The organism is Streptomyces sp. MUSC 14 (assembly GCF_001866675.1).
In the GTDB taxonomy this organism is placed as follows: Bacteria; Actinomycetota; Actinomycetes; order Streptomycetales; family Streptomycetaceae; genus Streptomyces.
Window position 1 is genome coordinate 1 of the sequence record NZ_MLYN01000026.1, and the last position, 56,709, is coordinate 56,709.

The window sequence follows — 56,709 nt, forward strand, 5'->3', positions numbered from 1 at the left end:
GGATCTGCCGGGCGCTGGTGTCGTACAGGCGGAGGGGCACAGGAGTCCGTCCAGTGGGGTCGGAGCGGGGCACGTCGCGTCGGGGTGGTGTGGAGCCGGGCGCCCCTGTGTGCACAGGGGCGCCCGGAAGCGTCTCGCTCGAAGCGGGTTGCTTACTTGCTGATGTGGCAGCCCTGGGTGCAGACGCTCGTGGTGCAGCCCGCGGCGCTGACGCAGCCCGGGGTGCACAGGGAGATGCTGGTGATGTGGGGGTGCATCTCGCCGGCCTCGGTGTTGACAACCTTGGCGTCGAGGTCGAAGTCAGACATCGCCTTTTCCTTTCGGTACGTACCCGTGCCGGGTCGGCGGTGAGCGGTCGGCCCGTTCACCGAGAAACAGCATGCCAAGCCCCGTTCACACGCCGATCACACGGATGTCACACGAGAAAAAGGGCGTTTTGTCTGCTATGGAGCGAAAACTGTGACGCCTTCCTTTGTTGCTTATGGGAGCGCTCTCCGGCATGTGAGGTGTGCGATACCGGGTTGACCGCGCGGCTTCTTGCGATAGCCTGTAGCAGGATCATGGGGCGCTCGTCGGGGGACGTGGTGGAGGCCTGTATCCGGTATTCCCCCGCGCGCTCGTCGTGAATGTTCACGGGGGAGTTGAGAAATGCGCGATACGGTATTGCCTGACCAAGCAGTGCCGCATTTCGATTTCGGTGCACAGCTGCGGGTCGCTCTGCCCGCCGGATCACAGATCAGCGTTTTGGGGCGATTCGAAGTCGACGGAAGACCGGTGACCGGCAGCAAGACGATCGAGTTCATCACCGCGCTTGCGGCGGCCGGCGGAGCCATGAGCCGCGACGGCCTGCACCACCGCATCTACGAACGGGACGTGTCCACCTCGACACTGCCCACCCTGGCGTACCGGGCCCGCAAGCTGGGCATCGCCGTGCGCTATCAGACGCTGGGGCGTCGCTATGTGCTGGACGGACCGGTCGCGGTGGACGCGCTCACGGTCCTGGCCCTGGTCAAGGCGCGCAGACCCGCCGACGCCCTGCTGCTGTACCAGGGCCCCTGTCTGCCCGACTGCGACAGCCCGTTCGCGGTCTCGCTGCGCCAGACCGTCGAGGACCGGCTGGTGCGGGCCGTACTGGACTCGGGCGACCAGGAGCTGGTCCGGGCGACCAGCCGGCTGATCGACCACTGGGAACTGGCGGAACCGGCCGCCACCGGCGACGACCCGTTCTCGGCCGTCCTGTCGGACTCCTACCTGCGGAGCATGGGACTGTCCCCGGTGGGCCACTGATGAAGCTCTCGCTGCTCATACCGACGGTTCCCGCGACGGTCGAGCAGGCGGTGCCGTTCGCGCGTCACGTGGCCCACGACTCCCAGCTCACCCGCCTCTGGCAGGGGCAGAGCTACGGGCTGGAGCCCGCCGCGACCTTCGCCTACCTGGCCGGCGCGGGCCACCGGGTCCCGGTGGGCACCTCGGTCCTCGTCACCCCGCTGCGCCGGCCGGCCCAGGCGGCGCTGGAGGCACGGACACTGGCCGCGGTCACCGGGCATCCGGCCGTCGTCGGCTACGGACCGGGCAGCCGGGCGGTGCAGCAGGCGAGGCTCGGCGCGGCCTACGACGATCCGGTCGCGGCCAGCGCGGAGTTCCTGCGGGCCACCCGGCACTGCCTGGCCCAGCCGTGGGACCCGCCCGTCCCGGACGCCGGCGCGGGCCACCGGTACTACCGTGCGGGCGAGACCCTGCCGCCGGTGGCGCACCCGCGCGTCCAGCTCGCCCTGGGCGTGCTGCGCCGCCGTATGGCCCGGGCCGCGGGCGAGGTCGCCGACGCGGCGATCACCTGGCTGACCCCGGCCGGTTACGTCGGCAGCGTGGTGGCACCGGCGGTCGCCGAGGGGGCGGACCGCGCGGGACGGCCCCGGCCCCGCGTCATCGCGGCGGTGCCCGTGGCGGTCGCGCGCCGGGGCCGCCGGCCGGAGGCGCTGGCCCACCTGGCCGCCGGCGGGCACCTCGTGCTGCCGCACTACGCGGACATGCTGACCCGCGCCGGGGTCGACGTGTCGACGGCCGACCCCGCCGCCGCGGCGGCGGCGCTGGTGGCCGGCGGGGGATTCCTCTACGGCACCGCCTCCGACATCGCCACGGGCCTCGCGGAATACGCGGCGGCCGGCGTGGACGAGGTGATCCTCAACCTGACCGGTGTGCACTCCTGGTACGGCACGGACGAGACGCTGCTGGACCTCAACGAGATTCTGGCCGCAACGGCCTCACTGCATTGGTGACACATACTCCTCATGAAACATTCTGAATATCGAATATCGGATCACGTCCTGGTCCGGTCGCCGATCCGTGCCACACATTTCTACCCGGACCGGCCGGCCGATCACGACCCGCTCGACGGAATTCGACTGCTCTGGGCCGACCCGGTCTTCCGGGAGGCGGTGTGCGTGGCCAGCTCCGTTCTCGCGGACCAAGTCGACGCCCTGTTGTCGGCGTCGGCCGAGGAAAACCACAAGAAAGTCCATTCGCTTTACCGGGCCCTGCTGAAATACGCGATCCGTATCTCCACCCGCACCACGCCCTTCGGCGTCTTCGGCGGGAGCGCGGTCGTCGGTCACGGTGCCGAGCCGCTGGTGCTGGGCCGACGTGAGGAGCATCGCAAGCATGCCCGGGTCGGCTTCGCGTACCTCAAGGGACTGAACCACCGGGCCGCCGCCGAACTCGGCGGCCGGCTGCGCGTGGTGGCCAACCCGACCGCGTACCGGACCGGCGACCGTATGGCGGTGCTGGTGAACCCGCGGGCGGCCGAGGGGAAGGTGGACGAGACCTCCAGTGTCCGCTTCACCCCGCCGGTGGCGCACGTCCTCGGCACGGCCCGGCGGCCCGTCACGCTGTCGGCCGTCCGGGAGAGTCTGGCCGAGGCGTTCCCGGACGCCGCCGCCGAGGTACTGGCACGCTTCGTCGACCAGCTCCTCCACCACGGCCTCCTCATCGACGAGTTGACACCGTCGGCCTTCGACACCGACCCGCTGGCCCTATGGATCCGCGCCACCGAAGACGGAACGGCCGAGGACGGTGATGCCGGCACGGCGCGCGGGCTGCGGGCGGCGCGGGACGCCATCGCCGCCTACCGGGCCACCACGGTCGGTGCGGGCATCCCCGAACTCAGGGCCGTGTACGCGGCGTTGCGGACCGACGACAACGCGGCCCAGGAGCAGCTCCAGGTAGACCTGTCCCTGGCGCTGTCGGGACAGGTGCCCGAGCAGGTCGCGCCCAGGGTGGAGGCCGCGGTGGGCGCGCTGATGCGCATGTCGCTGCTCTCCTCGCGCCTGCCCGAACTCCAGCGCCACGCCGAGCGGTTCACCGACGTCTTCGGCCGGACCCTCGTACCGCTGCACCGCCTGTTCGACCCCGTGCGGGGCATCGGCGCCCCCGCCGGGTACCCGTCCTCGCCGCACCGGCCGGACGCGGAGCCGGTCAGTGCCGACGAGTCCTTCCTCGCCGGGCGCCGGCTTCGCGCCGAGCTGGTCGACCGGTCCCGGCGGACCGGCACCACCACCGTGCCGATCACCCCGGCGGACCTCGCGGCGTTCCCGGCCCCGGCCGGGACGCCGCCCACGAGCTACGACGTGTTCTTCCAGCTCGACCAGGGCGCGGACGGCGATGTCCGGATCACGCTCTCCCCGGTCGGCGTGGCGGTACCCGCCGGCAAGGCGGGCGGCAGGTTCGCGTACGACGACGCGGCCGTCGAGGCACACGTGCGCGAGGTGATCGGCGCGGACGAGGCGCTGCACCGCGACACGCTGCTGTGCGAGCTGGACTACATCAGCAACCGCTCACGCGTGAACAACGTGGCGGTCGCGCCCAGCATGTACGACGTCCAGCTGAAGGTCACGACGGGCGCCTTCGAGGACACCGGCGACACCGACGGCGCTGACGGCACCGACGCCACCGGCGGGGCGGCGACGCCGCGGCGGATCGCGTTCGCCGATCTGCTGGTCGGTGTCGAAGGCGGCCGGTTCCACCTGGTCCACGGGCCCACGGGCCGCCCGGTCGAGATCCGTACGGCGAACCTGGTCAACCCCGAGACCGCCGCCTCCGTGGTGCGGTTCCTCCAGGAGATCGCCCTGGACGGCACCGTCCGGCCGGCCTGGACCTGGGGCGAGCTGGAGCCGCTGGCGGCCTTCCTGCCGGGCGTGGAGTTCGGCGGTGTGACCCTCTCCTCGCCCCGGTGGCGCCTTCCGGTGCTGACCGGCACCCCCGACGAACAGGACGAGCGGCTGCTGCGCTGGGCGGCCGAGGCGGGCCTGCCGGACCACGTGTACATCGGGTCGTTCGACAACCGGCTGCTGCTGCGCCTGGCCGACCGGATCCACCGCGATCTGCTGCGCCGCGAGGCGGCGGACGGCGCCGAGTACGTCGTGCGGGCTCCCGAGCCGGGCCGGATGGGCATCGTGCGGGACGCCGACGGCCACAGGTACGCGAGCGAGGGCGTCTTCTCGGCGGTCGCCCGCCGCCCGGTCGTCACCGCGCCCCCCGCACCGGCACCGCACTACGACACCACGGCCGACTCGGTGCGCGCCCTGCCCCCCGGAGAGGAGTGGTGGTACCTGCGCGTCCACGGCGAGCGAGAGCGCCAGAACGAGATCCTCTCCCGACTGGCGGGCGCCGGCGACGACTTCGCGGACCACTGGTTCTACATCCGTTACGCCGACCCCGGCGATCACCTCCGCGTCCGGGTGCGCGCGGACCGGGTGCCCTTCGAGCGGGTGCGTGAGGTGATCGGCGGATGCGTGCGGGACGGGCTCGCCCACCGCTTCTCCGTCGACACCTACGTCCGCGAACTCGAACGCTACGGCGGGGTCCACGCGATGGGGGCCGCGGAACGGATCTTCTGCACCGAGTCCGGGATCCTGGCCGCCGCCCCGCAGTTGTGCGTGGCCCCGGACCTGCTGCGCGCGGCGCACACGCTGGAGAGCGGGGCGACCCTGGACGCGCCGCTGGGTTCCCTCCTGCGGGACGCGGCCCATCTGATGGGCCAGTACGTGGCGGCCCTGGAGCTGACCGGCGAGGAGACCGACGAACTCCTGCGGCTCGTCAACGACGGCTACCGGTCCGAGTTCTCCGCTTCCGGTCCGGAACTGCGGCGCGCCGTACGGACGTTGGTGCGCCAGCCGCCCTCCGGGACGGCCTTGGCGGCGGGTCCGTCGCTGCGCGAGGCCCTGCTGCCCGGCGCCCGGGCCCTGACCGACGCGCTCGCCAAGGCGGACACGCCCCGGCGGGCCCGGGTGATGACCCTCCAGAGCCTTCTGCACATGTTCGCCAACCGGATGGGCCTGCCCCGGCACCGCGAGTACCAAGCGCTCTTTCTCCTCGACGCCGTCCGGCGCGCCGAGGCCCACAGGGAAGGACATTCCGGCCGTGACCGTGCATGACGCGACACAGGTGACAGCGGTACCGCTCGACGAGCGGGCGCGGAGGAACGCGGTGGCCACGGGCTGGGAGATCCTGGACCGGATGCGCGACTACCGCGGCGACCTCGCGGACCTCAGGGTCCCGGATCCGTTCACGGGGGAGCCGGTCGCCGCGTGGCATCCGCTCGGCACCGATCCCGGCGACCTCGGCATGGCCCTCGTGTACGCGGCCGCGGACGAACTGTGCCCCGACGACGGCTGGGACCGCCCGGCCTTCGAGCACGCCAAGCGCGTCGTGGAGACGTACGTCCATACGGCGGACCTCGGGATCGGGCTGTTCAGCGGGTCGGCGGGCGTCGCCTACGTGCTGCGCGCGCTCTCCCGGGGCGGCACGCGCTACCGGCAGGCCCTGCACGACGTGGAGGCCGCCCTGCTCGCCCGGACCGAGGACCGGCTCGCCGCGCTGCCGCTCTCCGGCGGGCTGGCGAGCGCGGACTACGACGTGATCTCGGGGCTCGCCGGTACCGGCATGTACCTGCTCGCCGCCGGCGACGCCGACGACCGGCGCCGCGAGGTCGTCGACCGCATCGTGGACCACCTGTGCCGACTGGTCCTGGTGCCACCGCCGCTTGGGCTGTGGACCCCCTCCGCGAAGATCACCGAGACGGAACGCCGCAACTCGCCCCACCTGCACGGGGGTTACCTCAACCTCGGTTTCGCCCACGGCATATCCGGGGTGGCCTCCCTGCTGGGCACGGCGGCGGCCCGCGGCCCGGTGCCGCCGACGCTGCGGCAGGCGGTGCTCGTCCTGGGCGAGCTGATCACCTGCTCCCTCGTGGACACGGCGTACGGCCCCGATCTGCCCTACTTCAAACTGCCCCCGGACCGCCTGCGCGGACAGCAGGGGCTGGCCCGGTCGGCGTGGTGCTACGGCAATCTCGGCGGGGCCGTCGCGCTGGCGCACTGCGCGAGCGTGGACCCGCGCTTCCTCGACACCGCCATCCGCCTGCTGGAGTCCGTCGAGCGGCGTCCGGTCGGGCTGCGGCACATCGACAACCCCTCCCTGTGCCACGGGATCGCCGGCCGGCTCACCGTCCAGCGGCACGTCGCCACGGTCGCCGCGTCGTACGGACGGCAGTGGACCGGCCCGGCGCAGGAGGCGCTCGACCGGCTGCTGGAGATGGCCGATCCGCGCGCCGCGTTCGGCCTGCGCAACGACAACGTGCCGGGCGCGCAGACCGACTCGCCCGGCTTCCTGACCGGTTCGGGTGGTGCCGCAGTCGCGCTGATCTCGCTGGGCCAGGACCGCGTCACCACGGCGGAGGCCATGCTGTGCGGAGGCCGGACATGCTGAACGTGCAGCGGGTCTCGATGACGTACCGCAAGGCCACCGGCCCCGTCTTCGACGACGTGGGGTTCACCGTCCCCGAGGGGCACCTCGTACCGCTGCTCGGGGCCAACGGGGCGGGGAAGACCACCCTGTTGAGGATCCTGTGCGGCCTGGTCGTGCCCACCACGGGCACGGTGCTCGTCGCGGGCCGGGACGTCGTGCGCCGCCCGGCGGCGGCGCGGGCGCACCTCGGTGTCTCCCTGTATCCGGAGCGCAGCTTCTACTTCCGGCTCACCTGCGCCCAGAACCTTCGCTACTACGCCTCGCTGCGCAGCCTGTTCGGCGCCCGCGCCAAGAGCGAGGTGGCGGAAGTCCTCGACCGCGTGGGCCTCGCGGAGCAGGCCGACACCCCGTTCATGCGGCTGTCCCTGGGCCAGCGCAAACGGCTCGGCCTGGCCCGCGCGCTGCTGGGCCGCCCGTCGCTGCTGCTGCTCGACGAACCCACGGCGAACCTGGACAGCGCGAACGTGGCGCGGTTCCACGCGATCCTCGCCGGCCATGCCGCGCAGGGCGGCAGCGCCCTGTTCTCCACCCACAGCGAGGAGGACCTGGCCACGGCCACGGAACGGCCGCTGCGGATCGAGGGGGGCCGGGTCGTGCCCGTCCCGGCCCAGCCCTCACCCGACCCGGCGACCTTGCAGGAGGCCCGATGAACGCCGCAACCAACGTCGTACGGCAGTTCGGATTCCATATGCTGCGGATCTACTGGGAGCGCCGCTCCTACCGGACCGCGATCGCCCTGGGCACCGTCACGTCCCTGGTGTCCCTGGTCCAGTTCCTCGTCATGGGCAAGTTCCTCCAGTCGGGGAACACGTTCGAGGGCATCCAGGGGTACGGCGGCAACATCATCAGCTTCCTGATGTCCGGGTCGGTGTTCACCGGGTTCGTCGCGGTCAGCCTGGGGGCCTTCAGCAGTCACCTGGAGATCGAGCAGCGCACCGGCACCCTGGAGTCCGTGGTCGTGATGCCGGTGCCGCTGACCCGGGTCATGCTGTTCTCCGGCGTCGGCGGCCTGATCGGCACCGCGCTCGGCTCCGTGGCGATGTTCGGCGTGTTCGGGGCGGTCTTCGACATCCCCGTCTCCGTGAACCTGCTGGCGACGGTCGCCGTCCTGGCCCTGCTGGTGATCACCCTGGGCAGTTTCGGGCTGGCCGGCTGCGGGGTGCTGCTCATCACCAAGAAGGGCGACCCGGTGCGCTGGGGCATCACGACCCTGACGACGCTGCTCTCCGGTGTCATGTATCCGGTGACGTTCCTGCCGGGCTGGCTGCAGGCGGTCGCGCGCGCGATGCCCACCACCCAGGCGCTGGACGGGATACGCAAGTCCCTGCTGGTCGACGCCGGCCTGTCGCAGGTCGCGCCGTCACTGGTCCACATGGCCCTGTGGGCGGCCGTGATGCTGCCCGTCGGCGTGGCCACCTTCGCCGCCGGGATGTCCCGGGCCCGGCGCGAGGGTTCGCTCGGCGAGTACTGAAACACCGTGCGGGGAGCTGGAGTTCGGGAAGGTCTGTCGACCGGAGGAGCGAACTGCTATGATCTGTAGCATGTCATCGGGTCGGGAGTCGGCGGAGCGGGAGCCGAGTCGTCAGGGGCTGGCGGCTCACTTCGGGTCGCTGGAGCTGGCGATCCTCAATGTCATGTGGGCGAAGGGTGAGACGGACGTCTCGGGCTGCGCCCGGAACCTCGACAGCGGCCAGGCGTACACGACCGTGAAGACGGTGATGGAGCGCCTCGTGGTCAAGGGCCTGCTCGACCGGCGCAAGGAAGGCCGGCAGTACGTCTACTGGCCGCGGCAGACCCGCCGTGAGGTCGAGCAGCGCGTGGCGGCCGAGCAGGTGCGCCAGGTGGTGGACGGCTTCGGTGATCTCGCCGTGGCGAATTTCGTCCGTGCCGTGAGCGGCGATGCCAAGCAACTCGCCCATGTGCGGGCGCTGTTGGCCGGTATCGCCGACCCGTCCGCAGGTTCCGCCGACGCAGGACGGCCGCCGGAGGGCGCCGCATGAACATGAGCTGGCTGGGCTATCCGCAGGTGATGCTCGCCGCATGGTGTCCCGCGGTCACCGTCGGTCTGTGGCATCTGCTGCGCCGCCTGACCGTGCGGCTGCCCGCGCGCGAGCGGTTCGTCCTCGCCGTGGGGACGGCCCTGACTCCTCTGCTGGCCATGGCCGTTCCCTATCTGCCGCACAGCCCGCTGCGCGATGCGCTGCCCTGGCGGGCGCCGATCGCCTGGGGTATCAGCAACGGCATCACGAACGCCGACCCCGCCCAGGTCCTGTCGGCCGTCGGCGCGCAGCTGATGCTGGCCGCCTCGATCGTGCCGCTGGTGTCGCTGGCGGTGTCGTTCGCGGCCGGGGCCGTGCACGTGGTGCGCACCGCGCGTACGGTCACGCTGCTGGCTCCCCGTCAGTGCGGCGATGTCTGGATCGTCGACGACCTCGGGGGTGACCTCGCGGACGGCGTCGGGGGTGACGCGGGGCATGCCGCGCGCAACCTGGCGAGCACCGTCGGCCTGGCGCGGCCCCGGATCGTCCTCTCCGCCACCGTGGCGGAGTCCCCCGAGGCCTCGGCGATCATCCGGCACGAGCGGGCCCACGCCCGGGCGCGCCACCCCCTGTGGATCTTCCTGGCCACCTGCGCCCTGCGCTCGTGGTGGTGGATTCCCGGGCGCAAGGCGATCCTCGGCGAGACGCGGCTCGCCGCGGAGCTGTGGGCCGACCAGGACGCCCGTGCGGCCGACGGGGCCGCGGCCGTGGCGCGGGCCCTGTGCGCGCAGATCGACGCCCATGCCCGGCCGGCCGGCTCCGACCTCGCACTCGCCGGGGGCGGCATCGGCTTCCTCGACCCCGGTGTCGAACTCGCCCATCGCGCCCAGGCGTTGGCCGATCCGCCCAGAGTGCTGCCGGCCTGGCAGTCCTGGACCGTCCGCACGCTGATCGTGGCGGCCGTCGGCGCCGCCGCGGTTCTTCTCTGAGCTTTCCGGGTTCCGGGGGCCTCCCCCTCCGCGCCCGTACACCCCGTACATCCGTATACATCCGTGCCCGCGATCGGCCTCTCCCGAGGGCGGGTACACCTCTACCCAGAAGTGCTACATCGTGTAGCAGAAGGGAGTGTCATGACAGCGGTGACACCGGTGATCGAGACGCGGGGCCTGTCCAAGGTCTTCCGCGGCCAAGCCGCCGTCGACGCGGTCGACCTCGTCGTACGGCCCGGCAGGATCTACGGCCTGCTCGGCCCCAACGGCGCGGGCAAGTCGACCACGCTGAAGATGGTCCTGGGCCTGCTGCCGCCCACCAGGGGAGAGGTGCGGCTGTTCGGCCGGCCGTGGGAGCGGCCGGCCCTGTCCCGCATCGGCGCGAGCGTCAACGGTCCCAGTTTCTACGGCCACTTGTCCGCCCGGCAGAACCTGATGATCCACGCCCAGCTGCTCGGACTGCCCGAGACGGAGGTCGACCGGACCCTGGACACGGTCGAACTGAACGGCACCGACCGCAAGAAGGCGAAGAGCTTCTCCACCGGCATGAAGGGCCGCCTGGCGCTGGCCATCGCCATGCTGGGCAACCCGGACCTGCTCATCCTCGACGAACCGCAGAACGGCCTCGACCCCGAGGGCATCGCCGCGCTGCGGGCCATGATGCGCGGCTTCACCGACACCGGCCGCACCATCGTGCTCTCCAGCCATCTGCTGGGCGAGGTCGCCTCGGTCGCCGACGACATCGGTCTGATCGCCCAGGGACGCCTGCGCTACCAGGGAAGCCTCACCGACCTGGCGCCGGACGGGGATCTCGAACGCGCCTACTTCACGCTGGCCGGTTCCCCCGGCGGGGCCCGGGCGGTGGCCCCGTGACCGCGGACGTACCCATGACCCCGCTCGTCGGCCTGCCCGCGACCCTGCGCGCCGAGTTCGCCGTGTGGCGGCGCAGTGCCGTGGCCCATCTTCCCCTGGGCGGCCTCGCGTTCGCGCTCGCCGACTGCGCGATGTTCCTCGCCACCGGCTCCGGCAAGACCTGGAAGGACGTCCTCGGCTACCAGAACCTGTGGGCGATGTTCGTCGGTCCGATGCTCACCGTGCTGCTGGCGGTCGCCGCGGCCCGCATCGACCGCGGCGCCCGGGGCGGCGGCACCTGGTACCGGCCTGTGCCGCCCGGGTACCGGCACCTGAGCCGCTTCACCGCCCTCGCCGTGCGCTCCCTGCTGCTCAACGTGCTCGGCGCCGGCACCCCCCTGCTGCTGCTCGGCCTGCTGTCCAGCGCCCAGCGGGTCCCCGCCGGCCGCGCGATCGAGGCCGTCCTGATCCCCTGGATCTCCCAACTCGGCCTGCTCGCACTGACGTTGTGGCTGGCACGCCAGCTGCACGCCGGGGCGGCCCTCGCCGCCGGGTTCGTCTGGACGGTGCTGGGGGTGGTCGAGGCCGAGTCCGCCGCCTGGGCGGTGCTGCCGTTCACCTGGCTCGACCGCGGGGCCCTGCCGGTACTCGGCACGCACGCCAACGGCGTCGCCCTGGAGACCCACTCCGCGCTGGCCGGCGCCTCCCCCTGGCCGCCCGCCCTGCTCGGCGCGCTGCTCGCGATCCCGTTCCTGCTGCTGCCGCGGCTGAGCCTGTCCGGCACCCGAACCGCCAAGCACCGTACGACAGCCGAGCGGCCGACGTTCTCGCCGGGCGCCACCGCGATCCTGAAGACGGTGACGGAACCCGCCCCACGCCCCGCACCCGCCAAGCCCCGGCTGCTCGGCGCCGTGCTCGGGATACTCCGCGGCACCGCACTGACCTGGCTGTGCCCCGGCGCCGTCGCGCTGGTCGCCCTGTGGCTGTCCTGGCACGACCCGGAGACCAGCATCCAGCTGTTCACACTCCTGATCCTGCCCATCGGCACCCTGGTGCTGGGCCTGACGGTGTGGAGCGCCGCCGCTCAGGGCTGGCGGGCTGTCGCCTCCCGCGCCACCGGCACCACCGGCCCCGCGCTGGCGCTCACGGCCGTCACGGTCGCCATCGCCGTGGCCGTGTCGCTGATCACCGCCCTCCTCTATCTGACGGCCGGCATCCCGGCCGGCCACGCCTGGCCCCTCGCGCTCACCAGCGCGACGGTCGGCGCGATGCTCACCACGCTCACCCTCTGGCTGGCGATCCGTACCTCGCAGGCCGTCGCGGCGGTCGTCGGGATCCTCGGCATCGTCTTCGGCGTGCTCGTCGGCGGGACCTCCATGCAGCAGACGCTGTGGCCGCTGATCCCCTACTCGTGGGCCAACTACCTGGACCTGCACCGGATGTCGGTGACGCTTCCGGTGAGCCTCGCCGCCCTCGCCCTGTTCACCTATGGCATCACCCACGCGACCCGAAAGGCAGCGGAGAACTCATGACCACCCGCATGCGTGCGCGCACCCCCCGAGCCGGCATCCTGCTCGCGACGACGGCCGCGCTGGCCCTCCCGCTGGCCCTGTCCGGCTGCTCCTCCCAGGAGGGCGACGCGCTCACCAAATGGCCGGACGCGACGAAGAACCCGCAGCACATCACCGCCGACCAGCTCGGCGCCGCCTGGCCCGTGACCCCCTCCTCGGGCGACGTCCGCTGCGACACGACCCCCTACAGCGGTTTCGCCATCACCTTCACCGCCCCCGACGGCAAGGTCTACGCCCTCAACAACGTCGCCCGCGACGAACTGCACCACCCCAGCGCCGACACGATCAAGAAGCCCTCCTCCAAGACCATGTGGCGCCTGCGCTCCTTCGGCATGCAGGTGTGCAGCGTCTACCGCGCCCAGCACATGAACCAGACCCCGACCCCGCGCAGGACCCCGTGACCACGCTTGCCCACTGATCACGGAAACGCAGGAGGGGCCTGATCCTCAGTGAGAATCAGGCCCCTGACCTGGTACTACGGCGTCGGGGTGGCGGGATTTGAACCCACGACCTCTTCGTCCCGAATGAGGTTCGGGCAAGATCGACACCTGTGTGTGTACATAAACGCGCAGGTCAGAGCCTCGATCCTGCTTGGTGTCGCGTGGGTTCCGGAAGGAGATCATCTCCTAGATTTCTCCCAGAGTGGGCGGGGCATGGTGGGCTACGTCGAGCTTTAGTCGCATTGCATGAGCAAGTTTGCAGGCGATGGAGAGGGGTCAGGTCAGCTGGGCTCCCCCTTGTGGTCTCCGGCTTGACCGATGGCGCCAACGACGCGGTCGTGGGTCGCGGGCTCGCTGCGCGTCGCCAAGGCAATGGCCAGCAACATGAGTAGCGATGAGGGCTGTTTGGCGTGTCTGGCTGGACAGGGCGCTCGACAAGGCCCGGGCAGCCTTCTGACCACCTTGCCTGCCCTGCGCAGCTCGTTGGGCGGCGACTCGGGCTGATCGCTGGCGCTCGTGATCGACGGCCTCTGTGTGCCGTCGCCATGAGGCCGAGCGCCGCATCAGCTCCTACCTCCGGTGTGACATCCGCAACAAGATGAGGATCTTGAGGCGGGAGGGGAGCGGACTTACCGTATGTGAGTACTGATCTCAACTTCCCCATGACCAGGGCGAGTTGGGGTCAGCAATCGCTACAGAGATCCAAGGTCTCACACACAGAACGGGGTTGACCTTGAAGGCTCTTCGTAAGTCCCTGATGTTCGCTACGGCCACCGCGGGCCTGACCACCGCGGCCGTCGTCGCTCCGGCCGCGTCGGCCAGCGCGGCAGAACTCCAGCCCGCGAAGTCGGGCATGGTCGTCCTCAACCTCAACTCGTCCTTGCGGTCGGCAAGCGATGAGACGCACACCGAGGATGTCGGTGGTGGTTCCTGGACCTACGGCTTTGAGCTGACGAGCGGCGGCAAGCGCTGCTTCTCCTACTACTTCCACGGCTCGAAGATGCACCATGCGACGGTGCGAATAGCCAACGCCGAGAACAAGGCTTACGGCTTCGCCGGACAAACGGCTAAGGCCAGCACAACGGCAGGCGCCGCGTACACGTGCAAGGCGTACTGGAGCGTCGACGAGTAAGCCCCTCCGGCTGCACCCTGAGCTGCGCTAGCACTCAGGGGGTCCGCGAAGCCGCGCCTGTCTCGTGCGTGCCTGCTCTCGCCACGAGCCTCACGCTGAGGCGAACCAGGTGACTTCGCGGATGCTCCCGAGATCTGCTCCGCATCCCCTTCGCGAGTCAGCCTGGGGAAGCTGCCGTGGCACTCGCCGCGTTCTCTGGACAGCATGCGGCACGGTGAGCATGCCGCTGTTCTGGCAACGGAGCGTGTGCTTCACATCCGTAGGTCACACAGCGCCTCATGTCCTGGCGATCTCGAAGGTTGGGGCTGAGTGAGTAGCGGCGATGAACCCGTAACGGCGACCGCCGTAGACTCCCGCAGAGGTCAGGTCGCAGTCTCCTGCGTTACCGGAAAGGGCTGTCTCGAACCTCGTGTTCTCCCCACGCTCCCGCATCCTGGCACCTGTGGCCGCGCTGGCAGCCGGTGCGGCGCTCGGATCCCTCACCCGCCTTCTTGAAGCGAATACCTCCTCGGCGGGCCGTGGCGTGTATCTCGTCCTGAACGAGGCATGGCCCTGGTCGGCCCTGGCCTTCTGCGTTGGCCTTGCCTGTGCGTCGAGGGTCACGTCCACCGTCCTGGCTGGTGTGTCCCTGGCAGCGGCTGTCACTGCCTATTACGCGGTGGATGCGCACACTACCTGGGGCGGGGTGCTGTCGGCGTCGCTTGCATGGGGTGTAGTCGCATTGGTAGTCGGGCCCATCGGGGGGCTTGCGGGGAATCTGGCGCGTATGCGTGGACTCCGCGGTCTCCCCTTCCGACTGGTGATCCCGCTGCTGGCTGTCGTGGAGACGTCAGGGCGGCTTCAAGCCGAGGTCGCAGACCAAGGGCCAGTCGGTGAGACGGCATGGACCATCACCCGTCTTGCAGCGGTGGCTGCCTGTCTCGCCTTGGCTGCACACGCAGTGCTGATCAACCGGCGGCACCGGGGTGAAAGGTAGAGCCTCGCGGCCTACCCCGTACGGCGCTACGAACAAGAACACTGCCGTCGGCCGGGTGGTACAGGCGCCCAGGCGTCTGCGCCGGGTCAGGGGGGGATGCCGTGGCGCAGGTGCTGACAGACGGCTCGGCAGATGACAGATCCGCTGCCCTGCACGCGCCTCACTGTTGCCGTCGGCGAAACGCTGGCTGGCTTCGCTGCGTGACGCTCTCCAACCAGCCGAGGGTTTCCCGCGCGTTGAAGCCGGGCCTCCCGTTAGGAGGCCCGGCTTCGCGCTGCGGTGCTTTGTTCTGACGTCAGCGGTGCGTCACGGCCGGCGGCTGGCGGGGCGGCGTCTGTGACCCGGTGTCTCGTTCGGCGCAGCATTCAGGTGGTGGGTGAGAGCAGCCCTCGCTTTGGGACGCCGCAGTGCCTTTGGGTCAGGTCCCGGGATCCGGTCGTTTCCTCGCGGCGGTCATGGAGTGACGTGGACCGTCGTCGGAAGGCGTATGCGCAGAAGGGAAGGATCGGCTCGATCACGAGGCCGAGGAGTCGGTCGAACTCGGTCCGTTCGTCCTCCGTCATGAGCTGGACGGCGTTGCCGAGTTTCTTCTGGGTGAGCTGTTCCATGAACGGGGCGAGGAATCGCTGGAAGGCTTCCGGCGATTCGTCCTTCGTGTGCTTGTACTCCGTGTATCGGCCGAGCTGCGCGCTCAGCTCTTCGAATTCGCCGCGGGTGGCCCGAAGGGCGAAGGCCTGTTCCTCCTTGCTGAACGGGCGTCCGTCCCGGTGGCTCCAGGCGCGGGTGTCACGTCGCCGTTTGAAGTCTGTGTCGCTCAGGAGGGCGACGATGTCGGGGCGGGGTCGGATGTCGGTCTCGGGCATGCAGGTGCTCCTGATGGGAGTTGGGTGGGTGGGTGGATGTATCAATGGTCCGGAGGATCGATCGTTTGCCCAAATGCCGATCGGCGGCTACATTCCGCCCGTTTCGGCCGGTCAGTGTCGACGGCTGGAGTCGTTCACTGCGCCGACGGCCGGTTGTGCGGTGGGCACCGGGGATGCGGTGCGCCAACTGCCGTGGGTGGATGGGCCGTGGGGGCTTTCGGGCAGGGCGGAAAGGCGGGCGCTGCGGCACAGACGCCGGACGAGGATGCCGCTGGCCAGCTCTGGCTTGGCGGACCGGGCGTTCCGGAGCCAGGCGTACTTCTTGGCTGCCGCGTGCGGTGTCGTGAGATCGGTTGGGGAGTGGGTTGGCAGATGGTGCTCGGGGCATGACGTGCAGGTGCCTTCACGGTGGGGTGTTTGCCGGACACAGGCTGGCGGCGGGCGCGACAGGCTCTCGACCGCGATGGGGACGGCGCTAAGCGTGGCGTGGAGTTTCTGGACACCAAATCCTCCGGAAGATCACCGGTTTCGGTAACCGGGGATCGTCGGCTACCTTCCGCCTGCGCTTGTCCTGTCAGCGCCGACGAGCGGTGCCGTTCGCTGCCCGGCTCGCGGGTTGTGCGGCGGGCGATGGGCACGGGGGGCGGTGCTCGTCTGGGGAGGGTGTGTCCTGGGAGTTTTCCGGGGCCGTGGGCAGGTGGGCGCTGCGGCGCAGGCGCCAGACGAGGACGTCGCTGATGGAGGCGGCGGTATCGAGTTCTCGCCGTCGCGTGGCCTCGGTGAGCAGGGTGGCCGGGTTGTGGCCGGCGTCATGGGCGTCGGCGAGTGTGGCGGCCAGGGCGGGCCAGCCGGGTTCGGCCAGGATCTGTTCGGCGAGGTCGGGGACTGCGTGGCGCAGCACGGCCACCTGCCGGTGTAGCAGGAGCTGGGGCATGCGGTGGCCCCGCTACCGGAGCACGTCCATGGGGTGGGCTGCGGCGGCCTGGTAGGCGGCGCGGAGGTGTTCGGCGGTCTGGCGGGCGGCCTTCGCCTGCTGGGTGTGGTGCCTCTTGGCATGCCAGTTCGCCGCGGCGATGGCGAGGAAGAAGGCCATGTCGATGAGCATGGAGGTGGTGGCGTCGTCCTCGCCACGGCCGAGGGCGGGCCCACTGTGGACGAGGTCGCGGGCGGTCCGGCGCAGGGCGCGGTCGTGCCCAAGTACGGCCTTGATGTGGGAGCGAGGAGTGGCGTCCCGACGCTGGCTCTACAGTCGAACTACCGCGCAGCCCAGGTTGCGTCGACGGATTCGGCACCACAAGCTCGTCCCGGACAACCAGATGACCCTCAGTCTCGCTCTATCGCATGCACCAGATCGCGCCACTTCGGTCGCTTCCGCGTTGCGCCTGCAACTCGGGGTGCGAGAGGATGTTCGACGTACTGTGGGCTCTGGGCAACTCAGGACGGCAACGGTGATTGAGTAGTCCCAGCGCTCGGACAACACACTTACGGGGTGGGTGGATGAAGTTCGACATGGGGTCGACGACCCTGTCGCAGCTCGGGAAGAGCACTGTCGGTTCCAGCGACGACCTGGGCACGCTGATCAGGCTTCTTATCCAGGCTGCTGAGCCGTTGGAAGGGAAGTTCAACGGGGCGGGCAAGGCCGCGTTCGACACGTTCAAGGCGCATGCCGACGAGATCACAGCAGACCTGAACGGCTCGCTGGGCGCGATCCTGGGTGGCCAGTCCGGTATGGACACCGCGTTCGGCAGTGGTGACGTGGAGTTGGGTGACAACGCGCACCAGAACATGGGGATGGCCTACTTCGACGCGGCCCGTTTCGGCGCGCGATAACCGGCCTCGAAGAGCAAGCTACTGCTGCCGTCACCGCTTTCAAGGGGGACTCGATCATGGCTCAGAATCACGACCGCCGCTCGTACGACACCGGCGCCTCCGCCGACGTGCAGACCAGCCTGTCTGGGATCATCGGTCAGCTGGAGCGCGTGCTGACCGACCGCGACCGTGCGGTCAAGGCGGCGATGGCCGACTTCCAGGCCGACGGCGTCTCGGACCAGTACCACGGCAAGGAGGTCCGGTGGCACAAGGCCGCGGCCGAGGTGCGCGAGATCATCCGTCTGGTCCGCAACACGCTGGAGCAGAACGACGGCACCGCTCAGGCCACCCTCGCCAAGGCGAAGGCAGCGGTCGACAACATCGGCTGACCGGCGGTCGGCTGTGTCCCTCTCTGCGGCTCCCGTCGGCCTTTCGGTCGAACTGGCCGTGCATCCCAGCACCTGGGGACAGTACGGCTTCGCGAGGCGGTCACACCCTCAGACCCACGGGACAACGCCCCGCGTTCTCTGCCGCGGTGCGAGACCTGAACGTACTGCTTGGCATGCCTCCCGAGCCTGGCGAACGAACGTATTTCGGAGCGTCCATCGTTGACGGGGCCGCCGGTCCGGACCCGGACGAGAACGGCCACGGCCTCCGACCTGACCAGTCGGCTCCGACCACAGGCACTTGGCGCGAGGATTCAGTAGCCTGCGCGACCATGGCTGACATATTTGAGCTGATGCTTGCGCTGGACTTGCGTGACGAGTTGTCGGCTGGGGACCTTGCAGAGCTGCGATGGCATCTCGGAACAGGCGCCCAGCCGGACACATTCCGTATCGTCACCGAATTTCCGGTCGTGGTAGAGGACGAGCACGGAGAGTTCGTCATCGAGGATCATCCTGAGCCGCTTCTTGGCCAGCACGGTGGTGGCTACAAGGTTGGGGGCGCATTTGTCTCCATGCTGCTGCATCGGCAGGACACGGGGCAGGAGGGCTGGGCGCTGACCAGCCGACAGGAAATCCATCCGGACGATTTCGAGCGCACCGGTGAACTCCTCAGCTGGCTCGCGGCCAAGGCCACTGAGCGGCACCGAGGCTCCGGCGGTGACGTCCATCTGGGATGGATTCGGTTCCACGAAGAGCCCCAGCCCGTACCGTTGGTAGTGCGTGACGGCGCAGTCGTCTGGCCGTCATAGATCCGCATCCGCGCCGTACGCTGGTGTGATGGGGGTGGCGATAGAGGTACTGATCGTGGACTGGTCGCGCGTGGAGGCAGTAGCGCCCGGTGGTCGGGAAGACCTGCTGAGCGATGCGGCGTTCGGTGAGGCGTACAGCGACGACCTCTTCGAGCATGGCTGGTCATGGTCTACGCAGCCGGGTGAGGACTGGTTCGGCAGGTATGCCTTTCGGAACACGTTCGGCTCGTACAAGCCACATTTCTGGGCCGGCTTTCGCTGGGAGTACATGCGCGACTTCGTCGAGCCCGAGGGGCGCGAGGTGCTGGACCGGTTCAACGACGCGCTGTTCTGGCACGGCCTGGAGGACACGACCGGGGTCGGTTCGGTGCTCCCGGAGCGCCCGTGCACCTGGGAGGCGGACCTGTTGCTGTGGTGTCCGCCCGACCATGTGTCACTGATCGCCGCGTGGTGGCGACAGGCGGGACGCCGACTCGGAGAGCTGCGCGAGCCGTTCATCCAGCACGCGGCGGAGTCCGGGGGATGGATCAAGACGTTCGAATCGTTCGCCGACTTTCTCACCGACTGGGGCGAGGTGGTCACGGAGGCGGCGCGTCGTGACTGGGGCGTCGTCGGACTGCGCTGCTGAGACCGTCGGCCCACCTCACACCCCCGTTGCGTCTGCAATCCGCAAGACGAGAAGATGTTCACCGAGCTCCCGCCTGTCCAGCGAACCGGATTTGAGTGATGTCAGCCCAGGATTACGACAGTCAGCTTCTTGAGTCCGTGGCGGTGCGGCGTCGGCGGTTGCGTGATGCCGTGTTGTTCGGGGCGCAGCGGCAGCGGCGGACCGTGGACGAGCGGCTCGGGAAGGCGTTCGCGGGAGTGGTGATCGCCGCCGTCGTGTGTGCCGGGTGTGTGGGGTGGTCCTTCGTCGCGCACCGTGTGATCGGGAAGGCTCAGTATGGGACCCCTGCGCCCGTGTCCACGCCCTCCGGGCAACCCCCCGTTTCACCGCAGTCCGCGAATTCGGCCCGATGATAGGTTCGACCGCGTGATTTCCCGGGGGACTGTGAGCCGTACGGCACTGAGCCGAGTGACATTGGTCGGTGAACGGCGTCGGGTGGATCTGGTGCTGCCGGCCCGGGAGCCGGTCGGACTGCTGTTGCCCGAGGTGCTGCGGTTGCTCGACGACCGGGTGGCCGAGCAACCGCAGGCCCGGCACTTGGTGACTGCCGACGGAAGTGCTCTGGAGCTGGATGCCACGCTGGAGTCCGCGGGAGTGCCCGACGGTGCCGTACTCCGTCTGGTCCGAGTCGAGGACGCGCCGTCCGCTCCGGTGGTCCATGACGTGAGTGACGAAGCGGCCGGCGATCTGGATGTGCGGGCCTGGCGGTGGGACGCGCGGGCGCGGCGGATCACGGCCTCGGGCGCCGGTGTGGTCTGGGCGTCGGCCGTCGGATTCATGGCGCGCCAGGGGTTCGAGGCCAAGGCCGCCGGGTGGGCGCTCCTCGTGACCGCGGCGGTGGCTGCGGCGGCTGGTGCGCTGCTGGGGCGGGCCGGACACAAGGGGCTTGCCGCCGCTCTGGTCGTGGTGAGTGCCGTTGTGGGTGTGCAGGGCGTCTGGTCGGTTGCCGACGCACAGAGTTGGCCGGGAGCCGTGCGGTTGGCCGCCGTACTCTCGGTCCTGGTGGTGGCGTTGTTGCTGCTCGGCTGGTTCTCTCCGTGCGGGCGGGGTGCGCTGGTCGGGGCAGGAGCACTGACTGGGGCCGGGGCGTGCTGGGAGGTCGCGCTCGCGTTTCAGTCCGGCGGAGTCGGTACGACCGGTTCGGCGCGTGCCGGGGCGGTGCTCGCCGTGGTGTCCGTCGTCGCGCTGGGTGTGCTGCCCCGCTGGGCGCTGGCGGCGTCGGGTCTGTCCGGGCTGGACGACCGGCGTTCCGCGGGCGTGTCCGTCAGTCGCTACCAGGTGGCCACCGCGTTGGCCGCCACGCATTGGGGGCTGGTGCTGGCGACGGTCGTCATCGCGGTCTGCGGTGCCGTCGCCGGAGTGCTGGCGGTGCGTACCGTGACGGTGTGGACGGTGCTGCTGGCTGTCGCCGTGGCGTTCGTTCTCGCGCTGCGGGCGCGCGCCTACCCGCTGGTGGCGGAGGTGGTCGTACTGCTCGCGGCATCCATGGTGGTGGCGCTGCGGCTGGCCTGGCTGTGGCGGGAGCACTCGGGAGCCGCGGCACCGCTCGCCGTTCTCGGCGTGCTGGTCGTGCTGTCCCTGAGTGTGCTGGCCGTGCAGCCCGCCGAGCATGTCCGGGTACGGTTGCGCAAGGCTGGCGACGTGCTGGAGTCGGTCGGTGTGGTCGCTCTGTTCCCGCTGGTCCTCGGGGTGTTCGGGGTGTACGGGCGGCTGCTGGGCACCTTTGCGTGAGGTGGCGGTGATGACGACTTCCGGCCGTTGGCAGGACGACGTGCTGCGCGAGCTGAATGCGGGCCCTGCCGGGGCGGCGAGCGAGCAGCGGTCATCGGAAGGCGCGCGGCCTTCCCTGCCCGTGCGCCACCCGGACGAGCAGCGCCCCAACCCGGGTCGGCCGTCCCACGGGCAGCACACCGCGGGTCCGGTCTCGCGCGAGGACGAGGAGCGGTCCGCCCCGCATACCCCCACTCAAGCGCCCTCGCGCCCCGCGACCGAGGTTCCGCCGACGCCGCCAGCCCAGGCCCACCCCGGTACCGGCTCTCCTGCTTCCGGCGTCGAGGCAGCCCCGCAGACCCCAGCGACGCCACCGAACGCCTCCCCCGCCGTACAGCCGCCCCGTCAGGCCCGGCTGCCCATGGCGACGCCCGAGCCGGTACCGACGCTGGACCCGCGCCTGGCCATAGCGCTCGGTTCGCCCCAGCACGGCGACTCGCTGGCCCGGCGTTCGAGCCGGTCACTGCGCAAGCTGACCTCGTCAGCCGCTCGGGAGGTCGCCGAGGAGAGCCGACTGGGCAGCATGGTGCAGCAGCCGGTGACCACGGGCCGGGTGATCGCGGTGACGTCGATCCGCGGTGGCGTCGGCAAGACCACGACCGCCGCGCTCCTGTCGCGGACGTTCAGCCATTACCGGCACGACCCGGTACTCGCCCTCGAAGCGGACGCCGCCCTGGGCACGCTCCCGGTGCGGATGGGAGCGCAGTCCGTACGCTGGTCGTGCGCCGAGCTCGCCCGGATCCTCACCCCGTCGATGCAACTGACCGACATCACCGGGTACTTGGTCCCGGTGGCGGACGGCGGCTGGCTGCTGCCCGCGAGTCAGGGGCGGGTGGGTGCCCCGTTGGACGTTCGCGCGTATCGCACCGTCACGCTCGCTCTGCGCCGCTACTTCGCCGTCACGGTCGTGGACTGCGAGACGCTGCCCGGCGAGGTGGCCCGTACGGCGATGGACACCGCGCACGCGCGGGTGGTCGTCGCCCCGCTCACCGCCGAAGGCGTGGGCGGTACCCGGATCGTCCTGGACTGGCTCGGTCAGCTGCCGCATGCCGCGCTCGCCTCCACCGTCGTGGCCCTCACCTCGAACACGCCCGACGCGAACCTCGACCTGAAGGCCGCCACGGCCCATCTGCGGGAAACCGGAGTCACTCTCGTGCATCTGCCCTACGACCGGCACCTGGCCGGTGGCGGACCGATCATGACCGACCGGCTCGGCGAGGCCACCCGCCGCGCGGCCACCCAGCTCGCCGCCGAGGCACTGCAGAAGGCGGTGCGGGTGCGTTGACGCAGCACCAGGTCCACCGTCCGGCCCGCTCGACGCGCCCCCTGCTCCCGCCGGCGGCCCGCACGATCGAGCCCCCTCCGAACCTGCCCGAAGGCAAGACCGGAAGCCCGGCGACCGCTCTGCTGCCGATGGCCGGTGTCATGAGCTCGGTCGTGATGATGACGATCATCCGCTCCAGCCAGTTCGCGGGCCTGGGTGCCGTCGTACTGGTCTTCGCGCTGCTCGGCGCCGTCGCCCTGTTCCTGTCGCAGCGCGGCAAGGCCCAGCGGCAGCGGCGCGTCCAGCGGGAGCGGTACCTGGAGTACCTGGAGGAACTGCGCGCCGAATTGGGCGCGGACGAGCGCGAGCGCCGCCGCGTGGCCCGGATTCTTCACCCGGCGCCCACGGCCCTGTACGACGTCCTGCGCGACCCCGCCCGGCTGTGGGAGCGGCGCCGCAGGGACACGGACTTCCTTCACGTGCGGGTCGGTGTCGGTGACGTCCCTGTGCAGGAGCTGACCATCGGCCAGCAGGCGGCCGGAGGCGTGCTCACCCCGCCCGACCCGTTCATGCTGAACGAGGCGCGTGCCCTCCAGGCCCGCTTCAGTACGGTGTCGGACCATCCGCTGACCGTGCCACTGGACCGCGTCGGCAACGTCAGCATCGTCGGCGACCGCGCGGGACTGCTGCGCGTCGCGCGGTCCCTGCTCGTTCAGGCGGCCGTGACCCACGCACCGGACGACGTGACCATCGCGCTCGCCGCGCCCGGGGACCGTATCGAGGAGTGGGAGTGGGCGAAATGGCTCCCCCATGTCCTCGACCCGCACAGCCATGCCGGCGCCCTCGCCGTGCGCCGTATCGCCCCCGGCATGGCCCAGCTGGCTCAGGTGATGGGCACGGATCTGGGGCGGCGCGCCTCGTACGCGGCCGAGGTGCGCCGTGGGCTGTCCGACAAGAAGGCGCTCGCGCTGACCGACCGGCTGCTCGTGCTCAGCGACGCGTACGGGGAGAACGCCGTCGACCTCCCGCGTCCGGACTCCGCCGTCGCCCTGGACGACATGGGCGTCACGGTGCTGCACCTGCTCGCCGAGCAGGTCCACGAACCCGATCACGTCTCCGTACGGATCACCGTCGACGGCGACGAGGTCACGGTGGAGGATCTGCGCGGAGAGCAGGTCGTACGGACGGACGGGGTCCTCGACCGCACCGGGCTGCCCGAGGCCGAGGGCCTTGCCCGAGCTCTCGCGCCGCTACGGCTGTCCGCCGAGTCCGCCGCCGAGGGCACCCCCGTCTCCGGGCCCGTCGACTTCCCGCAGCTGCTCGGCATCGACGACATGGCCGCCCTCGACCCGGCCCGGCAGTGGGCGCCGCGCGGCGAGCGGGACTTCCTGCGGGTGCCGATCGGCCTGGACGACCGGCACCAGCCGGTGCTGCTCGATCTGAAGGAGTCCTCCGAACTCGGCATGGGCCCACACGGACTGTGCGTCGGCGCGACCGGATCCGGCAAGAGTGAACTGCTGCGCACCCTCGTACTGGCTCTGGTGACGACGCACGCGCCGGGCGATCTAGCGATGGTTCTCGTGGACTACAAAGGCGGCGCCACGTTCGCGCCGTTCGCTGATCTGCCGCACGTGGCGGGCGTCATCACGAACCTGGAGAACCAGGCCGGCCTCGTCGAGCGCGTGCACACCTCCCTCGCCGGCGAGATCAAGCGGCGCCAGCAGGTCCTCAAGGACGCGGGCAACGTCGCTGACATCGGGCACTACCGCGCACTGCGTGCGGGGACTCGGCCCGGCCTCGAACCGCTGCCGCATCTCTTCGTCGTCATCGACGAGTTCGGTGAACTCCTCACCGCCAAACCGGACTTCATCGACCTGTTCCTGTCTATCGGGCGTATCGGCCGCTCCATCGGCGTCCATCTGCTGCTGTCCAGCCAGCGCATCGAGGGCGGCAAGCTCAGGGGCCTGGAGACGTATCTGTCGTACCGGCTCGGCCTGCGCACCTTCTCGGCGGACGAGTCGCGCACGGTCCTGGAAACCACCGACGCCTTCAACCTGCCGCCCCTGCCCGGCTTCGGCTACCTGAAGGTCGACACCTCCACCTACACCCGCTTCAAGGCCGGCTTCGTCTCCGGCGCGTACCGCGGCCCTGTCGTGCACGAGAGCACCGCCGACGCCGAACCGCTCGCCTGGAGGTACCCCGCGTTCAACGCCCCGGCACAGACGCCCACGACGGGGGAGGACACCCCGGCGTCGCGTGAGCGCGAGACCGGGCCGACAGTCCTGGGCGTCGCGGTCGACCGGCTCACCGACGCCGCCGAACCGGTACGCCGGATCTGGCTGCCACCACTGCCCGAAGCCCTCACCCTCGACACGGCCGCGGGTCCCGTCCAGGCATCCGCCGACGGCCTTCGGCTTGCCCGCCCCGGCGGCCCGTTGCGGGTACCGCTGGGTGTGCTCGACGATCCGGCCCGGCAGTGGCAGGGCCCGTGGGTGCACGACCTGAACATGGCGGGCGGGCACACCGCCGTCATCGGCGGCCCCGCCTCCGGCAAGACGACCCTGCTGCGCACCCTGGCCCTCTCCCTCGCCCTCACCCACACCCCGCACGACGTCGCCCTCTACGGCCTCGACCTGGCCGGCGGCGGACTGAGCACCCTCTCGGACCTGCCGCACGTCGGCGGCATCGCGACCCGCGCCGACCACGAACGCGCCGCCCGCACCGTCGCCGAAGTACGCGCCATGCTCACCGAACGCGAGGAGATCTTCCGCGCGCGCGGCATCGACTCCGTCGACCAGCTCCGGGCCCTGCGCGCACGGGGCGAGCTGCCTCGCCTCGGTTCCACCGACATCGTCCTGCTCATCGACGGATTCGGCGCCCTGCGCGACGAGTTCGCCCACCTCGACGACGATGTCGCCGACCTCCTCAAACGGGGCAGCGGCTACGGCATCCACGTCGTGGCGGGCATGCTCCGCTGGAACGACATCCGCATCGCCACCCAGTCCCTGTTCGGCAGCCGCATCGAACTGCGCCTCAACGACCCGGCCGACTCCTGCATCGACCGCAAGCTCTCCGAGACCCTCTCGGCGGACACACCCGGCCGAGCCCTGACGGACGGCAAGCTGTTCGCCCAGGCGGCACTCCCTCGCATCGATGCCCACGCCACGACGGACGGCCTCGGCCCGGCCCTGGAGCAGGCGGCGGCCACGCTGCGCGCCACCTGGCACGGTGAGACCGCCGCGCCCGTGCGAGTGCTGCCGACCAGGCTGCCCGCGCAGCGCCTGCCCTCCACGGCGGCGGAGCCGCGCGCGGTCCCGATCGGCGTCGACCAGGAGACCCTCTCCCCGACCGTCCTGGACCTGTTCGGCGCCGACCAGCACCTGCTGGTCCTCGGTGACAACGAATGCGGCAAGACGAACCTTCTCAAGCTCGTCTCCCGCTCCCTCATCGACCGCTACGACAAGGACGAGCTGGTCTTCGGCGTGTTCGACCCACGGCGTGGCCTGCGGGGAGTGATCCCGGAGCCGTACCGCGGAGGCTACGCGCACAACGCCGCGCTCTCCCAGGCTCTCGCCACCGGCATCGCCACCGAACTGGCAAAACGCCTGCCGGAGGCCCCCGACCCCGACGCCCTCACCGACGAACCGTCCTTCACCGGCCCACGCATCGTCATCGTCGTCGACGACTACGACATCCTCACCGCGGCCGGACAGCAGCCCCTCGAACCGTTCCTCCCGTACATCTCCTCGGCTCGCGACATCGGCCTGCACTTCGTCGTCACCCGCCGAGTCGCCGGGAGCTCGCGCGCCCTGTACGAACCATTCCTGACAGCACTGCGCGAAACCGGAACCACGGCCCTCGTCATGACCGGCGACCGCACCGAAGGACAGCTCTTCCCCAGCCTGTACGCCTCCCCCCAGCCGCCCGGCCGCGGCACCCTGGTCCGCCGCAGCCGTCGCCACCAGCTGATCCAGACCGCCCTCGCTCCCGAGACGGAGCCAACGGAGGCCCTGAAATGACCAATTGATGGGTTCGCCGTGCCTTTGGCCAGAAGCGTGTGGCTGCTGGAACAACCGATCTGATAGGGATAAATGTCCTGTTGTCAGTGGCGCGTGCAATGCTGAGCAGCGCTGATGGAACGCATCGGCAGTAGATACACGGGGGTTGACGTGACGGGGTGGGACATCAGTCCCAGCGGGGTGGAGTCCATTCTGTCGTTGGTGGGCCTTGCGGCCGACGACCTGAGCAAGGACATCAAGGGCTACGGGACGAGCGTCCAGGACGCGGCGGAGTCCGCGGGCACGATCAGCGGCCCGTACTGCGGTGGCCCGCCGGTGGGGCCGGTGGGTGCCGCGGTCGCGAACTTCGTGTCCGACACCGAGGACTCGATCAAGTTCATGGCGGCCCGTATCAAGAAGACGATGGACGGGACGGTCAAGGCGACCGGCGCCTACATCGACGGCGACCTGGCGATGGCCGCCCGGACCCAGCGTGAGGCGGCCAAGGCGCCCACCCCTGCCGAGCTTCGGGCCGTGGGCGAGCAGACGAAGCACCACGGGGGCGGGGCGTAGTGGACATGATCGAGCCCGGGGGAATACTCCAGTACACCGGCGACTTCAGCGCGTTGTCCAAAGCAGTCACCGAGCTGCGTAAACGCGCGATCGGCATACGTGACGCCGGCAAGGACGTTCATTCCCGCTTCCAGGCGACGGCCGCGTTCTACAAGGCGCCGGAGGCAGACCAGCTCTTCTCCTCCACCCAGCCGGTGATGGACACGGCGGACGAGTTCGCCGGCCACATCGAGTCCCTCGGCGACGCCCTGGACACCTTCGTCGGCGAAGCGAAGCCGTATGCGGACCGCTTGAAGCATCTGAAGGAGAAGGCGATCGCCTTCGTCGACAGCGTCGAAGGTGACGACGGCTGGACGAAGGACCAGCACAAGGTCGACGCGCACAACGCCCTGATGGACGGCGTGGCGGAAGCCGTCGTGGGCTTTAAGAAGGCGGAGCACGACGCGGCGGTCAAGATCGGCGCCATCAGCCCGGCACTGTGCCGCCCCGTCGGCGACGAGGGCACGTACAGCGTCAGCGTCAAAACGCTCGAGTCCATGCCCAACCTGCCGTGGGGCACTCCCGTTGACCGCAGCTACGACCGCTGGAGCCTGGACTGGTGGGGCCACGGCATCAAGAGCTGGGCGTGGGACGGCCTCGTCAAGGACAGCCTCTGGGGTGGCTTCGTCGGCCTGGGCATCTTCGAAGACAACATCTTGGGCATCAACGGCTCAGACGCACAGCACCAGACCTGGGACGGCCTCAAACGCACCGTCGTCGGCACCTACGCCTACGGCATGGACGCGGTCGGCGAGGGCGACCATCTGTCGGACTGGCAGCGCGGCAGCGAGGAGAACGCCAAGGAGTTCGGTAAGCAGTTCATCGCCTACGACGAGTGGCACAAGGACCCGGCCCGTGCTCACGCCGTCACCAGCTTCAACCTCCTCACCGTGTTGGGGGGCGCCGGCGGGGCGCTCGCCAAGCTGGGCAAGGCCGGCAGATTTGCGGAAGCGGCCAGCACGGTGGCCAAGGTCGGAGGTGCCCTGGACCCGATCTCCGGCGCCGCGAGGGCGGCGAGAGCCCTGTCCGATCTGCCGAAGGTCTCCGAGGTACTGACCAACGTCAGTGAACACCTGCGACTGCCGAAGACAAGGTTCCCCGACGGCGCCCTGGACGACCTCAGCAACCGCTACAGGGTCGACAAGGACGGGAACTTCATCGCCCTCAAACCCGACGGCACACCCGACACCAGCCCGGTCAGGAACGAGCCTCCTGCGGCTGACCGAACCGGCAGCTCTCCGTCCGGCGATCGTGAGCTGGTTGGTGCGGGTGCACGGACAAACGGCGCCAGCGCCCATGACTCTGCAGCACACGCCGCCGGAGCCGATGTTCGCACCCCCGAGCTTGCCGGAGCCCACGTCGGGGGCACTCCGCCTGTCGCAGCCGAAGACGCCGCAGGCGGCGCCGCATCTCATCAGCCCAATGGCGGCACGGGCGGCTCCGAACATGGTCTTTCCATGGAGCACGAGGCTTCTGAACCGCCCCGGTTCGCTCACGGACCCGGGGGCTCGCCAACCGCCAGCCACAGCACCGCCAATGACGCAGCATCCCATGGCGGTTCAGGCTCCGGAAGCCATACCCACCAGCCTCCCACCAGGTCCAGCTCTCGTTCCGGTACCGGCGGGCACAACTCTGGCGACACTGGCAGCAGTCACCACGGTGGTTCCGGTTCGAGCCAAGCGCAGGGAGCTGGGAACACAGCTAACCCTCCGGTCGGAGACGGGTACGTCCAGCAGGCACCCCATCGGGTTCCTGGAACCCACTCCACTGTGGATCCGAAGGCTGTCGACAACCGCATTGCGGAACTCGACGACCGCCAGGGCGGGGAGGGGCACGCTCCAGGGCGTCACCTCCACCCGTCCGACGATGCCCTCAGAGATCGCCTTGGTACCGTGGCACGCGACGATCAAGGACAGCTAAAAATCTACGGACCGGCCTCCAACTATCATGGGCTCCTGAAGTCTGAGAACAACATAGATCCACTGACGGGTACAAGTGTGGACGGTGTCCACGGTCGTGTTCACAAAGTCGGTCCGTTCGCCACACGCTTCGACAACGCGGAGGACATGGTTGTCGCTGACCGTTACTTCCGGGATGAGATCGCACGCACCGGGGCCCCGCCTCCACCGACACCGATCGAGCGAATCCTCGGTTCTGACGGGTATAAACGCTTCACCGGCTTCTACCGCGACCCCGCCGAACCCGACGAGTTTCTGCCCTTGGACTTCCAGGGTGGAACTATCCGACCTGTCTATAAATTCGAGGATGGCGGGTGGAAATTGACCACGATGTATGCCGATCCGGAAGTCGGCCGCTACCCGTAGAGGAAATCAGAGCGTGAACAAGCAGTTGGAGACATTCATTCAAACTTACCTAAATTTGGAGCAAGCCTACGACACAAGCGGATACCTGCGTCCCACCCTAATGGCTTTCGATGAGTCCTACGTTCAGCAGGTGCGGGAAGGGCTTTCCCAGGTGCTCGCAGAAAGAAGCTTGTCCGTCGAGGACTATGAGCGCCTGAGCGACATCGAGTTCCCCGAAAATGAATCCCTCTACGATTATCTTCAGTCCATGTACGCCTATCTTTTCGAGGACCGACCTGCCCAGCCGGCTCCGCCCGAGTGACACTCGGGGACAAGTTGGGGCCCACATGCCTCCCGAGGCCAGACTCTCAGTTCAGCTCACGAGGCAAGGAGAGTGAGGACGGCCTCTCGAACCGAGACCGTCCTCCGTGTAAAGGTGACAGCAACTACGTAGCGAATAACCCAGGTAACTGGGCGGTCGCCATTACGGACATTGAATGCATCGAGAACGGAACTTTGTGGCGCAGGGAAAGTTCCTGTCGAACGAGGCGCCGACTACCTATGGGCAGCTGAGATCGGGGAGGCTGCCGGTCACGAGCCGCGAACCCCTGCGGGCCACATTGGCCATAATGGTATCCGGATCACTTCTTAAAGCCTTATCGGTGGCGGCAGTGCAGGACCTTTCCCAGAGGATGAGGGTTCACCGCCTGCCGTCGGGGTAAATCACCTTCCAAACTCTGGATCCATCCATCCGTCCGGTCGGTACTTATTTTTCGATGCCGCCCCATTCTGCAGGAAGGCAATAAATGCCCCAGGACGTCATCGCCCTCACCTCGCAGATGCCGGACATCAAGTCGTTGCTGGCCGCATTGCACGCCGGCGGCCCTGACCTTCGCGTGAACCGGGCAGGCGGAGGGGCCGTCGCCCAGTTGTGCACGGATGACGGAAAGACCCTGGTCTCCGTGGAAGCCCCGCGCTACCTCCAGGTGCCGGGTGAGACGGCGCGGCTGCTGGGACCTGGTGTCCAGGCAGAGGAGCCGGTGTGGTGGACCGAGGTGCGGGCGTCCACGGCCATCGCAGAAGCCAGGCTTCTCGCTGGCTCGGTCGCGGGACGGCTGACAACGCTGCTCGGTGGCACCACATGGCCGCCTGAAGCCGCCCGCACCGACGTCGTGACGGTCCCGGCCACAGGCGGGGCGACGGTCCCGTCCGCTGACATGGACGTACTGACCGATGCGGATGTGCTGACCGACAAGAGCGTCATCGTCATCTACGACCGGCCGGTAGTCGCTGCCACGACATGGCTGACCGAGGCGGTGCGAACGGTGGCACAGGGCCGACGGGAGCTGTATCTTGTCACGTCCCCCAATACCCGGCTGAGCCTGCCCACCCGCACCGTGCTGGAGCGCATGCCCGCACGCTGGGTCGTGCGCCACCCCGAGAACGGCTACTACGACGGCCTCTCCGGAGCCGTACTGCGCTGGCACGACGGACGTTTCACCCCGGCTGCCGACAACGGTCCCCGGATCGCGGACGCCTTCCAACCCTCGCTTGGCAAGAGCGGTGAACGGCAGTTGCTGCTGTCCATCCGCACTATCCATCCCGCCCACGAGCACCTCGTACTCGGTGGCGCTCTGGAGGACGCGTGGCAGATCCTCACCGGACTGCCGCCGGCCGGATGGGCCACCGCCGAGCCCGTCAACGTCCCTTGGTCGCCAAGGCAACTGACCGACCTGGCCCGCAACCGCGCACGCCAGTCCCAGCCCACCTGGGCTGTCGCCGTAGGCACCGCCGACCGTCCTGCAATCGCCGCCTTCCGTATCGCGCACACGCGAGAGGGCGTAGAGGAGCAGATCACCCTGGCTCTCGGCTATGCCGCCGACGAGAGAGCACCGATCGAGCTGCTGCCCAAGCTCGCCGAGTCCCTCGCGGCCAGGCATGACCTCGCCACCATGATCAGTGAACTCCGTGCGGCGCGCGCGGACCTGACCACGCCGGCCCACTACGAACCACCGCCGATCCCGGTCTCTCTCGCTCTCGGCCCGGACGCCGTGGCCGACCTCGGCCTCAGCCATGCCCGCAACGCCCTGCCGGACAACACCCCCACCCAACTCGGCCCAGCCGCTCGCCCCGGCCTGCACTACCCGCTCGGCGACGGCACCGACCCCGTCGCCTGGCAACGCCTGCGGCACATCAACGAACACCTGAAACGCGGAAGCGGGGCAGCTACCCGACCGTCCTGACAGCCGCCGCCTCATCGGCCCCAGCGGCGGCTCACCTCCGCTGCGTGGCGATATGAGCTGCGAGCCACGAGGGCATGACGGCGCGCGCGACCGAACTGAAGGTTCCGGTCAGGACCCCAGAACAAAAAGGCCGTTGGGTCACCTACGGCAACGTCGGTCGCCCCAGACACGCCTGTGGAGCGTGATCCGGTCGCCGGCGCCCCGGGCGCCAGGGCACGACCGGGCGTCGTCGCGGTCGCGCAGGCGCCATCCGCCTGTTGCGAGCACTCGTGCTGTGGCTGCGTCGCCCCGGCCAGGTGCGGAGACATCGGGCCGTGGCAACGTCGTGCTTCCTTCAAACCGGGCCGTCACCAGGTCCGGGTGGCGACGGCTACCCGTTCCCCGTTCAAGAGCATGCTGTGGCTCCTGTCGGGCTCCATCTCGGTGTTCCTCTGCGGAGTGCGCTGTTGGCCGGCGCCATGAGCGCCGACTTGAATTCGCGTACGCGCAGTAGTGAGACGCCCGTTCACGATGAGCCGGCCACCTCCGACAAGCGGGACTCCAGGTTCTGGCCAGTGGCCAGGCCCCTCGCCCACCGTGGAATCTCTGATCGGCCACGGCGGCGCAGTACTGCCGGTGCTGGGTGGTCTACGGCGCGTTGGCTTCAACTCCGTGTCTCCGATGACCGCAGGCATGGCTGAAGTCGTCCGGCGCGGTCGAACCTTGTCGGTCGTGCCCCCTGTCCCGTCCATCGCTGATCGTCTTAAGATCGCTACTCTGCGTACGAGGGAGTGGGGCATGGGGGCTGGTGGTTCGGCGTCGCGGCGGGCGCAGGAGGCGCGGCGGCAGGAACGGATGCTGAGGGAGCAGTGGGAGGCGGCCCGGCAGCAGGCGCGCCGTTGGGAAGCCGCCGGTGAGGGTGAACGCAGGGTCGCCGCCCAGTTGTTGGTCCTCACGGCGCGCGGGTGGCGGTTACTGGTGGACCGCAGGTGGCCGGGAAGCAGGGCAGCCAACGCGGACATGCTGTTGGTCGGTCCCGGCGGTGTGTTCGTCGTAGCCGTCAAGAACTGGAACTCTGCACCGGTGACTTCGCACGGAGGGCTCCGCGCCGACGGCGAGGCCCGTGATGCGCACGCGGCCAAGCTCCTGGATGTGACCAAGGCGGCCGAGTCGGCGGTGGCGTCCCTGGGGATGTCGCCGGTCGCGGTTCAACCCCTCATGGTCTTCGCGGGGCATCGCGTCGATGCTGGCCTGGGCAGGATCCGGCTACTGGGGGAGCATGAGGTCGGGCCAGCTCTGCTGTCGGAGCGCAGTCGACTTCGTGCCGAATCCGTACGTGCGATCGCCGACCATCTGGAGCGGGTCTTCCCCGACTATGAGGGATCGTCGGTGACACAAACGGCACCGTCCCCGCCTCCGGCACAGTCCCAAGAAGACTTCTCCGACGGCCTGTTCGACCTCGACGGACTGCGTGACGCGGCCTTGGAGGAAGCGCTGCGGGCCCCGATCGAGCAGTGGATGACCTTCCTCCACCCCGACCAGGTGGCTCTGGTACGCCGCAACTGGGCCGGTCCGGCACGGATCAGCGGCCCGGCGGGCACGGGCAAGACCGTCGTCGGCCTGCACCGCGCGGCACACCTCGCCCAGCGCACCACCGGCCGACTCCTGTACGTCACCTTCGCCAACAACCTCCCGCGGGTGCAGGCCACCTTCCTCAAGACGATGGCTCCCGCAGTGGCCGACAGGGTCGACTTCCGCAGTCTGCACTCCTGGGCTCGGGAGTTCCTGCACGACCACGATGTCTCCGTCAGGCTGCACGGAGACAAGGCCCAGACCGCTTTCAGCCTCGCCTGGAAGCACGTCGGCAGGGACAGCGCCCTGACCGAGATCGATCCGGCCCCGGGCTACTGGAAGGAGGAGATCGACCACGTCATCAAGGGGCGTGGCATCGCGTCCTTCGAGGAGTACGCCACGGTGCCCCGCCGACGCCGGCGCGCGAGTCTGCGGCGTCCGCATCGACAGGCCGTCTGGACTCTGTACGAGGCGTACGAAGCGCTCCGCATCGAGCGCGGCGTGCACGACTTCAATGATGTCCTCTCCCTCGCCCTGGCAGAAGCGCGACGCAGCACAGCACAGCACCGTTACGCAGCAGTAATCGTCGATGAGGTCCAGGACCTGACCTTGGTCGGCGTACAGCTCCTGCATGCCCTCGTGGGCGATGCGCCCAACGGACTGCTGCTGGTCGGTGACGGCCAGCAGGCCGTCTATCCAGGGGGCTTCCGTCTCTCCGACGCCGGCATCGACATCCGTGGTGACCGCGGACAAGTGCTGCGTACCAACTACCGCAACAGCAAGGCGATCCTCGACGCGGCGCTCACCGTCGTCGCCGAGGACTCCTTCGAGGACATCGACGGGATGCGTACGCCAGGCCGCCGAGATGTTGATCTCACGTATCACAACGGCGACGTGATACGTGTTTCGAAGCCGACACCAGCCGAGCACGACCAGGCCCTCCTGGAGGCCCTGCGCGACCTGCGGCCCGGAGCCCACGCGGACACCGCGGTGCTGTGCCCGTCGATGCGCGCCATCAGCCATTACCAACGGCTCCTCGAACAGGCAGGCATCCCTGTGTGTCTGCTGGAGCATTACAACGGCCGCCCCGTCGACGCGGTCAAACTCGGCAGCTACCGCCGAGCCAAAGGGTTGGAGTTCAAGCGCGTCTACCTCCCGGAGCACGACGCGGCCTTGGCGAACGGACCCCGCACACCCGATGGTGAACCTTCGGAAACCGAACGCGAGCGCAACGAGCTGTACCGCAACCAGCTCTTCGTGGCCATGACCCGAGCGCGCGACGTGCTGTGGTTGGGGAGCGTGGACCGACAGCCAGAGGAGCGCTGAGGGACAGGACTCGTGTCCCCCTCACGATGGAGGACGCCTGGTCGGCGCCTCGGCTGACCGACCCGCCCTCAGTTGGCCTCCGCAGCAACTCACGTCTGGGCTATGCCCGGATGCGCAGCCTGCCCTGTCTGCTCGCCTGATCTATCAGCAAGCCGGACACCCCGTGGACGTACCCCGTGGGCGGTGCTCCACACGAATGTGCCCACGCTCGCCGACATCGTGGACAGTGCTTGTCAAGTCCACTGGTCTCACGACAGGGACTCTGGCTGAATGGCCTTCATGGAGGCGGATGAGCAATGGGCGTATCGGCCCAGCCCCAAGGCGATCGGTATGCCGGTCCACCGCGTGGAGATCGTACGGATTGGAGGGCCGCGCCGCTACGGAGATGTCCATGTGCGGTTCCTCGACGGTGAGGAAGCCGGCGTACAGGAGTGGGTGAACCCGGGCACGCTTGTGGTGCCATGGAGCCAGGTCAGTGTGTTCCGGGCGGACGACGAGCGGGAGGCGGCCGCAGCCGAGGCGTCATGTGTAGTGCGCGGCAGCACCGAACTGGAAGCAGCCCGGATCGTATTCGGCCTCGTCAAGCCGAAGAACAGAGTCCGGCTGAGGCGTGGCAAGGCGGACGCCGGCGTTTTGGAGATCAAGGACCTCGAAGGAACTGCCGCCTGGCTGGAGCTCGACGCCCAGGAGTTGCGCGCGGCCCCACTGCTCTTCGAAGACCGCGACGGCCGGTGTATCGCGCCGTGGCCGGTCACCCAGCGCCTCGCACGCCGTGTGGCCGAGAAACTGGCGGACGACGTACTCGAAGAGGTGGCCCGGCGACACGAGGTGCTCGCCTAGGACCAGTACACCCAGTACTCCTGGAACCGCCGCTTCAACGACAAGCAGCGCCGCGCAGAGGAGTCACTTCTGCGGACGTTGGAGGAGTGGTACGGCCAGGAGAAGGCCGAGCGCTACGACGAACTGGTTGCCCTGCGCGCCGAGGTGATCCGGCTGGGCGAACTGATCGAACGGGCCACCAAGGCACTCCGGGACCGAGGCCACGGCGTCATCGCCGCCACCATTGAGCGGGACCTTGGCGTCCATATCTCCAGCCTTCATCCCGAGCAATCTCCGTGACTGGCGGACGCTGGGGTGGCGGGGTGCTGTAGCGGAACTCTTCCTCAGGGCGGTGCGGGCTCCACTTGCCCAGGAACGGCCTGAGGTCCTCGGGAGCGGGATCGGTGTCGAACTCCTCGGTCCCGAATCCGTCGGAACCACGCGTGGGGTCGATCTCCTCCGCCCTCATGCGACCCCAGCGGATCCACTGTGTGAGCCGTTCGGCCTGTACGGGATCGCTGTCCGCCGCAGCCGACTTCTCCAGCGCTGCACAGAAGGCCCTGATGTCCTCGGCGACGTGCCACCGCTCCAGGCCGTCCCGGAACGTCCTTTCGCGATGCGCGTCCTGGGCCTTGGCCCGGGCGTTGCGCATCGCCTTCTCCCACTTGGCTCTCTTCTCGACTTCCTCGCGCTTCCGCTGCTCCTCGCGCTTCTTCTGCTCTTCTTCCCAGGCACGGCGGGCTTGACGGCTGGCTTCGGCCCTCGCCTCAAGGTCCTTGAAGACCGTGCCGATCTGCTTCTCCAGGGTGCGGCCACGCTTGGTGTCGGACCACTGGATGGGCGTGCCGTAGCTGCTCGCCCGTGCCTCCAGCGTCAGCCGGCCCGACGGCACCGAGTCGTACTTGGGCGTCACACGCTGCCAGCTGTAGACCTTCCGCTGCCGAAGTTCCTCAGCCGTGGGGACGTGGGGCTTCTGCTCCTGCTCCTCCTTGAACGTCAACTCCCAGGTATGGCCGTCGACCTGTACATGTGGGTGTGGGTGGCGCCGCTTCTTGTTCACGGAGAAGCGATGCCCTCGTGACAGCGCCTCCTCGGCCAGTGCGCGGATGAGGTCCAGGGCACGAGGCAGGGCAGCCGTGCATACCTCCAAGGCCACGGGATCTTGCCGGACCGTGCTGATGATGGCGTCCACGTCGGTGAGCGTCCGGCTGCGCTTGAGCCGCTCACGGTTCCACGAGGTCTCGTCCGGGTCGTTGTCGTCGGCCAGCTGAACGACGAGATCGCCGCTGCCGTTGGTCCTGCCCGTGTATCGGAGGTGGTGACCTGCTGGTACGGCCTTCTGCCGCTTGGCGGCGTCGATCCCACGCCGGTAGGCGGCTCGCAGCTCGTCGTCCGGATCTTCGATGCGAAGGGTGCCGCCTGAGGCGCGGATCTGGGCGATGAGTTTCTCAGCGGTGATGTCGGTGTGTTTTTTCGGCGACGGCTGGGTGGGGGCGCTCGCTCGGGTTGGAGATTCTGTCTTCGCCTTCGCGGGTGCGGAGTCTGCTTCCGGACGCTTGTTCTTGGCAGGTGTCGATGCCATCGACGGAAGCTGCAGTGCCGTGCGTTCCCTGTCCGGCAGGTCGGGGTGATGCCCGTGCTCCAGGTAGTAAGAACCGGCTTCCGTGATCTCAGCACGCCACACACCGTTCTCACGCGGTGTCGTGACGAGGCCCCGGCCGCGCAATGCGTACACCGTGGTCGCCAGGCCGGAGTCCTTGGACGTCACCGGCTCACTGCCGGCACCGATGCGCTTCAGGACTGTTAGCTGCCGTTCGTTGAGCGCCGCCCATCTCTGCATGGGGACAGATCACACCCGGTCAGTAACCCACCGCAACCGATACTGGGTAATGACCTGACGACGCCAACTGCGCTTCGCTCCGTCAGGACTCATTGCCGAGCATTTCCTTGAGCTCGGTTATACGCCGTTGGGTCGCTACCGCGTTCTTCTGCTGACGCGCCAGCTTCGCCTCGGCAGCCGACAGATCCTGTGCGAGCCGCTCCCGAGCCGCTGCCGAACGTTCACGGATGGTCCCGTCATCGCTGTACGCGGGCCCCACTCGCTCACTGCTCACCACTCCGCGACGCTCCCCGCATTCCGGGCAGTCGACGACGTGGGTGGAAACGTAGGTGTGATCGCGATGCTGAATGTGTGGCACCACGTGATCGCATCGGAGGGTGAGGTTCCAGGTGTCGAGGTCTTTCTTGCGTTCCTCGCGTGAGGGCCAGGAAGCGATCAACCTGTCGAGCCTCTCGATCTGCTTCGGACTCATCGGTGGCGGCGGGCAACAGAAGCAGCAATGTGCCGCCCGGGAACCGCTGATGGTCCACCGACCATTCCGGCAGTCGACGTGCCGCTCGCGGAACCCCCGGTCGGCTTCCTCGTACTCTCGCTTCTCAGACTCGGACAATTTCATGAGGGGCGGCCAGCTCCCCAGCCCGTCCTTCATGGGCTGTCCACAACCCCGACACGGCTCACCTGCCACGTACTCCGCCCAGCTGAGGCGCGTACCTTCCCGCTTCCACCGTTCATCCCGCTCACGGCGACGCCGGTCATCCGCTTCGGCATCGAGTGCCGAGCGCAGAGCGCGTTTGGCAGCTCGCTGCCGACGCTGCTCTTCCGTGAGCTTGGCCATGGGCTTCACCTTCCGCTGCACCGCGTTCTCGTGCACGACTGTGGAGGCCATGCTCGCGTGGCTGCCCCTGGCGGCGCCTGTCCAGGCGCAGGATGATGCCTTGCGACCAAACTTGGATCGCGATTGGTCCTTACGTGACCGTAGTCGTCTAATGTTCGGCTGGTTTTGCCGATGCGGATCAGTCGCGCGGCTCCGGGGCGCATGGGCCGAGTTCACGAACGCGCACATGAGCGAGGTTCAGTGGCGTGGTGATCAGTTGGGGGCAGCTGGCGCCCTCTGGGAGAAGCCGACCAAGATCTTCTCCCAGATTTCTCCCAAACGATCTCCAGGAACCACTCAGGGGCCTGATCCACTCGGTGGATCAGGCCCCTGACCTGGTACTACGGCGTCGGGGTGGCGGGATTTGAACCCACGACCTCTTCGTCCCGAACGAAGCGCGCTGCCAAGCTGCGCTACACCCCGGTGTCGCTGCTTCTCGCGGCGACGTCGTTTACTTTAGCCCACCGGTGGCTGTAGACGAAATCCGGTTTAGACGCGGCGGCGGACCGGTGTGGGGCGGGTGTGGTCCAGGGCCACCAGGAGAACGGCCAGGCCGTAGATCGCGAGGCCCAGGAGGAGGGCGTTGGCCAGGGCGCCGCGGTAGCCGTGGGCGCCGGCGTCGAGGAAGGGGTAGAGGTAGCGGGCGGGGTTCGAGGGGGCGAGGAACATTGCTCGGATCAGATAGAAGGCCAGGTAGGCCAGGGGGTAGAGGAGCCAGGCCGCGGCCTGGCGCAGGTGCAGGCGGGCCGACGGGGTGAGCAGCAGCCAGTCCAGCACGACCGCCGCCGGGATCACCGTGTGGAGGATCTGGAGGGTCGCCCACTGGCCGTGCCAGCGGGCCGGTGCCGTCGTCGCGCCGGTCATGGAGAACGGGGGCGTCGTGTGGGCGAGGAGCAGGTGGTAGACCAGCGCCGTGATCACGGCGTAGAGAAGTGTGGCGCCTGTCACTGCGGACGGCAGCGGGCGGCGGGCCCGCCAGGTCCGTGCCGCCGACAGCAGCATGACCACGGCCAGCAGGATGTTCGTCTGGACGCTGAAGTAGCTGAGGACGCGGGCCGGGCTGCCCAGCAGGAGCTCCAGGGCCACGCCGCCGCCCGCCGCCAGGGCGATCAGGAGGCGGAAGAGCGCGACCACGGGGCGGCGGACCGGGGCCACCACGGCCGTCGCCGGGACCGGGGCGGGCAGCAGCAGGGGCGGGCCCGGGACCGCGGGCAGGTCCGGGATGTCCCTGGGTATCGGTGCGGTCATGCCCTCACGCTAGGAGCGGGGGTGAGGGTGGACCATGCGGGTTGGGCCGATCGGGTTACACCGCAGGGCGGGACTCATGGGCCTTCGCCGGCCTCGCTCGTCCCGGAGGTCCCTCCGCCCCCGCCGGTTGCCTACTCCCGCTCGTGTCCCACCAGCGTCAGCAGTGTCGCCTCCGGCGGGCACGCGAAGCGGACCGGGGTGTAGCGGTTGGTGCCGCAGCCCGCCGAGACGTGGAGGTAGGAGGTGTTGCCCTCCGCCGTGTGCGTGGACAGGCCCTTCACGCGGTCCGTGTCGAGGTCGCAGTTGGTGACCAGGGCACCGTAGAAGGGGATGCAGAGCTGGCCGCCGTGGGTGTGGCCGGCCAGGATCAGGGGGTAGCCGTCCGCCGTGAAGGCGTCCAGCGTGCGCAGGTACGGCGCGTGGACCACCCCGAAGGAGAAGTCGTACGTCCCCGAGGGGCCGCCGGCGACATGGGCGTAGCGGTCGCGCTTGATGTGCGGGTCGTCCAGGCCCGTCAACTCGATCGACACGCCCTCGACCTTGAGCACGCCCCGCGTGTTCGTCAGGTTCAGCCAGCCCGCCGAGTCGAAGCCGTCGCGCAGGTCCTCCCACGGGTTGTGGATGGCGCCCACCGCCGGCTTGTTGCCGTTCAGACCGTGCCGGCCGCTCGTCCTCTCCATCAAGTAGCGGGCGGGGTTGCGGAGTTTGGGGCCGTAGTAGTCGTTGGAGCCGAAGACGTACGCGCCCGGGAACTCCATCAGGGGGCCGAGTGCGTCCAGGACCTCGGGGACGCCCTCGGGGTCCGAGAGGTTGTCGCCGGTGTTGATCACGAAGTCCGGGCGCAGGCCCGCCAGCGACTGGAGCCAGCGCTGCTTCTTGCGCTGGCCGCCGACCATGTGGATGTCCGAGACCTGGAGCACGCGCAGCGGGCGCATGCCCGGCGGGAGGACCGGCACCGTCACCCGTCGCAGGCGGAAGGAGCGGGCCTCGAAGCCCGCCGCGTACGCCAGACCGGCGGCGCCTGCCGCCATGATTCCCAGGGGTACTCCGTATCGCGCGCGCATACGCCCATCGTGTCAGACCCGCGGAGGGCGGGAAGACGGGCGGGCGGCTAAAACAACGGGCGTTCGCCGCCGCACACCTGCGACAATCGACCTCATGACCACCACGCTCAAGTCGAAGCTCCACGACGACCTCAACGCCGCGATCAAGGAGCGTGACGAGCTGCGCTCCTCGACGCTCCGGCTGACGCTCGCCGCGATCACCAAGGAGGAGGTCGCGGGCAAGGAGAAGCGGGAGCTGTCCGACGACGAGGTCCTCAAGGTGATCACCCGCGAGGCGAAGAAGCGCCGTGAGGCGGCCGACGCCTTCGCGCAGGGCGGCCGTGCCGAGTCGGCGGAGCGGGAGAAGGCGGAGGGCGAGGTCCTCGCCGGGTACCTGCCCAAGCAGCTGTCGGACGAGGAGCTGACCGCGATCGTCGCCGCGGCCGTGGCCGAGGCGAAGGCCGGCGGCGCGGAGGGCCCGAAGGCCATGGGCGCCGTCATGAAGATCGCGAACGCGAAGGTGGCCGGCCAGGCCGAGGGCGGCCGCGTCGCCGCCGCGGTCAAGCAGCAGCTGCTCCAGGGCTGAGTCGACCGGCCGGACCGGGACCGAACGACCGGGTGATCGAGTACGGCGGCGGGGCCGCACCCCTTTTCTCCAGGGTGCGGCCCCGCCGCCGTATGCATACACATACCTGCCGGTCACGGTTCGCCTAGGGAAAGACGCCGCCGTTCCCGGTTCCGTTGGTCCCGCCGTTGCCCTGGCCCTGGATGAAGCCGCCGGGCAGGGAGAAGGTCGGGGTGGGGGCGGGGCCGCCGGTCGTGGCGCCCGTGGTGCCGCCGTCAGCGGTGCCGCCGTTTGTCAGCCCGCCGATCAGGCCGCCGATCAGCCCCGTGTTGCCCCCGTTCCTGCCCCCGTTGGCCCCCCCTCGGCCTTTTCCCTGACCGTCCCCCTTTCCCTTGTTGTCGTCGGGGATGTCGATCAGGTGGAAGTCCGGGGCGGGCTTGCCCGCCAGCGCGCCGGTCATCATGTCGCGCCAGATCGGGCCGGGCACCTGGCCGCCGTAGACCTTGTCGTACGGGACGCCGCCGATGGTGATGTTGGTCATCTGGCGCTTGTGGGCCGGGTCGCCGACCCAGACCGCGCCCGCCATGTTCGGGGTGTAGCCGACGAACCAGGCCGCGTAGCGCTGGTCCGTCGTACCCGTCTTGCCCGCGCTCGGGCGGTCGCCGAGGCCGGCCTCCTGGCCCGTGCCGTCCTCGACCACGCCCTTGAGGAGCGTGCTGACCGTGTCCGCGGTCTTCTCGGACATCGCGCGCGAGCAGGACGTCTTCGGCACCGGCAGCGACTTCTCCGCGCTGCCGACCTTCTGGGTGATCGACGTGATGGCGACCGGGGTGCAGTACGTCCCGCGCGAGGCGAAGGTGGCGTACGCGCTCGCCATCGTCAGCGGGGACATCTCCTGGGTGCCGAGCGCGATGGAGGGGGCCTGGTCGATCTTGCGGCCGTCGGCGCGGGCCACGCCCATCTTCTGCGCCATCTGCGTCACCGGGCAGATGCCGATGTCGCTTATCAGCTGCACGTAGTAGGTGTTGACCGACTTGGCGGTCGCCTCCTTCATGCCCATCGGGCCGCGCTCGGACTCGTTCTCGTTCGTGAGCTTGGCCGGGTTGTTCGGGTCGTTGCGCCAGACCTTGCCGTCGCACGCCTGCACGGGGCTCGGGTACGGCATCTCGTACGGCGACGAGTACTGCTGCGTCGGGGGCTTGCCGCCCTCGATCGCGGCCGCCGCGACGATCGGCTTGAACGTCGAACCGGGCTGGTAGCCGGCGCCGCCGCCCATGTTCTCGTTCACGGACAGGTTGATCTGCGTCTCGTTCTTGCCGAAGCCGTACGGGCGGGACTGGCCCATCGCCAGGATCCTGCCGGTCCCGGGCTCGACGATGGTGGCGGCCGTGGCCACCGGGTCGGTCTGGTAGACGTGGTTCTTGACGGACGCCTGGACGGAGTCCTGGGCCTGCGGGTCGAGCGTCGTACGGATCGTCAGACCGCCCTGGTTCCACAGCTTCGCCCGGACCTCCTTGGTCCTGCCGAAGGCCGGGTCGGTCAGGACGACGTCGCGCACGTAGTCGCAGAAGAAGCCGGCGCCGCGGACGGCGGTGATGCAGCCGTTCTTCGGCTGGCTCGGGTGCAGCCCGAGCGGCGTCTCCTTGGCCTGGTCGGCCTCTTTCTGGGAGATGTCGCCGACCTCGGCCATGCGCTGCAGGACGGTGTTGCGGCGCTTGGTGGCCTCCGCCTCGTCGTTGCCCGGGTCGTAGCGGCTCGGGGACTGCACGATGCCCGCGAGCAGCGCCGACTCCTGCAGGTTCAGGTCCTTGGCGTGCTTGGAGAAGTACCGCTCGGCGGCGGCCTCGACGCCGTAGGCCTGCTCGCCGAAGAAGGTGATGTTCAGGTAGTTCTCAAGGATCTTCTTCTTGCCGAGCTGGTCCTCGATCTGGATCGCGTACTTCAGCTCGCGGATCTTGCGGCCGATGGTCTGCTGGGTGGCCTCGGCGACCTTCGTCGGGTCGTCGCCGGCCTCCTCGATGAAGTAGTTCTTCACCAGCTGCTGGGTGAGCGTGGAGGCGCCCTGGGCGACCCCGCCGCTCTGCGCGTTCTTGTTCAGCGCGCGCAGCACGCCCTTCAGGTCGATCGCGCCGTGCTGGTAGAAGCGCGAGTCCTCGATCGCGACGATCGCCTTCTGCATGTACGGCGAGATGTCCTTGAGGTCGACCACCGTGCGGTCGCGGGAGTAGACCGACGCGATCTGGTTCCCCCGGTTGTCCAGGATCGTCGTGCGCTGGCTCAGCTGGGGGCTCTTGAGGTTGGCCGGGATCTCGTCGAAGCTCTGGACCGACCCCTTGGCCACGAGGCCGAGCGCGCCGGCCGCGGGCAGTGCGATGCCCGCCATCACGGCTCCGGCGAGCACACTGACACCGAGGAACTTGGCGGCCTGCTGCGTTGGCGACAGACCACCACCCGAGCGCTTCTTTGGCATGAGGGCAGCCTAATCCGTACTTCCGAGCGTTCCGATGGAGCACCCGCGTCACGGCACGGCAAAGCGAGACGTCTACCTTCTCAATCGCCGGACACGCGCGTAGGCCTTGGCCTAAGCTGCTCTCAACTGTCACAGCAGTGCGGTCACGTATCAATACGTCCGGCGACCCCGAATCGTTCCGGTCGTATCCCGGTTTTTCCACGGGGACGTGTCCGGTTCTCTGAGGGGCACGTGTCCGAATCCGCCTCGTGTGTCATCCGGTGCCCGATGTAGCGCACCGCAGCTGTCCTGGTTTGCCGGGATGGTCGTGTATGTCGCCAGCTCACTCCCGCGGGTGATCTGCCGCTTACCCATAGTCCGTTCGGGCCATTCAAGATTGGGCCCGAAGGGGGTGTTGCGCTGTCCCCACCTTCCGTAACGTCCTCAACTGGCGGCGGTGAATATGCCGCTGCCGCCGTGGGGGAGCCTCGATTCGGGAGAGGACGGCGCCGGTATGGGCTGGGTAACCGACTGGAGTGCGCAGGCTGCCTGCCGCACTACCGATCCGGATGAACTGTTCGTTCAAGGAGCAGCGCAGAACAGGGCCAAGGCGGTGTGCACCGGATGTCCGGTACGCACCGAGTGCCTGGCCGATGCGCTGGACAACCGCGTCGAGTTCGGCGTGTGGGGAGGCATGACGGAGCGGGAGCGCCGCGCACTGCTGCGCCGGCGGCCCACGGTGACTTCGTGGCGCAGGCTGCTGGAGACGGCCCGCTCGGAGTACGAGCGCGGCACCGGAATCGTGCCCCTCGACAGTGACGAGGTGTACGAGCACTACGCGGCCGTCAGCTGAGGGCATGTCCCTCCGGCACACGCCCGGAGGAACACCGTCAGACCGCGGCCACGGCCATGGCCACTGCCAGGGGGCTGTAGGGCCAGAGAGCTACAGGGCTACGGGGCCAGAGGGATTACGAGGCATAGGGCCGGCAAGCGCCGATCGGGTCTGGACCTGGGGACGCCACGATCGGCCTGCGGCCCGCCTCGCCATGAGAGACGCCTCGCGTTGGCTGATGTGCGGTCCCGCGTGTCTGCGGGCATGGCCCGCGGCTCCGCCGGGGGGTGTTCTGCGTCCGCGCGCGTCATCCGTATGCGCTCATCTGCCTGCGCGTGTACGGCGCCTTGCCCTTGGCGCGATGCTTGTCACGCCCTTGCTCATCGCTCACCCGCGGCGCCCTGCGCCCGGGCACCCGCGGCCAGCCGCGTGCCGATGTCGCGCAGGCCCGTGAGGTCGTGGACGTCACCGGGCAGCGCGGGCACCTCGACGACCGCCACCTCGGGGTGACGGGCGGCGAAACGGCCGCGCGTGCGCCGCTCGCGCGCGAGCAGTTGCATGCGGTCGGCGTGCAGTCTCAGCAGACCCGCGGTGAGCCGGTCGACGGGGCGCTCCGCGTCGGCGGGGGAGCCTTCTTCGGAAGCAGGGGTGCCGCTCGCGGCCTCGGCTGCGGGAGATGATGCGGGAGATTGTGAACTGCCGTACGTGTCGGGAGAGTTACGAAGTCCAGCTTTCCCGCCCCCCTGATCGACAATGCGGGGGTCCTCAAGATTTTCCGCGGCGGCGAGCGCCCGCTCGGCCGACAGCTCGTCGGCCCCGCTCGCGTGCACGCGGTTGAGCACCAGGCCGACCAGCGGCATCCGCTCCGCGGCCAGCCGCTCCACGAAGTACGCCGCCTCGCGCAGCGCGTCCCGCTCCGGCGCCGCGACCACCAGGAACGCCGTACCGGGCGCCTGGAGCAGCTTGTACGTGGCGTCCGCGCGCGTGCGGAAGCCGCCGAAGGTGGTGTCCATCGCGGCCACGAACGTCTGGACGTCCTTCAGCAGTTGACCGCCCAGCAGCTTGCCCAGCGTGCCGGTCATCATCGACATGCCGACGTTGAGGAAGGCCATGCCCGCGCGGCCGCCCAGCTTGGCGGGGGCCGTCAGCAGGCGGATGAGGCGGCCGTCCAGGAAGGAGCCCAGCCGCTTGGGCGCGTCCAGGAAGTCCAGCGCGGAGCGGGACGGCGGGGTGTCGACCACGATCAGGTCCCACTCGTCCTTCGCGCGCAGCTGCCCCAGCTTCTCCATCGCCATGTACTCCTGCGTGCCCGCGAAGCCCGCCGAGAGTGACTGGTAGAAGGGGTTGGCCAGGATCGCGGCCGCCCGCTCGGAGTCCGCGTGCGCCTCCACGACCTCGTCGAAGGTGCGCTTCATGTCGAGCATCATGGCGTGCAGTTCGCCGTCGCCCTCGGTGCCCTTGACCCGGCGCGGGACGTTGTCGAGGGAGTCGATGCCCATCGACTGGGCCAGCCGGCGGGCCGGGTCGATGGTCAGCACGACGACCTTACGGCCCCGCTCGGCGGCCCGCAGGCCGAGCGCCGCCGCGGTCGTCGTCTTGCCGACGCCGCCCGAGCCGCAGCACACCACGATCCGGGTCTTCGGGTCGTCCAGCAGCGGGTCGACCTCCAGCACGCGCGCGGGGACGAGAGCGCGCGCCCGCTCGGGCCCCTCAGCGGTCTCGGACGCCTCGGGAGCCGTCTCGGACGCCTCGGGAGCCGTCTCGGGGGCCTCGGCCGGGTCCGGACTCATGACAACCCCTGCTTCCGCAGCTCGGTGGCGAGCTCGTACAGCCCCGCCAGGTCCATGCCCTCGGCCAGCAGCGGCAGTTCGCCCAGTGGCAGGTCCAGCTCGCCGAGGACCGCGCGCTGCTCCTGCTCCAGTGCGTACCGCTCGGCGTACTCCGATGCCTGCCGCAGCAGCGGGTCCACCAGCTTCTCCGCGTGACCGCCGCGCCGGGCCCCGCCGAGCCCCGCGGCCGAGAGGGCCTGTGCGACCGAAGAACGTCCCACGGTCCGTACGAGTTCCAGGTCGGCCGCGTCCAGCACCTGGGGCCGGACCATGTTCACGATGACGCGGCCCACCGGGAGCCGGGCCGCGCGGAGCTCGGCGATGCCGTCGGCGGTCTCCTGGACCGGCATCTCCTCCAGCAGCGTCACCAGGTGCACGGCTGTCTCCGGGGACTTCAGCACCCGCATCACGGCCTGCGCCTGATTGTGTATCGGGCCGATCTTCGCGAGGCCCGCCACCTCGTCGTTGACGTTCAGGAAGCGGGTGACGCGGCCCGTCGGCGGGGCGTCCATGACGACGTAGTCGTACGCGAACCTCCCGCTCTTGTCCTTGCGGCGCACCGCCTCGCACGCCTTGCCGGTCAGCAGGACGTCCCTGATGCCCGGGGCGACGGTGGTGGCGAAGTCGATGGCGCCGAGCTTCTTCAGGGCCCGGCCGGCTCCACCCAGCTTGTAGAACATCTGGAGGTAGTCCAGCAGGGCCAGTTCCGGATCGATCGCGAGCGCGTACACCTCCCCGCCGCCCGGAGCGACCGCGATCTTCCGCTCCTCGTACGGCAACGCCTCCGTCTCGAAGAGCTGGGCGATGCCCTGCCGGCCCTCGACCTCCACGAGAAGCGTCCGCTTCCCCTCGGTCGCGAGGGCCAGCGCGAGTGCGGCGGCGACCGTCGTCTTTCCGGTCCCGCCCTTGCCGCTGACGACCTGGAGCCTGCTCACGCCTTCGAGACTAACCAGTCCGGCCGACACTCACGCGGGAGGCTGTGGATAACGCAGGTCACAGCCGCTCCCGGCACAGCGGCTACAGTCGGCCCATGACCAAGTGGGAATACGCAACCGTGCCGCTGCTCGTCCATGCCACGAAGCAGATTCTGGACACCTGGGGCGAGGACGGCTGGGAACTCGTCCAGGTCGTGCCCGGGCCCAACGCCGAGCAGCTCGTGGCCTACCTGAAGCGGGAGAAGCAGGCATGAGCACGGTCGAGGCCAAGCTGGCCGCACTGGGCCTGACCCTGCCGGACGTCGTACCGCCGCTGGCCGCGTACCAGCCGGCCGTGCAGACCGGTGTGTACGTGTACACCGCGGGCCAGCTGCCGCTGGTCGAGGGCAAGCTGCCGGTCACCGGCAAGGTGGGCGCCGAGGTGACGGCGGAGGAGGCCAAGGACCTCGCCCGCGTGTGCGCGCTGAACGCGCTGGCCGCCGTGAAGTCCGTCACCGGTGACCTCGACCGCATCGCGCGCGTGGTGAAGGTCGTCGGGTTCGTCGCCTCCGCGTCCGACTTCACCGGGCAGCCCGGTGTCGTCAACGGCGCCAGCGAACTGCTCGGCGAGGTGCTCGGCGAGAAGGGCGTGCACGCGCGCAGCGCGGTCGGCGTCGCGGTGCTGCCGCTGGACGCGCCGGTCGAGGTCGAGATCCAGGTCGAGCTGCTTCCGTAGGCCCGCTGACCTCGGGTACCTCTCGAACATTCGCACTGCACGGGATAGCCTCCGGCCATGGCGAACGGTCAGTGGTACCCCCCGGAGTGGCCGGACCGCATCCGCGCGCTCGCGGACGGCACCCTCACCCCGGTGTCCCCCCGGCGCGCGGCCACCGTGCTGCTCCTGAGAGACACCGGGGCCGGTCCGGTCGTCCACATGCTGCGCAGACGCGCCTCCATGGCCTTCGCCGGAGGCGCGTACGCGTATCCCGGGGGCGGTGTCGACCCGCGTGACGACGACCGTCAGGTGCGCTGGGCGGGCCCCGTGCGCGCGTGGTGGGCGCAGCGGCTCGGCGTCGACGAGGCGGGCGCCCAGGCGATCGTGTGCGCGGCCGTGCGCGAGACCTACGAGGAGGCGGGTGTCCTGCTCGCGGGGCCCGACGCGGACTCGGTCGTCGGCGACACCACCGGGGAGGACTGGGAGGCGGACCGGGCCGCGCTGGTCGCGCGCGAGCTGTCCTTCGCCGAGTTCCTCGACCGGCGCTCCCTGGTGCTGCGCTCTGACCTGCTGGGCGCATGGACCCGCTGGATCACCCCGGAGTTCGAGTCCCGCCGCTACGACACCTGGTTCTTCGTGGCCGTCCTCCCGCAGGGGCAGCGCACCCGGAACGCCTCCACGGAGGCCGACCGCACGGTGTGGATCCGGCCCGGGGAGGCCGCCGCCGGTTACGACAAGGGCGAGCTGCTGATGATGCCGCCCACCATCGCCACCCTGCGGCAGCTGCTGCCGTACGGCACCGCCGCCGAGGCGCTGGACGCCGCGCCCGCGCGTGACATGACGCCGGTGATGGCCACCGCGCGTCTGCTGGACGGCGAGATCGTCCTGTCCTGGCCGGGGCACGAGGAGTTCACCAAGCACGTCCCGACGACCCCCGGTCCGACCGGAGGAGGCCCCGCATGACCGACGCAGGCACGCTGCCGGGCCAGCCCCGGGGCGCGGTGCTCTCCGGCCCCGCCACCGAACGGGCCGTCAACGTCCTCGCGCCCAACGCCTCGGCGATGACCCTGGACGGCACCAACACCTGGATCGTCGCCGAGCCCGGCTCCGACCTGGCCGTGGTGATCGATCCGGGCCCGCTGGACGACGGCCATCTGCGCGCGGTGGTCGACACCGCCGAGCAGGCCGGCCGGCGCATAGCCCTGACTCTGCTCACGCACGGCCACCCGGACCACGCCGAGGGCGCCGCCCGGTTCGCGGAACTCACCGGCACGCGCGTGCGTGCCCTCGACCCGGCGCTGCGCCTGGGCGACGAGGGCCTGGCCGCCGGGGACGTGATCACCGTCGGCGGTCTGGAGCTGCGGGTCGTCCCGACCCCCGGGCACACCGCGGACTCGCTGAGCTTCCATCTCCCGGCCGACCGGGCGGTGCTGACCGGCGACACCGTCCTGGGGCGCGGTACGACCGTCGTGGCGCACCCCGACGGCCGCCTGGGCGACTATCTGGACTCCCTGCGCCGGCTGCGTTCCCTGACGGTGGACGACGGCGTCCACACGGTCCTGCCGGGCCACGGGCCGGTCCTGGAGGACGCCCAGGGCGCCGTCGAGTTCTACCTCGCCCACCGTGCCCACCGGCTCGCCCAGGTGGAGACGGCGGTCGAGGACGGCTACGCCACCCCCGCCGAGGTCGTCGCCCACGTCTACGCCGACGTGGACCGCTCCCTGTGGCCGGCGGCGGAACTGTCGGTACGGGCCCAGCTGGACTACCTGACCGAACACGGCCTGATCTAGCCCGGCCCCCGGCTCCCGGCCCCGGCTAATCGGGCCGGGGTGCCTTGATGCCGTGCACGCGCGTGTACTCGGCGGCGAGCCAGGGGCCGAGGTCGTCCACGTACGTGCGCAGCACCTCGGGGTCGCCGACGGGCTCGTAGCCGTACTCCGCCGCCGTGCGCAGCTGCGCGGCGCGCTGCGGGTAGTAGCCGCCGAACGCGTCGGCCATCTCGTGCAGGTCGCTGGTCCAGCCGTTCCAGCGGGGCATGACGAGGGTGAAGGCGGTGCGCACGAGGTGGCGGGACATGAAGCGCACGAGGGGGCGCCGGGCCGGCTCGGTGTCCTCGGCGCCCGCGATCCGCTCCTGCCAGCGGGGCAGGAACAGCGCCAGGTCGCCGTTGGTCTCACGGGCGAGCAGGGAGTCGGGCCGGTAGCGCGGCAGGTACTCGGCGAGGTCGTCGCCGAGCAGCGGGGTGCACATACAGGCCACGAACCAGCCCAGGTCGTACCGCTCCAGCTCGCTCAGCACCCGGTCCCGGCTGGACAACAGCGTGCCGACCCCGTCGATCTGCGGGAACTCCTTGTCGACGGCCTTGTCCAACGCCCGTACGGCCTCCCGGTCCGCCTCGGTCGGCTCCTCCCGCAGGGCGACGAGCACGTCCAGGTCGCTGCGGCCCACGCGCGCGGTGCCGCGTGGGATCGACCCGTAGAGGTACGCGCTGTGCAGGCGCGTCCCGAAGAGGTCCATCACCCGGTCGCGTGCGTCGGCCACGACCGGCCGGAAAGCGCCGGGCACGCGCGCGAGGGAGCCTTCGCGCGCGATGAAGCCCAGGTCGTCGAGGCCGGGACGCAGGGCGTCGAGACGGGGACGTCGCATCGTTTCAGCCATGCGGCCACTGTCGCGCCTGTCCCTGTCCGCAGCAGCTGATTTTCGGGTACCGGACGGTGAACACCGCCTGTCCGGCGCCCGACGCCCACGGGACCTATCGGGAGCGCTTGGCGAGCCGTTCCACGTCCAGCAGGATCACGGCGCGCGCCTCCAGGCGGAGCCAGCCGCGCTGGGCGAAGTCCGCCAGGGCCTTGTTCACGGTCTCGCGCGAGGCGCCGACCAGCTGGGCCAGCTCCTCCTGTGTGAGGTCGTGGACGACGTGGATGCCTTCCTCGGACTGCACGCCGAAGCGGCGCGAGAGGTCCAGCAGGGCGCGGGCCACGCGGCCGGGGACGTCGGAGAAGACCAGGTCCGACATGGCGTCGTTGGTCTTGCGCAGTCGGCGGGCGACGGCGCGCAGCAGGGCGCCGGCCACCTCGGGGCGGGCGTTCAGCCAGGGCTGGAGGTCGCCGTGGCCGAGGCCGAGCAGCTTGACCTCGGTCAGCGCGGTCGCCGTGGCCGTACGGGGGCCCGGGTCGAACAGCGACAGCTCGCCGATCAGCTCACCGGGGCCGACGACGGCGAGCATGTTCTCGCGGCCGTCGGGGGAGGTGCGGTGCAGCTTGACCTTGCCCTCGGTGACGACGTACAGCCGGTCACCCGGGTCGCCCTCGTGGAACAGTGAGTCACCGCGCGCGAGGGTCACCTCACTCATGGAGGCGCGGAGCTCCGCGGCCTGCTCGTCGTCGAGCGCCGCGAAGAGCGGGTTGCGCCGCAGAACGTCGTCCACGAGTTCTCTCCCTTGTCGACCTGCTCAGGGGATCTTGCTCCCCCGTGTACCAGGGGACCGTGCTCCCCATTTTGCCGGACGGTCCAAACAGTGTGATCTGTCACAAGGATGCCGCACAGGTGTGCCGGGGTAAGCGTCAGGGGTCCAATCGGGGGCCGATCTTCCGGGTCCGGGGCGGATGTCGGTGGCGGGCTCTAGGCTGGCCGGGTGTCCAAATCACCGGTGAGAGCACAGGCCAAGGGGGCATAGCGGGTGGTTGTACGTCGTGATTCCGCTGTGGGCGAACAGAGCTCCGGCGGCCGTAAGAAAACCGGAAAAACGGTCAAACCGGCCGCCATGGCGGAGGCTGCCGAGAAACCGGTGAGGAAGGCCGCCGCGAAGGCTCCGGCGGCCGAGTCCCGCACGGCCCTGGTCCGCCGCGCCCGCCGCATCAACCGCGAGCTGGCCGAGGTGTACCCGTACGCCCACCCCGAGCTGGACTTCGAGAACCCCTTCCAGCTGCTCGTCGCCACGGTGCTGTCCGCGCAGACCACCGACCTTCGCGTCAACCAGACGACCCCGGCGCTCTTCGCCGCGTACCCGACCCCCGAGGACCTCGCCGCCGCGAACCCGGAGGAGGTCGAGGAGATCCTGCGCCCCTGCGGGTTCTTCCGGGCCAAGACCCGGTCGGTCATAGGCCTTTCCAAGGCCCTCAACGAGGACTTCGGCGGCGAGGTGCCCGGCCGGCTCGAAGACCTCGTCAAGCTGCCCGGAGTCGGCCGCAAGACCGCGTTCGTCGTGCTCGGCAACGCCTTCGGGCGGCCCGGGATCACCGTGGACACCCACTTCCAGCGGCTCGTACGGCGCTGGCGGTGGACCGAGGAGACCGACCCGGACAAGATCGAGGCCGCGGTCGGCGCGCTCTTCCCGAAGAGCGACTGGACCGATCTGTCCCACCACGTCATCTGGCACGGCCGCCGCATCTGCCACGCCCGCAAGCCCGCCTGCGGCGCCTGCCCGATCGCCCCGCTCTGCCCGGCCTACGGCGAGGGCGAGACCGACCCGGAGAAGGCGAAGAAGCTGCTGAAGTACGAGAAGGGCGGCTTTCCCGGCCAGCGCCTCAACCCTCCGCAGGCGTACCTCGACGCGGGCGGCCGGCCGGCCCCGCCGCTGGGGGCCGCGTGACGCGGCGATCCCGCCACGGAGCGGAGCGAACCCGCCGCGTGGCGGAACGATCTCGGGGCCCTCGGGCGTTGTACGGGCAGAGGCGAGGGGGCTGGGGCGATGACGACGGCCGGTGAGGCGCGGGGCGGTGCGGTGACGCTCAGCAAGGACGGGCTGCCGTACTGGCTGGCGCCGGTGGTGAAGGCGGCCGAGACGGTCGAGCCGCTCCAGCTGAGCCGCTTCCTGCCGCCGGAGAACGGCTCGGGGCGGAAGTCGGCCGTGCTGATCCTGTTCGGCGAGGGAGAGCAAGGGCCGGAGCTGCTGCTGATGGAGCGCTCCGGCTCCCTGCGTTCGCACGCCGGGCAGCCGTCCTTCCCGGGCGGCGCGCTCGACCCCGAGGACGGCGATCCGCGCGCCGACGGGCCGCTCAGAGCCGCGCTGCGCGAGGCCGAGGAGGAGACCGGCCTCGACCCGTCCGGCGTCCAGCTCTTCGGCGTGCTGCCCGCGCTCTACATCCCGGTCAGCGGCTTCGTCGTCACGCCCGTGCTCGGCTGGTGGCGCGAGCCCAGCCCGGTCGGCGTCGTCGACCCGAACGAGACGGCACGGGTCTTCACGGTCCCCGTGGCGGATCTCACGGACCCCGCCAACCGCGCCACCGCCATCCACCCCAGCGGACACCGAGGCCCGGCATTTCTGGTCGAATCGGCCCTCGTGTGGGGCTTCACGGCCGGCGTGATCGACCGCCTGCTGCACTACGCGGGCTGGGAGCGCGCCTGGGACAGAGAGAAGCGGGTCCCGCTCGACTGGCGGTCATGACAGGGTGTCGTCCGTGAATGTGCTGGACATCCTGTTGCTGCTCGCGGCCGTGTGGTTCGCGATCGTGGGGTACCGCCAGGGCTTCGTCGTCGGCATCCTGTCGGTGATCGGCTTCCTCGGCGGCGGCCTCGTCGCCGTGTACACGCTGCCTGTCATCTGGGACGCCGTGACCGACAAGGCGAACGTCGGCACCACCGCGGCCGTGGTCGCCGTGGTCGTCGTCATCGTCTGCGCCTCCGTCGGCCAGGCCCTGACCACCCACCTCGGCAACAAACTGCGCCGGCACATCACCTGGTCCCCGGCCCGCGCCCTGGACGCCACCGGCGGCGCGCTCGTCAACGTCGTGGCGATGCTGCTGGTCGCCTGGCTGATCGGCTCCGCCCTCGCCGGCACCACCCTGCCGACGCTCGGCAAGGAGGTGCGCGGCTCCAAGGTGCTGCTCGGGGTCTCCCGGGCCCTGCCCGCGCAGGCCGACACCTGGTTCGCGGACTTCTCCACCGTCCTCGCGCAGAACGGCTTCCCGCAGGTCTTCAGCCCGTTCGCCAACGAGCCGATCAACGACGTACGGCCGCCCGACCCGGCCCTCGCCGGCAGTCCGGTCGCCACCCGCGCCCAGCGCTCCATCGTCAAGGTCACCGGTACCGCGCAGAGCTGCGGCAAGGTCCTGGAGGGCACCGGCTTCGTCTTCGCCGACCGCCGCGTCATGACCAACGCGCACGTGGTCGGCGGGGTCGACGCACCGACCGTGCAGATCGGCGGCGTGGGCCGCAGGTACGACGCCAAGGTCGTCCTGTACGACTGGAAGCGCGACATCGCGGTACTCGACGTACCGGACCTGAGGGCGACCGCGCTGCGGTTCTCCGGCCATGAGGCGTCCGGCGGGGAGGGCGCGATCGTCGCGGGCTTCCCCGAGAACGGCTCGTACGACGTGCGCGCCGCGCGCGTGCGCGGGCGCATCACGGCCAACGGCCCGGACATCTACCACCGGGGCACGGTCAGCCGCGACGTCTACTCGCTCTACACGACGGTGCGCCAGGGCAACTCGGGCGGCCCGCTGCTCACCCCCGACGGCCGGGTGTACGGCGTGGTGTTCGCCAAGTCCCTCGACGACGCCGAGACCGGCTACGCCCTCACGGCGGACGAGATCCGCCCCGACGCGGACCGCGGTCGCATGGCGACCGAAGAGGTGGGAACGGACAGCTGCGCCCTGTGAGCCTCGGTGCGCCTCGGTGAGAGGCGCCCGAGGGGTCAGCCGCGCGGGTGGCGAAGGCGTACCGAGACCCAGCGGGCCCGGCGGCGCAGGATGCGCGGGATCCCTACGCGCAGGTCCGCTTCCGCGAGTTGCGGAGTGCCTCGCTGAGGCGTGCCCGGACCGGTGGCCGAGCGGCGGTTGCGGGGTGCGTCACTGTCGTGCGTCCAGCCCATACCCCGACGTGTGCCCCGCCAGAAGGTCGATAACCGCCTCCGCGCCCCCCAATTGGCCTATGCGGCAGGCATGTGGCCGTTCGAGGGACAAGTGTTCAGGAACCGGATACTCCACGCATCGAACCTGTTACCGTACGGTCATTGGCAGACCGTCACCCGCGGACCGTGGTCGTCACCGGTCGGGCTCGGGATCCTTCAGCCAGTTGACGAGTTCCGTGGAGAAGGCCACCGGGTCCTCCTCGTGGGGGAAGTGGCCGAGACCGTCGAACAGCCGCCAGCGGTACGGGGCTTCGACGTATTCGCCGGAGCCGGCCGAGCTGCGGGTGCGGGTCACCGGGTCGAGTGAGCCGTGCAGATGCAGGGTGGGCACCCGAACGGGTCGTTTCATCCGGCGGTTGAACTGGATGCCGTCCGGGCGGGCCAGCGAGCGGACCAGCCAGCGGTACGGCTCGATCGAGCAGTGCGCGGTCGACGGGATGCACATCGCGCGCCGGTACGTCTCCACCGCCTCGTCCTCCGGCGGGCGCGGCCCGGACCACTCCCGGATCAGCTGCCCCACCAGTTCGCCGTCGTTCGCGGTGAGTTGACGCTCCGGGATCCACGGCCGCTGGAAACCCCAGATGTAGGATCCGGCGGCCGTCTGCCGGAGGTCGCGCAGCATCGCCGCGCGCCAGCGCCGCGGATGCGGCATCGACACCACGGCCAGCCGGCGCACGAGCTTCGGCCGCATCGTCGCCGCCGTCCACGCCAGATAGCCGCCCAGGTCGTGACCGACCAGTGCCGCGTCCGGCTCGCCGAGCGAGCGGATCACGCCGGTGACGTCCAGCGCCAGGTTGGCGGGGTCGTACCCGCGGGGCGTGCGGTCGCTGCCGCCGACGCCCCGCAGGTCCATCGCCACCGCTCGGTAGCCCGCGTCCGCGAGTGCCACCAGCTGGTGCCGCCACGTCCACCAGAACTGCGGGAAGCCGTGCAGCAGCAGCACCAGCGGGCCGTCGCCGAGTTCGGCGATGTGGAAGCGCGCGCCGTTGGCGGCGACGTCCCGGTGACTCCAGGGACCGTCGATCCGTACGTCGGAAGGGGCAGGGTCGGTCATGACGACGAGCGTGCCACAGCTTCGATGGCGGTGGGGGTGCGGTCCTCGGGCAGCTCGGCGCGCGGGTGCGGCTTGGCGTTCTGCAGGACGCTCGCCGTCTCCTTCACCGAGGCGGCCACCTTCTGCGGGCCCTGGCTCCGCTTGGCCTTCTTGGCGAACACCAAGCCGATGAGCCCGAGCAGGATCGCGACGAGCACGTTGGCCGCGAAGGACAGCACGAAGCAGATCGCCAGGTTCCAGTGGCTCCAGGTCCGGATGCCGTAGGCCAGGGCGAAGTTGAGCATCGGCAGGGAGAACAGCAGCACCATGCCCGCCATCGAGAAGGCGCCGCCGCTGACCGCGCCGCGCTTCACGTCCTGCTTCAGCTGGGCCTTGGCCAGCGCGATCTCGTCGTGCACCAGCGCCGACATCTCGGCCGTCGCCGAGGCGAACAGCTGGCCGACGCTGCGTTCGGCGCCGACCGGGCTGCCGTCGGGTGCGCTCATCGCGTTCTCCCTCAAAGGTCTGACGTGCCGCAGGCGTCGGGCCCGGTCCGGCCACCCCGCTTGTGCGGCCGTCCGGCCCGGCCGTCCTGCTGTGTGGCCGTCTTGTTCTGTACCGTCTCGTCAGATCATGCCGGACGGTCGTCCTCCTCGCCTGCCCCGCCCGCCACTTCCGCAAGCCCGCCGCGGGCCACAGCGGCCCGCTCGGCGGCGATGCGCCGGTGCTCGGCGGCCTTGCGCTCGTGGATCTCGGCCATGCGCAGGTGGTACGCCGGGTCGTCCTGCTCGTACACGTCCGGGATGCCGTCGAGGTCGTCGTCGCGCTCCTCCTCCGCGCACAGCCTGCGGTACTTGGCGTTGCGTATCTTCAGCAGCACCGTCGCACACACCGCCGCGATCAGCGATCCGGTGAGGACGGCGGCCTTCACCTCGTCGGTGAGGACGGCGTCACCGGTGAAGGCGAGTTCGCCGATGAGCAGCGAGACGGTGAAGCCTATTCCGGCGAGCGAGGCCACCGCGAAGACGTCGGCCCAGGCGAGGTCGTCGCTGAGCGAGGCGCGGGTGAAGCGGGCGGTCAGCCAGGTGCCGCCGAATATGCCGAGCGTCTTGCCGAAGACGAGCCCGAGCACCACGCCGAGCGTCTCCGGCCTGGTGAACACGTCCCGCAGCGCCCCGCCGGAGACCATCACCCCGGCGCTGAACAGCGCGAACACCGGTACGGCGAGCCCTGCCGACAGGGGGCGCACCAGGTGCTCGATGTGCTCGCCGGGCGAGTGCTGCTCGCCTTCGCGGGTGGTGCAGCGCAGCATCAGTCCCATCGCCACACCGGCGATGGTGGCGTGCACGCCGCTGTT

At 69.8% G+C, this 56,709-nt stretch carries 51 protein-coding genes, 1 tRNA gene and 1 pseudogene (1 of these 53 only partly in view); 35 read left to right on the plus strand and 18 right to left on the minus strand.

Annotated elements, in window-relative coordinates; genetic code table 11:
- Positions 1-152: 152 nt before the first annotated feature.
- Positions 153-308, minus strand: a complete 156-nt coding sequence (locus tag BIV25_RS47030; protein WP_079173389.1) for a gallidermin/nisin family lantibiotic — start codon at positions 306-308, stop codon at positions 153-155.
- Positions 309-774: 466 nt separating this feature from the next.
- On the opposite strand from BIV25_RS47030, the gene BIV25_RS16915 reads away from it, so the two are divergent.
- The 13 genes from BIV25_RS16915 (at position 775) to BIV25_RS52810 (ending at position 14,740) form a co-directional block, all read left to right on the plus strand.
- The gene (locus BIV25_RS16915) at positions 775-1,287 is read left to right on the plus strand and encodes a hypothetical protein (RefSeq protein ID WP_079176689.1); all 513 of its coding nucleotides are present in this window, start codon (positions 775-777) and stop codon (positions 1,285-1,287) included.
- Positions 1,287-2,276: an LLM class flavin-dependent oxidoreductase gene (locus tag BIV25_RS16920; RefSeq protein ID WP_071373179.1), complete on the plus strand. Its 990-nt coding sequence runs from the start codon at positions 1,287-1,289 to the stop codon at positions 2,274-2,276. Before BIV25_RS16915 ends, BIV25_RS16920 begins: the two co-directional genes overlap by 1 nt.
- Positions 2,277-2,288: 12 nt before the next feature.
- Complete coding sequence (locus BIV25_RS16925) at positions 2,289-5,429, plus strand: lantibiotic dehydratase (protein ID WP_079176690.1); 3,141 nt, start codon at positions 2,289-2,291, stop codon at positions 5,427-5,429.
- Positions 5,416-6,762 (plus strand): lanthionine synthetase C family protein, encoded by a 1,347-nt coding sequence (locus tag BIV25_RS16930; protein WP_071373181.1) that lies wholly within the window; start codon positions 5,416-5,418, stop codon positions 6,760-6,762. Before BIV25_RS16925 ends, BIV25_RS16930 begins: the two co-directional genes overlap by 14 nt.
- Entirely contained in the window at positions 6,756-7,451 is a 696-nt protein-coding gene (ccmA, locus tag BIV25_RS16935) for a heme ABC exporter ATP-binding protein CcmA (RefSeq protein ID WP_071373182.1), read from the plus strand. Before BIV25_RS16930 ends, ccmA begins: the two co-directional genes overlap by 7 nt.
- The gene (locus tag BIV25_RS16940; RefSeq protein ID WP_071373183.1) at positions 7,448-8,272 is read left to right on the plus strand and encodes an ABC transporter permease; all 825 of its coding nucleotides are present in this window, start codon (positions 7,448-7,450) and stop codon (positions 8,270-8,272) included. Before ccmA ends, BIV25_RS16940 begins: the two co-directional genes overlap by 4 nt.
- 70 nt (positions 8,273-8,342) lie before the next feature.
- Complete coding sequence (locus tag BIV25_RS16945) at positions 8,343-8,801, plus strand: BlaI/MecI/CopY family transcriptional regulator (protein ID WP_177235309.1); 459 nt, start codon at positions 8,343-8,345, stop codon at positions 8,799-8,801.
- Positions 8,798-9,769, plus strand: a complete 972-nt coding sequence (locus BIV25_RS16950) for a hypothetical protein (protein WP_071373185.1) — start codon at positions 8,798-8,800, stop codon at positions 9,767-9,769. The genes BIV25_RS16945 and BIV25_RS16950 overlap by 4 nt, the downstream gene beginning before the upstream one ends.
- Before the next feature lie 141 nt (positions 9,770-9,910).
- Positions 9,911-10,642 (plus strand): ATP-binding cassette domain-containing protein, encoded by a 732-nt coding sequence (locus BIV25_RS16955; RefSeq protein ID WP_071373186.1) that lies wholly within the window; start codon positions 9,911-9,913, stop codon positions 10,640-10,642.
- On the plus strand, positions 10,639-12,153 hold the full coding sequence (locus BIV25_RS16960) for a hypothetical protein (protein ID WP_143076650.1): 1,515 nt from the start codon (positions 10,639-10,641) through the stop codon (positions 12,151-12,153). Before BIV25_RS16955 ends, BIV25_RS16960 begins: the two co-directional genes overlap by 4 nt.
- Complete coding sequence (locus BIV25_RS16965; protein WP_071373188.1) at positions 12,150-12,593, plus strand: hypothetical protein; 444 nt, start codon at positions 12,150-12,152, stop codon at positions 12,591-12,593. Before BIV25_RS16960 ends, BIV25_RS16965 begins: the two co-directional genes overlap by 4 nt.
- Before the next feature lie 772 nt (positions 12,594-13,365).
- Positions 13,366-13,764, plus strand: coding sequence for a lactococcin 972 family bacteriocin (locus tag BIV25_RS16970; RefSeq protein WP_143076651.1), 399 nt, complete (start codon positions 13,366-13,368; stop codon positions 13,762-13,764).
- Between the two features lie 409 nt (positions 13,765-14,173).
- On the plus strand, positions 14,174-14,740 hold the full coding sequence (locus BIV25_RS52810) for a DUF6518 family protein (protein ID WP_079176692.1): 567 nt from the start codon (positions 14,174-14,176) through the stop codon (positions 14,738-14,740).
- Positions 14,741-15,105: 365 nt separating this feature from the next.
- On the opposite strand, the gene BIV25_RS16975 is transcribed toward BIV25_RS52810, so the two are convergent.
- Together BIV25_RS16975 and BIV25_RS16980 are read right to left on the minus strand one after the other, a co-directional pair.
- A complete protein-coding gene (locus tag BIV25_RS16975) occupies positions 15,106-15,603 on the minus strand; it encodes a hypothetical protein (protein ID WP_256255867.1) in 498 nt (165 codons plus the stop codon).
- A gap of 574 nt (positions 15,604-16,177) precedes the next feature.
- Positions 16,178-16,822, minus strand: a pseudogene (locus BIV25_RS16980) (mobilization protein); the annotation flags it as partial.
- 278 nt (positions 16,823-17,100) lie between these two features.
- Between BIV25_RS16980 and BIV25_RS16985 the strand changes: the two are divergent.
- Positions 17,101-17,433, plus strand: coding sequence for a hypothetical protein (locus tag BIV25_RS16985; protein ID WP_071373190.1), 333 nt, complete (start codon positions 17,101-17,103; stop codon positions 17,431-17,433).
- A gap of 56 nt (positions 17,434-17,489) precedes the next feature.
- Positions 17,490-17,801: a pore-forming ESAT-6 family protein gene (locus BIV25_RS16990; RefSeq protein WP_071373191.1), complete on the plus strand. Its 312-nt coding sequence runs from the start codon at positions 17,490-17,492 to the stop codon at positions 17,799-17,801.
- A gap of 311 nt (positions 17,802-18,112) precedes the next feature.
- Here BIV25_RS16990 and BIV25_RS51060 read toward each other — a convergent pair whose 3' ends face one another.
- On the minus strand, positions 18,113-18,526 hold the full coding sequence (locus BIV25_RS51060) for a hypothetical protein (RefSeq protein WP_177235310.1): 414 nt from the start codon (positions 18,524-18,526) through the stop codon (positions 18,113-18,115).
- A gap of 109 nt (positions 18,527-18,635) precedes the next feature.
- Between BIV25_RS51060 and BIV25_RS17000 the strand changes: the two genes are divergently transcribed.
- From BIV25_RS17000 to BIV25_RS17050, 11 genes are all read left to right on the plus strand, one after another.
- Positions 18,636-19,235 carry a hypothetical protein gene (locus BIV25_RS17000; RefSeq protein WP_071373193.1) on the plus strand — a complete coding sequence of 200 codons (600 nt, stop codon included), beginning with the start codon at positions 18,636-18,638 and terminating at the stop codon, positions 19,233-19,235.
- 98 nt (positions 19,236-19,333) lie between these two features.
- The gene (locus BIV25_RS52815; protein WP_071373194.1) at positions 19,334-19,627 is read left to right on the plus strand and encodes a hypothetical protein; all 294 of its coding nucleotides are present in this window, start codon (positions 19,334-19,336) and stop codon (positions 19,625-19,627) included.
- Between the two features lie 13 nt (positions 19,628-19,640).
- Complete coding sequence (gene eccD, locus BIV25_RS17010) at positions 19,641-21,005, plus strand: type VII secretion integral membrane protein EccD (RefSeq protein ID WP_079176693.1); 1,365 nt, start codon at positions 19,641-19,643, stop codon at positions 21,003-21,005.
- A 10-nt stretch (positions 21,006-21,015) separates the two neighbouring features.
- Entirely contained in the window at positions 21,016-22,329 is a 1,314-nt protein-coding gene (locus BIV25_RS17015; RefSeq protein WP_177235311.1) for a MinD/ParA family protein, read from the plus strand.
- Positions 22,326-26,327, plus strand: a complete 4,002-nt coding sequence (gene eccCa, locus BIV25_RS17020; RefSeq protein ID WP_071373196.1) for a type VII secretion protein EccCa — start codon at positions 22,326-22,328, stop codon at positions 26,325-26,327. Before BIV25_RS17015 ends, eccCa begins: the two co-directional genes overlap by 4 nt.
- A 114-nt stretch (positions 26,328-26,441) precedes the next feature.
- Complete coding sequence (locus BIV25_RS17025; protein ID WP_107486162.1) at positions 26,442-26,879, plus strand: DUF6507 family protein; 438 nt, start codon at positions 26,442-26,444, stop codon at positions 26,877-26,879.
- The gene (locus tag BIV25_RS17030) at positions 26,879-29,242 is read left to right on the plus strand and encodes a hypothetical protein (RefSeq protein WP_071373197.1); all 2,364 of its coding nucleotides are present in this window, start codon (positions 26,879-26,881) and stop codon (positions 29,240-29,242) included. The genes BIV25_RS17025 and BIV25_RS17030 overlap by 1 nt, the downstream gene beginning before the upstream one ends.
- 13 nt (positions 29,243-29,255) lie before the next feature.
- A complete protein-coding gene (locus BIV25_RS17035; RefSeq protein WP_071373198.1) occupies positions 29,256-29,543 on the plus strand; it encodes a hypothetical protein in 288 nt (95 codons plus the stop codon).
- Between the two features lie 484 nt (positions 29,544-30,027).
- Positions 30,028-31,464 carry a DUF6177 family protein gene (locus BIV25_RS17040; protein ID WP_071373199.1) on the plus strand — a complete coding sequence of 479 codons (1,437 nt, stop codon included), beginning with the start codon at positions 30,028-30,030 and terminating at the stop codon, positions 31,462-31,464.
- A 777-nt stretch (positions 31,465-32,241) separates the two neighbouring features.
- Positions 32,242-34,341, plus strand: coding sequence for a nuclease-related domain-containing DEAD/DEAH box helicase (locus BIV25_RS17045; RefSeq protein WP_079176695.1), 2,100 nt, complete (start codon positions 32,242-32,244; stop codon positions 34,339-34,341).
- Positions 34,342-34,611: 270 nt separating this feature from the next.
- Positions 34,612-35,181, plus strand: a complete 570-nt coding sequence (locus tag BIV25_RS17050) for a hypothetical protein (RefSeq protein WP_371273032.1) — start codon at positions 34,612-34,614, stop codon at positions 35,179-35,181.
- A gap of 63 nt (positions 35,182-35,244) precedes the next feature.
- Here the strand turns inward: BIV25_RS17050 and BIV25_RS54375 are convergent, their stop codons facing one another.
- The 6 genes from BIV25_RS54375 to BIV25_RS17075 all read right to left on the minus strand — a co-directional run bounded on the left by BIV25_RS54375 (position 35,245) and on the right by BIV25_RS17075 (position 40,186).
- Positions 35,245-35,427 carry a hypothetical protein gene (locus BIV25_RS54375; RefSeq protein WP_371273033.1) on the minus strand — a complete coding sequence of 61 codons (183 nt, stop codon included), beginning with the start codon at positions 35,425-35,427 and terminating at the stop codon, positions 35,245-35,247.
- Entirely contained in the window at positions 35,390-37,000 is a 1,611-nt protein-coding gene (locus tag BIV25_RS17055) for a hypothetical protein (RefSeq protein WP_071373200.1), read from the minus strand. The genes BIV25_RS54375 and BIV25_RS17055 overlap by 38 nt, the downstream gene beginning before the upstream one ends.
- Positions 37,001-37,082: 82 nt before the next feature.
- A complete protein-coding gene (locus BIV25_RS17060; RefSeq protein WP_143076653.1) occupies positions 37,083-37,835 on the minus strand; it encodes a hypothetical protein in 753 nt (250 codons plus the stop codon).
- Positions 37,836-38,223: 388 nt separating this feature from the next.
- Positions 38,224-38,297 (minus strand) — tRNA-Pro (locus BIV25_RS17065).
- Between the two features lie 66 nt (positions 38,298-38,363).
- Positions 38,364-39,122, minus strand: a complete 759-nt coding sequence (locus BIV25_RS17070; RefSeq protein WP_071373202.1) for a Pr6Pr family membrane protein — start codon at positions 39,120-39,122, stop codon at positions 38,364-38,366.
- A gap of 131 nt (positions 39,123-39,253) precedes the next feature.
- On the minus strand, positions 39,254-40,186 hold the full coding sequence (locus tag BIV25_RS17075) for a metallophosphoesterase (protein WP_071373203.1): 933 nt from the start codon (positions 40,184-40,186) through the stop codon (positions 39,254-39,256).
- A 94-nt stretch (positions 40,187-40,280) separates the two neighbouring features.
- On the opposite strand from BIV25_RS17075, the gene BIV25_RS17080 reads away from it, so the two are divergent.
- Complete coding sequence (locus BIV25_RS17080) at positions 40,281-40,751, plus strand: GatB/YqeY domain-containing protein (protein WP_071373204.1); 471 nt, start codon at positions 40,281-40,283, stop codon at positions 40,749-40,751.
- Between the two features lie 124 nt (positions 40,752-40,875).
- Here the strand turns inward: BIV25_RS17080 and BIV25_RS17085 are convergent, their stop codons facing one another.
- Positions 40,876-43,200 (minus strand): transglycosylase domain-containing protein, encoded by a 2,325-nt coding sequence (locus BIV25_RS17085; RefSeq protein ID WP_071373205.1) that lies wholly within the window; start codon positions 43,198-43,200, stop codon positions 40,876-40,878.
- Between the two features lie 493 nt (positions 43,201-43,693).
- Between BIV25_RS17085 and wblA the strand changes: the two genes are divergently transcribed.
- Positions 43,694-44,032 (plus strand): transcriptional regulator WblA, encoded by a 339-nt coding sequence (gene wblA, locus BIV25_RS17090; protein WP_067046754.1) that lies wholly within the window; start codon positions 43,694-43,696, stop codon positions 44,030-44,032.
- Positions 44,033-44,391: 359 nt separating this feature from the next.
- On the opposite strand, the gene BIV25_RS17095 is transcribed toward wblA, so the two are convergent.
- The gene (locus BIV25_RS17095) at positions 44,392-45,801 is read right to left on the minus strand and encodes an ArsA family ATPase (protein WP_071373206.1); all 1,410 of its coding nucleotides are present in this window, start codon (positions 45,799-45,801) and stop codon (positions 44,392-44,394) included.
- The gene (locus BIV25_RS17100; RefSeq protein WP_071373207.1) at positions 45,798-46,775 is read right to left on the minus strand and encodes an ArsA-related P-loop ATPase; all 978 of its coding nucleotides are present in this window, start codon (positions 46,773-46,775) and stop codon (positions 45,798-45,800) included. Before BIV25_RS17100 ends, BIV25_RS17095 begins: the two co-directional genes overlap by 4 nt.
- 95 nt (positions 46,776-46,870) lie before the next feature.
- Between BIV25_RS17100 and BIV25_RS49290 the strand changes: the two genes are divergently transcribed.
- Genes BIV25_RS49290 through BIV25_RS17115 form a run of 4 tightly spaced genes read left to right on the plus strand, consistent with a single transcriptional unit; the run spans position 46,871 to position 49,259 of the window.
- The gene (locus BIV25_RS49290) at positions 46,871-47,029 is read left to right on the plus strand and encodes a DUF4177 domain-containing protein (protein ID WP_071828754.1); all 159 of its coding nucleotides are present in this window, start codon (positions 46,871-46,873) and stop codon (positions 47,027-47,029) included.
- Positions 47,026-47,490, plus strand: coding sequence for a RidA family protein (locus BIV25_RS17105; RefSeq protein ID WP_071373208.1), 465 nt, complete (start codon positions 47,026-47,028; stop codon positions 47,488-47,490). The genes BIV25_RS49290 and BIV25_RS17105 overlap by 4 nt, the downstream gene beginning before the upstream one ends.
- Positions 47,491-47,547: 57 nt before the next feature.
- On the plus strand, positions 47,548-48,432 hold the full coding sequence (locus tag BIV25_RS17110; protein ID WP_071373209.1) for an NUDIX domain-containing protein: 885 nt from the start codon (positions 47,548-47,550) through the stop codon (positions 48,430-48,432).
- On the plus strand, positions 48,429-49,259 hold the full coding sequence (locus BIV25_RS17115; protein WP_071373210.1) for an MBL fold metallo-hydrolase: 831 nt from the start codon (positions 48,429-48,431) through the stop codon (positions 49,257-49,259). The genes BIV25_RS17110 and BIV25_RS17115 overlap by 4 nt, the downstream gene beginning before the upstream one ends.
- A gap of 25 nt (positions 49,260-49,284) precedes the next feature.
- Here the strand turns inward: BIV25_RS17115 and BIV25_RS17120 are convergent, their stop codons facing one another.
- Together BIV25_RS17120 and BIV25_RS17125 are read right to left on the minus strand one after the other, a co-directional pair.
- Positions 49,285-50,127, minus strand: a complete 843-nt coding sequence (locus tag BIV25_RS17120) for a nucleotidyltransferase domain-containing protein (protein ID WP_256255871.1) — start codon at positions 50,125-50,127, stop codon at positions 49,285-49,287.
- 94 nt (positions 50,128-50,221) lie between these two features.
- Entirely contained in the window at positions 50,222-50,896 is a 675-nt protein-coding gene (locus BIV25_RS17125; protein ID WP_014674022.1) for a Crp/Fnr family transcriptional regulator, read from the minus strand.
- A gap of 336 nt (positions 50,897-51,232) precedes the next feature.
- Here BIV25_RS17125 and nth point away from each other — a divergent pair, with 336 nt between their 5' ends.
- The 3 genes from nth to BIV25_RS17140 all read left to right on the plus strand — a co-directional run bounded on the left by nth (position 51,233) and on the right by BIV25_RS17140 (position 54,068).
- Positions 51,233-52,060 carry an endonuclease III gene (nth, locus tag BIV25_RS17130; protein WP_071373212.1) on the plus strand — a complete coding sequence of 276 codons (828 nt, stop codon included), beginning with the start codon at positions 51,233-51,235 and terminating at the stop codon, positions 52,058-52,060.
- A 99-nt stretch (positions 52,061-52,159) separates the two neighbouring features.
- Positions 52,160-52,855, plus strand: a complete 696-nt coding sequence (locus BIV25_RS17135; RefSeq protein ID WP_071373213.1) for a CoA pyrophosphatase — start codon at positions 52,160-52,162, stop codon at positions 52,853-52,855.
- A 13-nt stretch (positions 52,856-52,868) separates the two neighbouring features.
- Complete coding sequence (locus BIV25_RS17140; protein WP_071373321.1) at positions 52,869-54,068, plus strand: MarP family serine protease; 1,200 nt, start codon at positions 52,869-52,871, stop codon at positions 54,066-54,068.
- A 384-nt stretch (positions 54,069-54,452) separates the two neighbouring features.
- On the opposite strand, the gene BIV25_RS17145 is transcribed toward BIV25_RS17140, so the two are convergent.
- The 3 genes from BIV25_RS17145 to nhaA all read right to left on the minus strand — a co-directional run.
- Positions 54,453-55,373 (minus strand): alpha/beta fold hydrolase, encoded by a 921-nt coding sequence (locus BIV25_RS17145; RefSeq protein ID WP_071373214.1) that lies wholly within the window; start codon positions 55,371-55,373, stop codon positions 54,453-54,455.
- A complete protein-coding gene (locus BIV25_RS17150; RefSeq protein ID WP_071373215.1) occupies positions 55,370-55,858 on the minus strand; it encodes a phage holin family protein in 489 nt (162 codons plus the stop codon). The genes BIV25_RS17145 and BIV25_RS17150 overlap by 4 nt, the downstream gene beginning before the upstream one ends.
- 125 nt (positions 55,859-55,983) lie before the next feature.
- Positions 55,984-56,709 carry the 3' portion of a Na+/H+ antiporter NhaA gene (nhaA, locus tag BIV25_RS17155; protein WP_071373216.1) on the minus strand. Its footprint extends 717 nt past the window's final position, so 726 of the gene's 1,443 nt are visible here — the last part of the coding sequence; its start codon lies off the right edge, out of view; the stop codon is at positions 55,984-55,986.

What these genes read in the sequence shown, in the direction of transcription:
- BIV25_RS16975 (WP_256255867.1), bottom strand. Translation starts at nt 15,603, where the DNA reads ATGCCCGAGACCGACATCCGACCCCGCCCCGACATCGTCGCCCTCCTG.
- BIV25_RS17135 (WP_071373213.1), top strand. Translation starts at nt 52,160, where the DNA reads ATGACGACGGCCGGTGAGGCGCGGGGCGGTGCGGTGACGCTCAGCAAG.
- BIV25_RS49290 (WP_071828754.1), top strand. Translation starts at nt 46,871, where the DNA reads ATGACCAAGTGGGAATACGCAACCGTGCCGCTGCTCGTCCATGCCACG.
- BIV25_RS17045 (WP_079176695.1), top strand. Translation starts at nt 32,242, where the DNA reads ATGGGGGCTGGTGGTTCGGCGTCGCGGCGGGCGCAGGAGGCGCGGCGG.
- BIV25_RS17015 (WP_177235311.1), top strand. Translation starts at nt 21,016, where the DNA reads ATGACGACTTCCGGCCGTTGGCAGGACGACGTGCTGCGCGAGCTGAAT.
- BIV25_RS17070 (WP_071373202.1), bottom strand. Translation starts at nt 39,122, where the DNA reads ATGACCGCACCGATACCCAGGGACATCCCGGACCTGCCCGCGGTCCCG.
- BIV25_RS16990 (WP_071373191.1), top strand. Translation starts at nt 17,490, where the DNA reads ATGGCTCAGAATCACGACCGCCGCTCGTACGACACCGGCGCCTCCGCC.
- BIV25_RS17110 (WP_071373209.1), top strand. Translation starts at nt 47,548, where the DNA reads ATGGCGAACGGTCAGTGGTACCCCCCGGAGTGGCCGGACCGCATCCGC.
- BIV25_RS47030 (WP_079173389.1), bottom strand. Translation starts at nt 308, where the DNA reads ATGTCTGACTTCGACCTCGACGCCAAGGTTGTCAACACCGAGGCCGGC.
- BIV25_RS16985 (WP_071373190.1), top strand. Translation starts at nt 17,101, where the DNA reads ATGAAGTTCGACATGGGGTCGACGACCCTGTCGCAGCTCGGGAAGAGC.
- BIV25_RS17095 (WP_071373206.1), bottom strand. Translation starts at nt 45,801, where the DNA reads ATGAGTCCGGACCCGGCCGAGGCCCCCGAGACGGCTCCCGAGGCGTCC.
- ccmA (WP_071373182.1), top strand. Translation starts at nt 6,756, where the DNA reads ATGCTGAACGTGCAGCGGGTCTCGATGACGTACCGCAAGGCCACCGGC.
- BIV25_RS17075 (WP_071373203.1), bottom strand. Translation starts at nt 40,186, where the DNA reads ATGCGCGCGCGATACGGAGTACCCCTGGGAATCATGGCGGCAGGCGCC.
- BIV25_RS17115 (WP_071373210.1), top strand. Translation starts at nt 48,429, where the DNA reads ATGACCGACGCAGGCACGCTGCCGGGCCAGCCCCGGGGCGCGGTGCTC.
- BIV25_RS17025 (WP_107486162.1), top strand. Translation starts at nt 26,442, where the DNA reads ATGGAACGCATCGGCAGTAGATACACGGGGGTTGACGTGACGGGGTGG.
- BIV25_RS17105 (WP_071373208.1), top strand. Translation starts at nt 47,026, where the DNA reads ATGAGCACGGTCGAGGCCAAGCTGGCCGCACTGGGCCTGACCCTGCCG.
- nth (WP_071373212.1), top strand. Translation starts at nt 51,233, where the DNA reads ATGGCGGAGGCTGCCGAGAAACCGGTGAGGAAGGCCGCCGCGAAGGCT.
- BIV25_RS17050 (WP_371273032.1), top strand. Translation starts at nt 34,612, where the DNA reads ATGGCCTTCATGGAGGCGGATGAGCAATGGGCGTATCGGCCCAGCCCC.
- BIV25_RS17040 (WP_071373199.1), top strand. Translation starts at nt 30,028, where the DNA reads ATGCCCCAGGACGTCATCGCCCTCACCTCGCAGATGCCGGACATCAAG.
- BIV25_RS17085 (WP_071373205.1), bottom strand. Translation starts at nt 43,200, where the DNA reads ATGCCAAAGAAGCGCTCGGGTGGTGGTCTGTCGCCAACGCAGCAGGCC.
- BIV25_RS54375 (WP_371273033.1), bottom strand. Translation starts at nt 35,427, where the DNA reads ATGGACGCCAAGGTCCCGCTCAATGGTGGCGGCGATGACGCCGTGGCC.
- BIV25_RS17145 (WP_071373214.1), bottom strand. Translation starts at nt 55,373, where the DNA reads ATGACCGACCCTGCCCCTTCCGACGTACGGATCGACGGTCCCTGGAGT.
- BIV25_RS16950 (WP_071373185.1), top strand. Translation starts at nt 8,798, where the DNA reads ATGAACATGAGCTGGCTGGGCTATCCGCAGGTGATGCTCGCCGCATGG.
- BIV25_RS16920 (WP_071373179.1), top strand. Translation starts at nt 1,287, where the DNA reads ATGAAGCTCTCGCTGCTCATACCGACGGTTCCCGCGACGGTCGAGCAG.
- BIV25_RS17000 (WP_071373193.1), top strand. Translation starts at nt 18,636, where the DNA reads ATGGGGGTGGCGATAGAGGTACTGATCGTGGACTGGTCGCGCGTGGAG.
- BIV25_RS16955 (WP_071373186.1), top strand. Translation starts at nt 9,911, where the DNA reads ATGACAGCGGTGACACCGGTGATCGAGACGCGGGGCCTGTCCAAGGTC.
- BIV25_RS16940 (WP_071373183.1), top strand. Translation starts at nt 7,448, where the DNA reads ATGAACGCCGCAACCAACGTCGTACGGCAGTTCGGATTCCATATGCTG.
- BIV25_RS16965 (WP_071373188.1), top strand. Translation starts at nt 12,150, where the DNA reads ATGACCACCCGCATGCGTGCGCGCACCCCCCGAGCCGGCATCCTGCTC.
- BIV25_RS17150 (WP_071373215.1), bottom strand. Translation starts at nt 55,858, where the DNA reads ATGAGCGCACCCGACGGCAGCCCGGTCGGCGCCGAACGCAGCGTCGGC.
- BIV25_RS17120 (WP_256255871.1), bottom strand. Translation starts at nt 50,127, where the DNA reads ATGGCTGAAACGATGCGACGTCCCCGTCTCGACGCCCTGCGTCCCGGC.
- wblA (WP_067046754.1), top strand. Translation starts at nt 43,694, where the DNA reads ATGGGCTGGGTAACCGACTGGAGTGCGCAGGCTGCCTGCCGCACTACC.
- BIV25_RS16945 (WP_177235309.1), top strand. Translation starts at nt 8,343, where the DNA reads ATGTCATCGGGTCGGGAGTCGGCGGAGCGGGAGCCGAGTCGTCAGGGG.
- BIV25_RS17055 (WP_071373200.1), bottom strand. Translation starts at nt 37,000, where the DNA reads ATGCAGAGATGGGCGGCGCTCAACGAACGGCAGCTAACAGTCCTGAAG.
- BIV25_RS17060 (WP_143076653.1), bottom strand. Translation starts at nt 37,835, where the DNA reads ATGGCCAAGCTCACGGAAGAGCAGCGTCGGCAGCGAGCTGCCAAACGC.
- BIV25_RS51060 (WP_177235310.1), bottom strand. Translation starts at nt 18,526, where the DNA reads ATGGACGTCACCGCCGGAGCCTCGGTGCCGCTCAGTGGCCTTGGCCGC.
- BIV25_RS52815 (WP_071373194.1), top strand. Translation starts at nt 19,334, where the DNA reads ATGTCAGCCCAGGATTACGACAGTCAGCTTCTTGAGTCCGTGGCGGTG.
- BIV25_RS17080 (WP_071373204.1), top strand. Translation starts at nt 40,281, where the DNA reads ATGACCACCACGCTCAAGTCGAAGCTCCACGACGACCTCAACGCCGCG.
- BIV25_RS16925 (WP_079176690.1), top strand. Translation starts at nt 2,289, where the DNA reads ATGAAACATTCTGAATATCGAATATCGGATCACGTCCTGGTCCGGTCG.